The following is a 57,671-nucleotide window of genomic DNA, read 5'->3' on the forward strand; positions in this document are numbered from 1 at the left end:
CGACAGGGCACACACGACAGGGCACACACGACAGGGCACACACGACAGGGCACACACGACAGGGCACACCACGAGGCGCACACGACAGAGCGCCGGAGACCTGGTCGGTCTCCGGCGCTCTCGTCGCCCGCCCTGCGCCGATCAGCGGCGGTGCCCCCGGGGTCGCACCGCGCCGATCAGCGCCGGCGGATCAGTAGCCGTACGGCCGCGGGTTGGTCACCGCGGCACCGCCCGTGCAGCCAGCGCCGGCGAGGCCGAGGGCGGTCAGCGCCTGCACGGAGTTGCCGCAGGCGCTGACCGGCACGTTGGCCGTGACGGGGATCTGGTTGCCGGAGAGCACCCCGCCGACGCCGCTGGTGACGATGTCGGCGTGGGCGGGCGCCGCAGCCAGCAGCGCGGCACCGGAGACGGCGAAACCGAGGACGCCGGTGGCGGCGAGCTTCTTGAGCACGAGAATCCTCCCGATTTGTCGGGGCCCGGACGGACCCCGCCAGTCGCATGTGCGCGTCACCTCGGTGAGGTAACCACCGGTAGTTATTCAGCTACTCACTGGTAACGGAAAGCGAACGGCAACTCCGGTCGCAAAAAGTCACCTCAGCGCAAGGTTTTCATTACTCACCGTGACTGTTCTGCCCGCTTTTGACCAGCCCCGTCTCGTACGCGAACACCACCGCCTGGACCCGGTCCCGCAGCCCCAGCTTGGTCAGGATCCGCCCCATATGCGTCTTGACGGTCGCCTCCGACACGTACAGCCGCCCGGCGATCTCGGCGTTGGACAGCCCGCGCGCCACCAGCAGCAGCACCTCGCGCTCGCGCTCGGTCAGCGCGTCCAGCGCCCCCACCGCCTTGCGCTCGGCGTCCGGCAGGTGCACGGCGAACCGGTCCAGCAGCCGCCGGGTCGTGCTGGGCGCCACCACCGCGTCGCCCGAGTGCACCGCCCGGATCGCCTCGATCAGCTGCGCCGGCCCGGCGTCCTTGAGCAGGAACCCCCCGGCCCCCGCCTTGATCGCGGCGAAGGCGTACTCGTCCAGGTCGAACGTGGTCAGGATGATCACCTTGGGCGGACCCGGGTACGCGCCGGACACGATCCGCCGGGTCGCCTCGATGCCGTCCATGCGCGGCATCCGCACGTCCATGAGCACCACGTCGGCGCGCGTGGCCCGCAGCCGCTCCAGGGCCTGCGCGCCGTCCCCGGCCTCCCCGACGACCTCGATGTCGGGCTGGGCGTCCAGCACCATCGAAAAGCCCGCCCGCACCAGCTCCTGGTCGTCCACCAGCAGCACCCGCACCGGCCGCTCGCCGTCGGGCCCGTCCCCGGCCCACCGCGGCTCGCTCACGTCCTGACCTCCTCGCGCAACGGAATCCTCGCGACCACCTCGAAACCGCCGCCCGGCCGCGGCCCGGCGCGCACGTGCCCCCCGTACACGGCGACGCGCTCGCGCATCCCGGCCAGGCCGTGCCCGCGGCCGTCGTCGGCCGCCGCTGCGCCGCGCCCGTCGTCGGCCACCTCGATGTCCAGCGCGTCGGCGCCGTAGCGGAGCCGGACCCGGGCGGTGGCGTGCGGGCCGCCGTGCTTGAGGGTATTGGTCAGCGCCTCCTGGACGATCCGGAAGACGGTCAGCTCCCGGCCCTGCGACATCTCCGGCGGCGTCCCCTCGCTGTCGAACTCCACCGGCAGCCCGGCCGCGCGCACCTTCTCCACCAGGTCGGCGAGCTGGTCCACCCCGGGCTGCGGCGCGAACGCGCCCTCGGCCGGTTCCGACGCGGCCGCCCGGGACGGCGCCTCCTCGGCGCCCTCGCGCAGCACGCCCAGCAGCCGCCGCATCTCGGTCAGCGCCTGCCGCCCCGTCGTCGAGATCGCCTCCAGCGCGCGCCGCGCCCGGGCCGGGTCGCCCTCCAGGGCGTACCAGGCGCCGTCCGCCTGCACGACGATCACGCTGACGTTGTGCGCCACCACGTCGTGCAGCTCGCGCGCGATGCGGGCCCGTTCGGCGGCCATGGCGATCCGCACCTCGGTCTCGCGTTCGCGTTCCAGCCGTTCGGCCCGCTCCTCCAGGGACCGCAGGTACTGGCGGCGCGTGCGCATGTGCAGCCCCAGCAGCCACACGCCCAGCGCCATGCCCGCCAGCATCAGGAAGGCGTACTTGAACTGGTCGACGTCGGAGATGTACCGCGCCGTCGCCATCGCCGCGCCCACCACCGTCACGGCCAGCGCGGCCAGCCCCCACCGGAACGACGGCCCCGCCGCGACGGTGTACAGCCCCATCAGCACCGCACCGTTCGCCGGGACGACGTCCAGGCCCGCCGCCCACTGCACGAACGACACCAGCGCCACCGCGGCGAACGTCGTGCGCGGCAGCGTGCGGCGCAGCGCCATCGGACCGAGCAGCCCGGCGATCAGCGCCGCGCCCTCCCAGGGGCCGATGTGGCCCTTCCCGCCGTAGATCCCGGGGGCCGTCACCAGCAGCCACGGCGAGGCGAAGAAGCAGTCCACGAGGGGGCGTTTGCGCCGTACCCAGTCCCAGGCTCTGCCGACCATGCCGTCCACCCTAGGTACGCGCACGTCACCCGGGATCAGCCTGCGGTCGGACCCGCCTACCCCCCAGGAAGGAACCTCGTAGGGACCTTGTCGGCGGGCGCGCCCGGTGGCCGTCGTCCTCCGCTCGCGGTGCGCCGCCAGCCGGTAACGTCGAGGTGTGGCGGCGGCGTGGGTGACGTGGCGCACGGCGATGGAGCAGGCGCTGTACGGACGGGACGGGTTCTACCGGCGCGGGGAGAACCCCGGAGACCATTTCCGCACCTCCGTGCACGCCTCGCCCCGGTTCGCCGAGGCCATGGCCCGGCTGCTGGGCGAGGTGGACGCCGCGCTGGGCCATCCGCCCCGCGTCGACCTGGTCGACGTGGGCGCCGGATCCGGACGGCTGCTGGCGGGCATCCTCGACGCCGTCGACCCCCGTCTCGGCGCGCGGCTGGCGCCCATCGCGGTGGAGATCGCGCCGCGCCCGCCCGGGCTGCCCGAGCGGATCCGCTGGCGCGGCGGCCTGCCGGACGCCGTCACCGGGATGGTCATCGCCAACGAGTGGCTGGACAACGTGCCGCTCGACGTGGTCGAGCAGACCGCCGCCGGGCCGCGCACGGTGCTGGTGGACCCCGCCACCGGCGAGGAGCGCCCCGGCCCGGAGCCGTCCGCCGAGGACCGCCGCTGGCTGGCGCGCTGGTGGCCGCTGCGCGAACCCGGCGACCGCGCGGAGGTGGGCCATCCGCGCTGCACCGCGTGGGCGTCGGTCATCAGGCGGCTGCGCCGGGGCCTGGCCGTGGCGGTGGACTACTCCCACACCCGGGCGTCCCGTCCCGTCTACGGGACGCTGACCGGCTACCGCGACGGCGCGGCCGTCCCCGCCGTGCCCGACGGTTCGTGCGACGTCACGGCCCATGTGGCGTTGGACGCGTGCACGTCGGCCGGCGAGGAGGCCGGGGCGACCGTCTCGCTGCTGACCACCCAGCGCGAGGCCCTGCGCGCCCTCGGCCTGACGGGCGAGCGTCCCCCCGTGGAGATGGCGCGCAGCGACCCGCGGGGGTATGTCGCGGCCCTGTGCGCGGCCGGTGAGGACGCCGAGCTCATCGACCCCGACGGGCTGGGGAGCTTCGGGTGGCTCGCCCAGACCGTGGGCATCGACATGCCGGCGTCCCTGGCCGCGCGGGTGTCCGTCTATTAGGTTCCGGACGCTTCAGATCTCGACGTTCAGCGCCCGCAGGCCGCGCAGGACGAACCCGGGCTTCCACTCGGGCTCGTCCACCAGCCGCATGCGCGGGGCGAGCCGCAGCAGCGCGCCGAACGACTCGGCCAGCTCGATGCGGCCCAGCGGGGCGCCCAGGCAGTAGTGGATGCCCAGCCCGAACGTGATGTGCGGATTGGGGGCGCGCCCCAGGTCGAGGCGGTCCGGCTCGGGGAACACGGCCTCGTCCCGGTTGGCGGAGGCGAACTGCAGCGCCACCTCGGCGCCGCGCGGGATGTCGACGCCCGCCACCTGGATGTCCTCCAGCACCCACCGCTCGAACATCGGCGCCGGGGTGTCGTAGCGCAGCAGCTCCTCGACGGCCGACGGCACCAGCGAGTGGTCGGCCCGCAGCCGCTCCAGCTCACCGGGGTTGCGGAACAGCGCCCACCAGGCGTTGCCGGTGGCGTTCACCGTCGCCTCGTGCCCGGCGTTGAGCAGCAGCACGCAGGTGCCGACCAGCTCGTCCTCGGTGAGCCGGTCGCCCCCGTCCACCACCTGGGCCAGCGCGCTGATCAGGTCGTCGCGGGGCGCGGCCCGCCGCTCGCGGGCCAGGCCGCGCAGGTAGTCGGAGAACTCCACGGCCGCGCGCACCGCCGTGCGCTGCGCCTGCGGCGACGGGTTCAGCTCGTACATCCCGCAGATGTCGGCCGACCAGGGCCGCAGCAGGCCGCGGTCGGACGCGGGCACGCCCAGCATCTCGGCGATCACGGTGACCGGCAGCGGCTCGGCGACCTCGGCCAGCAGGTCGCCGCCGCCCTTGGCGACCAGCGCCCCGGCCAGCTCCTCGGCCAGCCCGCGGATCATGGGCCGCAGCCCCTCCACCATCCGCGCGGTGAACGCCTTGGACACCAGCCGCCGCAGCCTGGTGTGCACGGGCGGCTCCACGTCCAGCATCCCGGCGCGGATCAGGTCCCAGAACGGCTTGAGGAACTCCGGCTCGGGTTCGCGGCCGAACTCCTCGTGCGTGGCGACGTGCAGGTAGGACCGGCCCAGGCGCCGGTCGCGCAGCAGCGCGTCCACGTCCGCGTGCCGGGTGACCACCCACTGATTCGTGGGCTCGTGGTAGAAGACGGGCCGCTCGGCGCGCAGCCGCGCGTACACCGGATACGGATCGGCCACGAACTCGGGCGACCACGGATCGTACTCCCGCTCCGCCGCGGAGGCTTCGCTCATACCCCGGAGGCTCATACTCCGGACTCTAAGCCCTCAACATGCACAAACCCCACTAGAGCGGGAGACGCCACCGCGTCGGCCGGTTGCGCCGGGCGCCGGGCAGGATGGAACCGGCCACGCGCATCGAGGCCGGGCCGCACGCCGAGCACAGGCCGCTCCTTCAGCTCCCGGAGCCGGGTCAGCGGGCGGCCCAGCGGCCGGGGTCGCCGTCGACGGCCCGCGCCGCCTGGGCGCGCCGCGCCGTCGACTCGACGATGGCGCGGGCCTCGCCGAGGTCGCGGTCGGCCGCGGCGACCCGCACCGGGCCCGGCGGCGCGTCGATGTGGACGGTGGCCAGCCCGAGCAGGCGCTGCAGCGGATTCACCGTCAGCCGCACGCTCTGCGCCCGCGCGTGCGCGATCACGTCCGTGCGGCGGCAGAGCAGGCCGTGCCGGGTCACGAACACGTGGTCGTCGGTACCGGCGCCGGCCGTCCCGCTCGCAAGGCCCTTGGACGAGGCGGGCAGCAGCTGGATGGCGTCCACGTTCGCCCCCGGGAACACCTGCCCCACCAGGTGCACCGCCACCTGCCGGGGCGCCACGGGCACCAGCACGGACGACAGCGCCTGGCGCTCCCCCGCGTACCCGGCCACGGTCACGTCGAGCCGCGCCCACCCGAAGGGCCGCCACAGGGACGGCTCCACGATGCTGATGGCCTGCACCCGCCCCGGGGGGACGGTCTGCATGCGGGTCTCCAGGAGCCCGTAGCGCAGCCGTATCCCGTCCGGGGACGTCGCCACGGTGAAGGCGCTGTACATCACCAAGGGTGCGATCACGGCGCGCACCAGGCCGAGCAACGCCGGAATGGCCACGGCCAGCATGCCCAGCTCCGCGTACAGCAGGAGCAGCACCAGCGACACGAGCAGCAGCAGGGCCGTGCCCAGGACCGGCAGCCGCAACACCAGCGACCCGAACAGCGCCCCGCCCGAGACCCGCCACAGCGGTCGTTCCGGTGCTTCCGGGGTGTGGCCGGGAAGACCCGCCGCGCGCGCCAGCAACTCCGCGCGCAACTGCTGCGCGGTGTTGCGCCCCAGGTAACGCAGGGCGATCTCGCTCTGCTCGCCTCCGGCCAACTCCACCCGTACCTCGGCCAAGGCGAACAGGCGCGTCACCAGGGGGCGCACCACGTCGATGGCCTGGACGCGCGACAGCGGGATACGCCGGGTGCGCTTGCGCAGCAGCCCCGTCTCCACCACCAGGTCGTCGCCGTCCACGCGGAACCTCAGGGCCAGCCACGTCCACAGCCCCACGCCCACGGCGATGCCCGTCATGGGAATGGTGACGACGAGGAACCGCGCCACCGTCTCGGGGGTGATGGCGAGGACGACGCCGTCGTCGTCCCGGGCCAGCAGCAACGGCAGGCCCAGCAGCACGAAGTAGACGGCGAGAATGACGAACGTCCGCAACGGCCCGGTCGCCCAGTGCAGCCGGTGCACGCCCTCCGAGAACCGCACCGGCGGAGGGGCCTGCCCGTAGAACGGCCCGTGCGGGCCCGGCACCGGCGGATACGGACGTCCGGCCGGGTACCCGGGCGGCACCCGGTACGGCCCCGGGGGCGCGGGAGGCCCATAAGCCCCGGGGGCGCGATACGGCCCTCCGTACGGCGCCGGAGGCTGGGGAAGGCCGTTCAAAGGCCCATGCTCCGTTCCTCGCCCTTACGCGCCAGACGGTCGCGCAGGGAGGCCGCCTCGGCGGCCGGCAGACCGGGGATCACCGCGTCCGTCGCGGCGGCCGCGGTGTGCATGCGGACGGTGGCGATGCCCATCCACTGCTCCAGCAGCCCGGCCGTCACGTCCACGAACTGCATCCGCCCGTACGGCACCACCACCAGGCGCTTGACGAACACGCCGTGCATGACGAGAAGGTCGTCGCCGCGTTCGGCGTACCCCCAGGACCGGTAGGCCAGCTCGGCCACGATCCACGCCAGCACCAGCGAGACCAGCGCGGCGGCCCCCCACAGGGCCGCCCCCAGCGCTCCGCCGCCGCGGGACACCAGGAACGCCCCGAGCGCCGCGATCGGCACCGCCCACAGCGTCGCCGCGATCCGCCGATGCCAGGTGTACCGCTTGGAGATCCCCGCCCACGCCAGCCCGCCGCCGGGCTCGAACGCCTGCCCCGCCGGATACTGCGGCGCCCCCACGGGCGCACCGGGAGTCGGTGCACCCGGAGTGGGGCCGCCCGCGGTCGGCACCCCTGGGCTCGGTGCGCCCGCGTTGGGGGCCGCACCGTACGCCGCGCCCTGCCCCGGGGCCGCGTTCACGGCGGGCGCGACGCCCGGCTGGGGGGAGCCCGGAGGCCGCCCCGGCGCCGCCTGCGGGGGCGGGTATTGCTCATGGCTGGGATTCATTGCGTCCTAGTCAACCGGAAACCGCCGGAATACCGCGAGCCCGAAGCGTGGCACGATGTGCAGATGAGCATCGCACCCGCAGGTGAACGGTGGCGAAGCGGATGACCACGGAACGCATCGTCGGGATCGGCGCGGGGGCCAAGGAGCTGGCCACCGAGGACATGATCCTCAACATCGGCCCGCAGCACCCGTCCACGCACGGCGTGCTGCGGCTGCGGCTGACGCTGGACGGCGAACGCATCACCGCCGCCGAGCCGATCATCGGCTACATGCACCGGGGCGCGGAGAAGCTGTTCGAGGTCCGCGACTTCCGGCAGATCATCGTGCTGGCCAACCGGCACGACTGGCTGTCGGCGTTCGCCAACGAGCTGGGCGTGGTACTGGCCGTCGAGCGGATGCTCGGCATGGAGGCGCCGCCGCGCGCGGTGTGGGCGCGCACCCTGCTGGCCGAGCTGAACCGGGTGCTCAACCACCTGATGTTCCTGGGCTCCTACCCGCTGGAGGTCGGCGCGATGACGCCGATCTTCTACGCCTTCCGCGAGCGCGAGCAGCTCCAGCGGGTCATGGAGGAGGTCTCCGGCGGCCGCATGCACTACATGTTCAACCGGGTGGGCGGGCTGAAGGAGGAGCTGCCCGCCGGATGGACGGCCCGCACCCGGCGCGCCATCGCCGACGTGCGGGCGGGCATGTCCGACATCGCCGACCTGATCCTGGACAACGAGATCTTCCGGGCCCGCACCCGCGGCGTCGGCGTCCTGACCCGCGAGCAGATCCTGCAGTACGGGGTGTCCGGCCCCATCGCCCGCGCCAGCGGCGTCGACTTCGACCTGCGCCGCGACGAGCCGTACCTGGCCTACGGCGACCTGGACGTGCGCGTCGTCACCCGCACCGAGGGCGACTGCCTGGCCCGGTTCGAGTGCCTGCTCGACCAGGTGTACGCCTCGCTGGACCTGGCCGACGCCTGCCTGGACCGCCTGGCCGAGCTGCCGCCCGGCCCGATCAACCAGCGCCTGCCGAAGGTGCTGAAGATCCCCGAGGGCCACACCTACGCCTGGACGGAGAACCCCCTCGGCATCAACGGCTACTACCTCGTCTCGCGCGGCGAGAAGACCCCGTGGCGGCTGAAGCTGCGGTCGGCCTCGTACAACAACGTCCAGGTGCTGTCGGAGCTGCTGCCCGGCAACCTGGTCGCCGACATGATCGCCATCCTGGGCTCGATGTTCTTCGTCGTCGGCGACATCGACAAGTAGGCGGCGCGGTCCCCGGCGCCCGACGCGGCCGGGGCCGCCCGGGCCTCAGCCGGCTCAGGCCCGGGTGGCGCCCCGGTCCTGCTGCTCCTCGTCCGGGCCCTTGGGGACGCGGCAGGCGTACTCCAGGAAGTACGCCGCGCCCACCAGGATCGCGGCGGCCACGAAGGTGGCGGTGCTGACGATGAAGTCCTCGCGCGGAGTCTGCTTGTCCAGCGACCCCGACAGCGCGGCCGCGAACCCGGCGAACACCCCCGCCAGCACGGCCGCGGCGTGCGCGCTGGCCTTGCCAAGGACCGCCATCCGGGCGACGACCAGCGGCTCCACCGGCTTGGTCCCCGGCCGCCGGCGGATGCGGCGCAGGACGTTCACGCCCGTGAACGCCTCGCCCAGCGCGAGCAGCAGCAGGGTCGGCACCGCCGTCCACGGCAGCGGCGGCAGCGACACGTACGCGGTCTCCAGCACCGCCCAGGTGATCAGTCCGATGACGACCACCAGGGCGAGCAGGAACGTCGGACGGGAAGGTCTCATGCAGGCGGCTGCAGGCTCAGATCGTCACGGCGCCGCACCGCGGCCTCGTTCTCGGCCCGTTTGGCCTCGGCCAGATCGCCCACGCGCCCGTGCCCGGGCAGCAGCACGTCCGGTTCGATGTCGGCCCACGGCACGAGCACGAACGCCCGCTCGTGCGCGCGCGGGTGCGGCAGTGTCAGGTCGGGGTCGTCGGAGGTGATGTTGCCGAACATGACGATGTCGATGTCCAGCGTGCGCGGGCCCCAGCGGACCTCGCGGGTGCGCCGCATCGAGTTCTCGATGTTGAGGACCCGCTCCAGCAGGTTCTCCGGTGGCAGCCGGGTGTCGGCCACCAGCACGATGTTCAGGTAGTCGCCCTGCTCGGGGAGGGTCTCGCCGGGCGGGGCGTAGGGGGCGGTCTCGTAAACCGGGGAGAGCGCCACGAAGTCCAGGCCGGGCGCGTCGAACAGCGCGTCGACGGCCTCCTGAATGTTGTCCAGCCGGTCGCCGAGATTGCTGCCCAGCGAGAACACGACGCGATGGGCGACCAGCATGTGGCCGCCGGTCGCGGTGCGGTCGGGCATACGCTCGGACGCTGTCATGGACGACTCCTCCTGATCCTCACGGCCACGTCCGTGAAGGGGTGCGGCACCGGGGCGTGCGGCTTGTGGACGGTGACCTCCACCTCGGACACCGCCCGTTCCTGCAGGCAGACCCCCGCCAGCCGGTCGGCCAGCGTCTCGATGAGGGCCACGGGCTCGCCCTCCACGACGGCGACCAGCCGGTCGGCGAGAGATCCGTAGTCGACGGTACGGGACAGGTCATCCTCGGCCGCCGCCGGGCGGGTGTCCAGACCCAGCGCGACGTCCACCACGAACTCCTGGCCCAGTTCGCGCTCGGCGGGCAGCGCGCCGTGCCGCCCCCGGGCGCGCAGCCCGCGCAGCTCTATCCGATCCAGCTCATTGCTCCTCTGCGTCGTTCAGAATCGGGGACCCGTGGTGGACCAGCAGCCGCCAGTTCCCGCCGACGCGGACGAACACGTTCGTCGCGACGATGCTGCCCGCGGCCAGGATTCCGCTCTCGCCGCCCTGCTCGGCGGTCAGGACGTTCTCCTTGCACGTCACCACGGCCTGTTCGCCGTAAACGTCGGCCTCGACATCGGTCAGGACGAACTGGATGTACTCGGTGTTCGCCATGATCAGCGCCCATGACCGCAGCACCTCGTCCCGCCCGCGCAGCCGGGTCCAGCCCGGATGCACGCACGTCACACCGGACGCGTACGGCCCGTCCGCCCACACCGCCGACATCCGGTCCAGGTCGCCCGCCTCGAACGCCGCGTAGAACTCGGCGTTGGCTTCGACCAGCTGGTCACGGTCCACAGCACGGCTCATCGCCTGCCACCCTGCACGCCATCGCCGCCGCCCGACAACCCCCCGTCGCCCCCGGGCCGCGCGATCTCGCCCGCGGCGGTGCGCAGCGCGGCCGCCACCCGGACGGCATCGGCGTTGGGGCGCACGCGGTGGACCCGTACGCACCAGGCGCCCGCCGCAGCGACCAGGGAGGACACCGCCACGGTGGCGTCGTCGCAATCGGCGAACGGACGCGGCGTCCCGTCCGGGCCCGCCAGGAGCCGCCCCAGGAAGCGCTTGCGGGAGGCGCCCACCAGCACCGGGTAGCCGGTGTCGCGCAGGACGTCCAGATGAGCCAGCAGCGACCAGTTGTGCTCGGCGTGCTTGGCGAACCCCAGCCCCGGATCCAGCACGATCATGGCCGGGTCGACGCCCTCCTCCAGCACCGCGTCCACCCGGCTCAGCAGCTCGTCGCGGACCTCCCGGACCACGTCGCCGTACACGGCCCGCGTCTGCATGTCGTGGCTGTGCCCGCGCCAGTGCATCACCACGTACGGCACGCCCGCCGCCGCCACCGCGCGCGGCATGTCCGGGTCGGCGAGGCCGCCGCTGACGTCGTTGACCAGCCGGGCACCGGCCGCCACCGCGGCCTCGGCCACCTCGGCGCGCATGGTGTCGACGCTGACCGGCACCCCCTCGGCCGCCAGCGCCTCGATCACGGGGACGACCCGGCGCAGCTCCTCCTCGCGCGACACCCGCTGCGCCCCGGGACGGGTCGACTCGCCGCCCACGTCGATCAGGTCGGCCCCCTCGGCGACGAGGTCCAGCCCGTGCCGGATCGCCTTGTCGGCGTCGAACCAGGCGCCGCCGTCGGAGAAGGAGTCGGGCGTCACGTTGACCACGCCCATGACGAGGCAGCGCCCTGGCGTGGGCAGCCCGGGAACGGCGGCGGCGCTCATGTTCCAACCCTATGCCTTGATCGTGCCACCCCGGTCCACCGCCCCTGGCCAACGCCGCCCCCGGTCCTCCCACCGACGAACCAGCGGCAAAGCCCCGCCAACAACATCGTTTCAGCCGCCGACCCTCGCCCAGTAATCCCGGAACACCCACAAGCCCTTCCGCCGACTCCTCGTACATCACCCGCGAAAACGTGAGGTGGCCGCCGAGCTGATCGTGATCAGGATGCGGCGCGGATCGAACTCGGCACCGCTGTCGTGGGCGCCACCGCCTCGGCGGACGCGGTCAAGGACGGCCAGGAGCAGGCACCGGACACCCCGCCATCGCGATAAGGCCCCCCACGGCATCGAATCAACCGCCGAGAAGCGGCCCCACGCGTCTCGGAATGCCCATCAGCCGATACGGCCCCGCCAGCACGGCGAAGGCCCGCCAACAGCGTCGGGTCAGCCGCCGAGGATCAGCCCCATGGCCTCGGCGCGGGTTTCGGGACGGTCGCGGAATGCGCCGCGCACGGCCGAGGTCACCGTCTTGGCGCCCGGCTTGCGCACGCCCCGCATGGTCATGCACAGGTGCTCGGCCTCGATCACCACGATCACCCCGCGCGGCTCCAGGATCCGCATGAGCGCGTCGGCGATCTGGCTGGTCAGCCGTTCCTGCACCTGCGGCCGCCGGGCGTACACGTCCACCAGCCGCGCCAGCTTCGACAGGCCGGTGATGTGCCCCTTCTCGTTGGGCGTGTAGCCGACGTGCGCCAGCCCGTGGAACGGCGTGAGATGGTGCTCGCACATCGAGTAGACCTCGATGTCCTTGACCAGGACCATCTCGTCGTGGTCGGCCTCGAAGACCTTGTTCAGGGCGTCCTCGGGGTTCTGGCGGAGACCGGCGAACTGCTCGGCGTAGGCGCGGGCGACGCGGGCGGGGGTCTCCCGCAGGCCGTCGCGGTCGGGGTCCTCGCCGATGGCGATGAGGATCTCGCGGACGGCGCGTTCGATGCGCGCGTGGTCGAAGACGCGCTCGCCGCCGCCCGGCACCACCAGGCCGGACTCGGCGGGCTCGCCGGAGGACGGGGCACCGCTCACCGCGCCGGGCTCGCCTTCGACAGCGGGCTCGGCGCCGGACTCGCCGGCGGGGTCACCGGAAACGCCGGTGGACCCGGCGGCCAGGCCGGCCGCCGGGTCCCGAAAAGCGTCGTCGTCGTACCGTTCGGACAAGTCGATCAGCTCTCGCCGGAGGACGGGTGGTCGGACGTGGGCTCCGTCTGGCCCGATCCCTGGCCGTTGTTCTTGGTGAGGTCGGCGACGTCCTGCGGGCCGAGCAGGGCCAGCTCCTTGGGCGTCAGGACCGGGGGCCGGTCGGAGGGCAGCCGCTTGCCGTAGCCGGTGTAGGAGTTCTGGTGCGGCCGCTTGCGGATCGGCGCGAAGATCTCCAGCACCTGCTCCTTGGAGAGGGTCTCCTTCTCCATCAGCTGCAGCACCAGCTCGTCGAGGACGTCGCGGTACTCGACCAGGATCTCCCAGGCGGTGTCGTGCGCGGCCTCGATGTAGCGGCGGACCTCGTCGTCGATCGCCGAGGCGATGTCCTCGGAGTAGTCGCGCTCGTGGCCGACGTCGCGGCCGAGGAACACCTCGCCCGCGCCGGTGCCGAACTTGCGGGCGCCCAGACGCTCGCTCATGCCGTACTCGGTCACCATGTTGCGGGCGATCGCGGTGGCCTTCTCGATGTCGTTGGCCGCGCCGGTGGTCGGCTCGTGGAACACCAGCTCCTCGGCGGTGCGGCCGCCCAGCAGCATGGCCAGCTGGTCGGTCATCTCCGACCGGGTGGTCAGGAACTTGTCCTCCATCGGGAGGGTCATGGTGTAGCCGAGGGCGCGGCCGCGCGGCAGGATCGTCACCTTGTGCACGGGGTCGGCGTTCGGCAGCGCGTGCGCCACCAGCGCGTGTCCGCCCTCGTGGTAGGCGATGATCTTCTTTTCCTTCTCGGACATGACCCTGGTCTTGCGCTCCGGGCCGGCCATGACCCGGTCGATGGCCTCCTCCAGGGTCTCCATGTCGATCAGCTTGCGGTCGAACCGCGCGGTCAGCAGCGCCGCCTCGTTGATCACATTGGCCAGGTCGGCGCCGGTGAAGCCGGGGGTGCGCCGGGCGATGACGTCCAGGTCGACGTCGGGCGCGAACGGCTTGCCGCGGCCGTGCACCCGCAGGATGCCCTTGCGGCCCTCCAGGTCGGGACGGTCCACGGTGACCTGCCGGTCGAAACGGCCGGGACGCAGCAGCGCCGGGTCGAGGATGTCGGGCCGGTTGGTGGCGGCGATCAGGATGACGCCGCCCTTGACGTCGAACCCGTCCATCTCGACCAGCAGCTGGTTGAGGGTCTGCTCGCGCTCGTCGTGGCCGCCGCCCAGGCCCGCGCCGCGGTGCCGGCCGACGGCGTCGATCTCGTCGATGAAGATGATCGACGGAGCGTTGGCCTTGGCCTGCTCGAACAGGTCGCGCACCCGGGAGGCGCCGACGCCGACGAACATCTCGACGAAGTCGGAACCGGAGATCGAGTAGAAGGGCACGCCGGCCTCGCCGGCCACGGCGCGCGCCAGCAGGGTCTTGCCGGTGCCGGGCGGGCCGTACAGCAGCACGCCCTTGGGGATCTTGGCGCCGATCGACTGGAACTTGGCCGGGTTCTGCAGGAAGTCCTTGATCTCCTCGAGCTCCTCCAGGGCCTCGTCGGCCCCGGCCACGTCCGCGAACGTGGTCTTCGGCGTGTCCTTGGTGATCAGCTTGGCCTTGGACTTGCCGAAGTTCATCACCCGCGAGCCGCCGCCCTGCATCTGGTTCATGATGAACAGGAAGATCAGCACGATGACCACGATGGGCAGCAGGCTGAACAGCAGGTTGAGGAAGAAGCTCTGCTTGGGGACCTCGACGTTGTAACCCCCGGGCAGCTTGCCGGCCTGGGCCTGCTGCTGGAGCTGCTCCTGCAGCTTCAGCCCCTGGCCGTCCACCCAGCTGGCCTGCTGGTGCTTGCCGTTGTTGAGGGTGACCTCGATCCGCTGGTCCTTGTCAATGATCTTGGCGGAGCGGACCTGGCCGGCGGCGATCTCCTGGACCACCTTGGAGGTGTCGGTCTTCTCGTACGAGCGGCCGGGGTTCATCCCCCACATGACCATGGCGACCAAGAGGCCCAACAGCAGGATCCACAGCAGCGGCCCGCGAAAGTAGCGTTTCACGTCCATTTATCCGGTAACCCCTCCGGGGCCCGTCCCTCCTATTGCGATCCTCGCCCGTCCCGCCGGACGGACGCCACTGTGATCCGGCTCCATGCGTGCGGCGGACCCTCGCCGGAGCCCCATGCCCGCCGAGGCGACCGGCCCCGCCGGGTGGCTTCCCCGGTGCAGGCCCGGGACACCGACGGTACACCGGGCGGGGCGGGGGCGCAGCCTGCGCGGATCCCTGATCCTTCCGGTATACCCGTCGGCTTCCAATGCAACGATCCGCGCCGGTGTGATGTTCCCCCGGCGGCCGTCCGCGGGGGCTCCGCGGCGCCGCGCGGGCGCCTCACCGACGCCGGCGCCGGCCTCCTTCAGGCGCTCTCACCTCCGTAAACGTGGGGCGCCAGCGTCCCCACGAAGGGAAGGTTCCGATACTTCTCTGCATAGTCCAGGCCATACCCGACGACGAACTCGTTGGGAATGTCGAAGCCGATGTAGCGGACGTCCACCTCGGTCTTGACCGCTTCCGGCTTGCGCAGCAGCGCGCAGATCTCCAGCGAGGCCGGGCCGCGCGAACGCAGATTGCTGACCAGCCAGGACAGCGTCAGGCCCGAGTCGATGATGTCCTCGACGATCAGGACGTGCCGGTTCATGATGTCCGCGTCCAGGTCCTTCAGGATACGCACGACGCCGGACGATTTGGTGCCCGAGCCGTACGAGGACACCGCCATCCAGTCCATGGAGACAGGTGTGTGCAGCGCCCGGGCAAGGTCCGCCATGATCATCACGGCGCCCTTGAGCACACCGACCAGCAGCAGGTCCTTGCCGGCGTAGTCGGCGTCCACCTGCGCCGCCAGCTCGCGCACCTTGGCCTGGAGCTGGTCCTCGGGAATGAGCACCTTCGCCAGGTCGGCGCCCAGGTCCTTCTCGTCCACTACCCACCCTCCGGGAAACGCATAGTCACTCGGGCCGGCCCGGGCCGAACAGCAGCCTTCCCTCTCGCCGGTACGCACGCACGCCCCCGGGCAGATCGACGTGCCGCTGTCCATGCCAGGCGGTGACCAGCCGGTCCACGTGTTCCACGTGGACGGCCGCGAGCGTACCGGGTGGACTGCCCGCGGCTATCGCCGCCTTCCTCAGCACCCGTGTGCGCACGGCCTTGGCGAGCCCCGCCAGAACGTCCAGGGTCAACGCCACGGAATACGGCTCCGGCGCGGCGGTTTCGCACTCGGCGTAAGCGCGGTCGGCGATGCCGTCCAGGGCGTCGGCGTCGTCGCGCAGCATGCGCGCGGTACGGGCCAGCGCCTCGGTGATTCCGGGGCCGAGCGCCTTCTCCAGGACGGGCAACGCCTCGTGGCGCACGCGCACACGCGTGTAGGCGGGATCGTCGTTGTGAGGGTCGTCCCAAGGCTCCAGGCCCATGGCCAGGCACGCCCGTCGCGTGGTGGCCCTGTCGATGTCCAGAAGCGGCCGCACATAGCGGATCTCCTGCGCCTCACGGGTGCGGACGAACGAGGCGGGCATGCCCGCGAGCGAACGGGCTCCCGAGCCTCGGGCGAGCCCCATGAGGACGGTCTCTGCCTGATCGTCCCTGGTGTGCCCCAACAGCACGGCGGCCGCCGCCAGATCGGCGGCGGTCTCGTCGAGGGCGGAGTAGCGGGCGTCCCGGGCGGCGTTCTCCGGCCCCCCTCGGTTCCCCACCGTGACGGCGACCGCCCCCGCCGGGTCGAGCCCGAGGTCCGCCATCGCCCTGACGACCTTCTCCGCGCGCGCGGCCGAGCCCTCCTGCAGGCCGTGGTCGATCGTGACGCCCCCCGCCGGACGTCCCGCCCGGGGGGCCTCGAACGCCAGCGCCGCCGCCAGCGCGAGCGAGTCGGCGCCGCCGCTGCATGCGACGAGCACCATGCGGTGGGGCGGCAGCGCGTCGAGGGCGCGCCGCACCGCCACACGGACCGCCGCAACGGCCGGGTCAGGCCCCATCGCCCCTACCGCCCGCGGGTGGCGCGCCCGGGGCCGCACGAGACGGCCGCGCTCACGCCCCGTCGGCCTCGGGGGTCTGCGCATCGGGAGTCGTCGCCTCGATGGCTCGGGGGCCCAGCACCCGGTCCATCCACAGTGCCGGCTCCTTGATCTCCTCGTGGGTGGGCAGCGTCTCGGCCGATTCCCACACCCGGTTGAAGCCGTCCATGCCGACCTCGGCCACCACCCGGTGGACGAACCTCGACCCTTCGGCGTACTGCCGCATCTTCAGGTCGATGCCGAGCAGCCGCCGGATGGTCTTGTCCATGCGGGTGCCGCCCTCGCGGCGCCGCTGGAACTTGGCGCGGATCTGCTGCACGGACGGCACCACCTCGGGGCCGACCGCGTCCATGACGTAGTCTCCGTGCCCCTCGACCAGCGTCATCACGGCGGTGAGCCGGTCGAGGATCTCCCGCTGCTCGGGGCTCTGGATCGCGTCGATCAGGCTGGAGTCACCGCCGCGCACGGCGTCGGCGATCGCGTCGACCGCGTCCCTCAGCCGGTCCAGCAGCGCCCCGGGGTCGAGGTCGGAGGCGAGCAGGAACTTGGTCATCTGGTCCTGGACGTACTCGCGCAGCCACGAGACCCCGGTGAACTGGGCGCGGTGCGTCTCCTCGTGCAGGCACACCCACAGGCGGAAGTCCCGCGCGTCCACGCCGAGCTCCTGCTCCACCTGGACGATGTTGGGGGCGACGAGGGTGAGCCTCCCGGTGGGCGCGCGGCCGGACGGGTCCGGAGGCAGGAACAGCTCGTACTGGCCCAACACCCGGCTCGCCATGTACGCGAGGATCGCGCCCACCTGCATGCCGGTCACGCGGGAGCCCACGGCCTGCACCACGACGCCCGCGCTCCCGCTGCCGAGCAGCCCCGTCCCGCGGCGCTCGGCCATCTGCTCCATGAGGGGTTCGAGCACGACCCGGAAGCCGTCCACGTTCGCCCGGATCCAGCCGGGCCTGTCCACGATCGTCGCCGGGGCGGGCGCGGCCTCCGCCCGCATGCCGGTGAACTCGCCGACGTGCCCGTGCGCGACGCGGGACAGCTCGCGCAGCTCCGCCACCACCTCGCGCGCCTCGGCCTGCCCGACCTGCGGCCCCGGCCGGACGAGCCGCGTGCCGGTCTGCACCGCGACGTTCCAATCGATCATTGAGGCGCTCATGTACTCCACCGTACGTTTCGACCCCGGCGCCTGAGCGCCCCTGCAGATCGTTCAACGAACAACCGATTCCGTTATCTCCCGTACGACCACATCCATACCCTCGAAGAACCACGTACTCCACCCCCGATCGCCTCCAAGGGCGGGCATACGCGGGCGGCCGTGCGCCGGTGACGGCCCCAAGCGCGCGGGCGCGACCCCGGACACGGCTCAGGTGCAGGCGCATGAGGCGACGACGGCGGCGAGGGCGTCCAGACGGGAGGGATCGACCGAGCCCGTCCCGTCCCCCGCCATGAACGCGAACGCCAGCAGGCGACCGTCGGCGTCGTAGGCGTATCCGGCCAGGGTGCTGACGCCCGCGAGAGTCCCCGTCTTGGCCCTGACCAGGCCCGCGCCCGCCGCGCTGGAGGGCGTCATGTAGCGGGGCGGGGCCAGGGTGCCGGAGAAGCCCGCCACCGGCATGCCGGTGATCGCCGCACGCAGCTGAGGATGGTCGTCCGATGCGGCGAGGGCGACCAGCCGCGCCAGCGCGATCGGCGTGATCCGGTTGTCGATGGACAGTCCGCTGCCGTCGTTGACCTTCACCCCGGCGGAGACGCCGAGTTCGCCGAGAACCTCCACGACGGCCTGGGCGCCCCCGGCGAAGGAGGGGGGATAGCCCCTGTTCATCGCCACCTGACGGGCCACCGCCTCGGCGACGTCGTTGTCGCTCTCGGTCATCAGATGCTCCACCAGCGCCGACAACGGCGGGGACTGCACGGCGCCGAGCTGGTCGGCGCCCTCGGGCGCCCTGGCGGGGCGCCCCCGGGTGGCGGCGACGCCGTAACGGGTGAGCATCCGGGCGAACGCGGCGGCGGCTGCGGCGGGCGGGTCGCCCACACGGGTCTTGCTGTGCGTGCCGGGGGCGGCCCTGCCCGCGTCCACGGTGAGTGCGCTCACGGGGGCGATCTCGCCGTCCGGCAGGTAGTTGGGCTTCCATCCCGCGGCGGTGCGCGGGCCCTGGTAGGCGGTCGCGTCGTAGTCCACGCGCACACGGCGCGTGCCGGACGCCTTGAGGGCCGTGGCCGTCTGCCGTGCGAGATCGGCCAGCGACGCGAATGCCGGGCGCCCCCGCCCGGCGGGCGCGGGAAGCGCGGTCAATGTAGGATCCCCGCCGCCGACCAGCACGACCCCGCCGCCGCCTCGTACGACCTTGGTGGCGATGCGGTGCTCAGGCCCGAGCGCGGCCAGCGCCGCGACGGACGTGGCCAGTTTGGTGGTGGACGCGGGCGTGGCGGGTCGGTCGCCGTTCCGGGCGAACAGCTGCCGGCCGGTACGGGCGTCGATCACGGCCGCGTTGGTGGGCGTCGGCGAGCCGTCGAGCAGCCCGGCGAGCCGCCGTCCCAGCACGGAGGCGTCCGCCACGCCGACGGCGGCCCCGGCCGGACGGGCGGTGGCGGACGTGCGCACCGGTTCGCGTTCGGCAACACCAGGTGGCTGGGCGGACAAGCGCCGGTCGGGTGTGAGTTTGGCCACTGCCATGCCCGCGCCCGCCGTCGAGACGTGTAGGAGGGAAAGTGTGACCATGACCAGGGCGCGCGTGCGTTTGGGCACGTGACCGCCCCCTCTCCCCCTCAGCACCCACCAACGTGCGACATCCTTGTATAAGGGAACACCATCCCGTGCGGGCCGCCCTCGCCCGCCCGGGCTCCCGAAAGACTATTGACTGCGACGGCGCAGGGAGCGGAGGACATCGTGGATTTCGACGTCACCATTGAGATCCCGAAGGGTCAGCGGAACAAGTACGAGGTGGACCACGAGACCGGTCGCATCCGCCTGGACCGGATGCTGTTCACCTCGACGCAGTATCCGGCCGACTACGGGTTCATCGAGGACACCCTGGGCGAGGACGGCGACCCGCTGGACGCCCTGGTGCTGCTGCAGGAGCCGACGTTCCCCGGCTGCCTGATCCGCTGCCGCGCCGTCGGAATGTTCCGCATGACGGACGAGGCGGGGGGCGACGACAAGGTCCTGTGCGTCCCGGCCACCGACCCGCGCATGGAGCACCTGCGCGACATCCACCACGTGCCGGAGTTCGACCGCCTGGAGATCCAGCACTTCTTCGAGGTCTACAAGGACCTGGAGCCCGGCAAGTCCGTCGAGGGCGCCAGCTGGGTGGGCCGCGTCGAGGCCGAGGCCGAGATCGAACGCTCCCTCAAGCGCGCCGCCGCCCTGGGCGACCACAAGGGCGGCCACAAGGGCGGCCACTGACCGCCGCGCCCGGTCGCTGACCCGAGTCGTTGCCGGCTGGGCGGGGCAGGCCGGGTGGCGCCGATCCGCTCCCGCCGCCTTCCGGCCGCGACCACGCCGTCGCCCCGCCCCCGCCGCCGTCGCCGGGGGTCGCGGGCGCCTGCCTCATCCGCCTGGACGGGTGGCGCCGATGAGCCCTGGACGCCAGATGCTGGAGATGCGCACCCTGCCCCCCGTATAGGGGGCCTCCACCATGCGGCCCTTGCCGATGTACACCCCGACGTGGTGGATGGTGTCGGGGTCGGCGGTGTCGTACGCGTAGAACACCAGGTCGCCGGGGCGCAACCGGTTCAGGGGGATGTGCGGCCCCGAGGTCCACTGCGTGCCGGTCCAGTGGTCGAGCTGCACGCCCGCTTTGGCCCAGGCGTACATCGCCAGCCCCGAGCAGTCGAATCCGTGGATACGGGAGCCGTGCGCGATGCCGTAGCTGGGCCCGTGGACGGTGCCGCCGCCCCACGAGTACGGCGTGCCCAGCCAGCGGAGCGCGGCCCGGACCACGACCGACGCCCGTGCGCGGCTCCCGTGTAGACGGGCTCCCGTGGCGTCGGTATCAGCCAGCGCCTGGCGACGGCGGCGAGCCAGTTCGTCTGCGCGTTCCCGGGCGATGCCGAGTTCGCGTTCCAGACGCCGTTTCTCCGCGCCGAGCTCCCGGACGGCCTCCTGCTGCCGCTGCACGGCCTGTTCGGCGGTGTGGCGGGCCTGCATCGCCCGCTGGGTCGCCGCATTCTGCTCGGCCAGCGCCGACCGGGCCTGGGCGCGGAACACTCCGGCGACGTTGCGGGCGGCCTCCAACGCCTGGAGGAGCCCTGTACGGCGGCGCGCGAGCACTTCCAGGAGGCCGGCGCGGTCCATGAAGCCCTGCGGCCCGCCGCCCCCGGCGACGACCGACGGCCAGGCGTTGTACCCGGTGTTGGCCTGGTACGCCTTGGCGGCGAACGCGGCCAGCTCCGAACGGGCCTGCGCGTGCCTGCGTTCGGCCTCGTCCAGGCGCGCCAGGGCGTCCCGGTATGCCGCGACCGCCCTGGCCAGTTTGACCTGCTCTCCGTTGTAGCGCTCCACGGCGAGCGCGGCTGCGGCGGCGAGCCGGTCGAGTTCTCCCGTGGCCTGCGCATACCGCACCTTGGCCCGGGCCACCTCGTCGGCGCGTTCTTCCGCACGACGCCTGGCCCGGTCCACGTCGCGGGCGTCCGGCACCGGATCGGCCATCGCCGACCCTGGCGTGGCCACGGCCGCCCCCGCAGCGACCTCGCCCCCGGGAACGGGCGGTAGGCCCGTCACCGCGAGGACGGTGATGCCGCCCAAGGACATCAGGCGCATGGCCGCACTCCACCGGCGCGCTGACAGCCGCCGCCCTGTGCGCGTTCGCAGAAACACGGTCCCCCCCCACCGTGATCATCGACGCGAGGACGTTCCCCACGACCCCGAAGGTGCGGGTCGGTCACTCAGACCACAGAGATCACTACCCTAAGCGATCACTGCGCACACGCTGTGACCTTTCGCCCCGCGTCGCACCGCCGGGCACGAATTCCGGCCGAACGCGCGCAGCACTGGCCGGTCTCTCAGGTGCCGGAGCCCTGCGGTAGCGGTGTTCCTTCGGGTGGCGGCGGCGAGTCGGGCTCACGGGACGAGGGGGAGGGCGGTGTGCTCGTCTCCGAGGGCGGCGGGTCCGGCGGAGTCCGATCCGCAGGGGGCGGCGCGGAAGGAGGCGGCTGCGGCGTCGACATCGTGGGCTCGGCGCCGCCGGGCCTCGGGCGAGCCGTCGGATCGGGCGGGGCGGGCCGGCGCCACGTGACGCGCACCCCCACTCCGCCGGGTGCGAAGACGACGCCGCCCTCCCCTGCGGAGCCGCCGGGCCTGGTGACGACCACGTCGAGCGTGACGGTGCGGCCTGCCGCGATGCGTCCGGAGGTCCGGCCGAGCCGTATGGGGCCCCACGGCTTCGCACGCCAGTTCACCGAACCGCCCTCGGCGGTTAGATGCAGTGTGCCGCGTGTAGCCCCTGCCAGGTCGAGGTAGAGAGGCGCCACCGTCAGGCCGGCGGGTCGGCTACGGGGGTCCTCGTAGTCCACGAGGCGCACCCCCGGCATGTCCAACAATGCGGTGGGCGGGGCGGAGGAGACACGTGCACCAAGCGGGAAGGTCGCCGACACGGGTGCGCTCCCGACGTCCGCCCTCGGCGACCGCCCGCTGCGCGTAGGCGACGGCGATGCGGACGGCACCGACGGACGCGGAGAGCCCTCGGACGCCGCCGTCCCCGTACCGTCCTCTGCTGCGGTCAGCCGGTGGAAAGCGAGCCCACCGCCTCCCAGCAGCACCGCGACCACCGCCACGGCCGCCACCGCGCGCCCCGCCGCCGGACGTCGCCCCACGTGCGGAAGCGCCCTTCGGGGCGAAGAGGCGAAATGGCGCGACTGCTTGGGAAAGCCCGCCGGGCCGAACGCACCCACGCGCGTCGCGACGAACAACCGGTAGCCCACCAGCTCGGGGTCGTGGAAGCAGGCCGTCACCCGTGCCCGTAGGGACGCGGGCGGGTGGATTCTTGGCAGCAGCCCGAACACCTTCACCGCCGACACCGTGCGGGGCCCGAGGGCCTGACACGCGTCGCACTCGCGGGCGTGCCGCAGGAGCCGCTCGTTGAGATCCCCCGTGAAGGGTCCACGTCGCTGCCGCAGCAACGCCCCGCGCTCTGCGCAGCCATACGGGCCCTTGTGGGCGAGGATTTCGGCGGTCACAGCCGCCTCCAACTCGGCGTGTGCGCGTTGGAGACGGCTCTCCGCCTCCTTTGCGGGGAGCCCGACCACCGCCGCCAGGTCGGGCACCGGCAATTGGTGCCGTACCCGCAGGTCGAGCAACTCCCGGCTGAGCGGCTCCAGCGCCTGGACGGCCTGCCACGCCATCACACGCTGGTCGACGTCGTCCTGGTCGTGGCTGGCGACGGGCAGGTCGGGCGGCTGGTCGCGGCCGGGCAAACGGCGCGCGCACTCCAACCGGGCGATGGCGTAGAGCCAGCCGCGGAACCGATCGGCGTCGCGCAGCCGCCCGATGTGCGCCTCGGCCACGATGAACGAGTCCCGCAACGCCGCCTGCGCGGCGTCCCGGTCGCGCAGGCGGGACCAGCAGTATTCGTAGAGGCGTCCGGCGTAGGCGTCGTACACCGCCGCCGGTGCGGCCGGGTCCCGTTCACGCAGGGCCTCGACCAATAGACGGTCGTCCATACCCTGCAAGGTAAGTGTTACGCACCCCCTCCACCCCCGATTCCACAAGATCGGAATACCTGGATCTCAAACCGCAGCCGATTTCCACCATCAAGCCATTACTAGGGCGCAATGTCAGCTTCGATCACGTTCGCCCCAACCACTACCACCTGCCAGGTGCAACAGGACGCAACACCTTAAACACGCAAAGCAATGACAACACGGAGACTCACTCCCCCACATCAACAATCAACTGCAAATTACATGAACCGCCCCGCAGAGTCCTGACGAACAACACAGCAGACACGGAATCAAAACCGGCGTATTCCGTCACATGACAACAATTCCGAGCAGCAGCGAGCCACGCACGCTTCGCAAGCGCCCGCGCCCCAACCCGCCCATGATCCACACCGATCCGACATTGACAGTGTCATGATGACAGTGTCACCATCGGTTCATGGCAGGCACCTGGACGATCAGCGAACTGGCCGAGCGGGCCGTCGCCGCACTGTCGGCGGGCGATCCGCTGCAGGTCAGCGGCCGGGTGCGCGACCTGCCCAACGAACGGCTGATCCGCTGGTACACCACGATCGGGCTCGTCGATCCACCACTCGGACGCCGCGGCCGCACCGCCCTGTACGGCCCGCGGCACCTGCTGCAGATCGTGGCCGTCAAGCGGCGTCAGGCCGCCGGCCGCACCATCGCCGAGATCCAGCTCGAACTGGCGGGCGCCACCGACGACACCCTGCGCGAGATCGCCCAACTCCCCGACGCCCCGACCGGCAGCGAGACGGCGGAGGCGGCGCACCCGCGAAGCCGCTTCTGGGCCACCCGCCCGGCCGCCCCCGGAACCCCCGCGGACGTGTCCTGGAGAGCCGACATCCGCCACACCCCGGAGGCGGGCACCCAGCCCTCCCCACCGAGCCCGCCGCCCGCCGCCGCGACCGGCCGCCGCACCCACGTCGCCACATCCGCGGCAACCGGCGACGACCGCGACGACGCGCCTCCAGGCACAGGCGCGCCACCCCACCCCAACATCACCCGGCCGCGGAGGCGCGCCGCGCCTGCCGGAGCATCGGGCGCATCACAGCCCGCCGCCTCATCCCTCGATGTGCCCACCCTCGTCCCGGCAGGGCACGGCTCCCCCCAAGACCGCCCCGCCGCGGCCGCATCGGAGCCGAGCGGGAACGCATCACCCTTGAGCGACACTTCCCCAAGCCCAGGCGGGCACGAACACGCCTCACTCGTCCAGGGCGTGCGCCTGGCCCCCGGCCTCACCGTGTTGCTCGACGCGCCGACGCTCAGCCGGGACGATCTCGCCGCGATCGCGGACGCCGCCCGTCCACTGCTCGACGAGCTGCGGCGCCGCGGGCTGCTCGCCCCCTTGGACACGCATACCGACCCCTCCGGGAGGCCACAGTGACCGTGCATATCAGTCCCCTGCCCGACTCCGCGACGCCACCGGATCCCGAGGGCGGGCTCGGCGCGCTGGCCACCGACCGGGGGAACCTGCCGCTCGACTCCGTCGACATCAAGGCGTCGATCACCGGACTGGCCGCGGGGATCGAGCTGACGCAGGGGTTCCGCAACCCGTTCGACGTGCCGCTGGAGGCCACCTACATCTTCCCGCTGCCGGACCGCGCCGCGGTCACCGCGCTGCGTATGGAGGCCGCCGACCGGGTCGTCGAAGGAGTGCTCAAGGAGCGGGAGCAGGCGCGCCGCGACTACGACGCCGCCATCGCCGCGGGCCGGCGGGCCGCCATCGCCGAGGAGGACCGCCCCGACGTGTTCACCATGCGGGTGGGCAACATCCTGCCCGGCGAGCACGTCACCATCCGGCTGACCTTGAACCAGCCGCTCCCCTACGAGGACGACCAGGCGACCTTCCGCTTCCCGCTCGTCGTCGCCCCCCGCTACATCCCCGGCACGCCGCTGGACGAGCCCCCGGCCGGGGACGGTGTGGCATCCGACACCGACGCGGTCCCCGACGCGTCCCGGATCAGCCCTCCGGTGCTGCTTCCCGGCTTCCCCAACCCGGTACGCCTGTCGATCAGCGTGGACGTGGATCCGGCCGGCCTGCCGCTCACCGAGATCCGGTCCGCCCTGCACGTGGTCGCCGAGGAGAGCGAAGGCGGGCGCACCGCCATCCGGCTCCGTCCCGGCGAACGGCTCGACCGCGACTTCCTCCTGCGCCTGTCCTACACGCCGCAGGAGACCGCCTCGCTGACGCTGGTCCCGGACGACGACTCCGACGAGGGGACGTTCACGCTGACCGTCCTGTCGACCGGACGGCACCGCCCCCGGCCGCGCGACGTCGTGCTCGTCCTGGACCGATCCGGCAGCATGCACGGCTGGAAGATGGTCGCGGCCAGGCGCGCGGCCGCCCGGATCGTCGACACCCTCCGCAGCGCCGACAACTTCGCCGTGCTGGCGTTCGACAACGTGGTGGAACATCCCCCGAATCTGGGCCCAGGTCTGCTGCCGGGCACCGACCGCAACCGGTTCCGGGCGGTCGAGTTCCTCGCCGGGCTCGAGGCACGCGGCGGCACCGAGGTGATCGGCCCGCTCACGAACGCGTGCGACCTGCTGCGCGACTCCGAATCCGACCGGGTGCTGATTCTGATCACCGACGGCCAGATCGCCAACGAGGACCAGATCCTCGCCCACCTGGGGCCCCGGCTGCGCGGCATCCGGGTGCACACCGTCGGCATCGACCAGGCCGTCAACGCGGGCTTCCTGCAACGGCTCGCGCACGCCGGCCAGGGGCATTGCGAGCTGGTCGAGTCGGAGCGCCGGCTGGACGAGGCGATGGAGCACATCCACCACCGCGTCGGCGCCCCGCTGGTGACGGATCTGCGTCTGGTCCCCGACGGCCTGAGCGTCATCCCCGACACCGTGACCCCGAGCCGTCTCGGCGCCCTGTACCCGGGCGTACCGCTGGTGATCTCGGGCCGGTTCCAGGGCCCGCCCCGAGGCAGCCTGACCGTGCACGGCGTGACGCCCGAGGGCGCGGCGTGGCAGCAGCGTTCCACCGGCGCCGTCTCAACGGACAGCGCCGTCGCCTCCCTCTGGGCCCGCGCCCACCTGCGGGACCTCGAAGACCGCTACCTCGTCTCCGGCACCGCCGACATCGAACGCCAGATCGTGGACACCTCCCTCCGCTTCGGCGTCCTGTGCCGCTTCACCGCGTTCGTCGCGGTGGACGGCCGAGTCGTGGCCGAAGGAGGAGCCCCCCACCAGGTGGTCCAGCCGGTCGAACTCCCGGCAGGCTGGTCCGCCCCCGCCGCCCCGATGGCCGCGTACGGCGCCGCGATGCCGGCCGGGGCCCCCCTCCCACCCGCCGGCGCCCCGCCGGCCGCACCCGCTGGCGCTCCACCCGCCGCATACGGCGGCCCTCCTCCCGTAGCGCCGGGCAGCGCCTACCTGCCCGCCAAGACACGATCGAGGCGCGCCAAGCCCGCTCCCAACCCCGTCCCGCGCCGACGCGCCGCCCGCACCAACACGCCCGAGCTCGACGAGACACGCGAGCGGCTGGCGGACTACCTGCGGCGGCTGACCTCGGCCCCCAACGCCGACCAGGCCCTCCTGGCCGACCTGCTGACCTTCTTGGAGACAGCCGTCCCGCGCCTCGCAGCCGCCGGCACCGACGTCGGCGCCCTGTCGGCATTGCTCACCGACCTGCAGGCCGTCCGCACCCCGCTCGACGCCTCCGGCCTCCAACGACTCTGGAGCCGAACCATCACCGCCCTGACCGACTTCACCGCCCAGAAGCCCCGCTCCAAGCGCCCCTTCTGGAAACGCACCCCCTAGGCAGTGTCGTCAAAGTGGCTGCGGGCTGGTCGGTCGATGCGGACCATGTGGCCGCTCTTCGACAGGCGCATCCATCGGCGGCGCGGCGTCGCCGAGCGCTGGTTTCGACCGCATCGGGCGGTGACACGGGGCCGCCATCCGTGCCACTGCAGGACCGCCAGGTCCTTCCGAGGCGCCGTCACGTCGACCGCCCTGCCGATATGGCCATGACACTTTGACGACACGCCCTAGGCAGGGTCGTCAAAGTGGCTGCGGGCTGGTCGATCGATGTGAACCATGGGGCCGCTCTTCGACAGGCGCATCCACCATGATCCACCGGACACGCCCTAACACCGCCGCCCCCTGCTACAAGGCAAGCGTGCGATCTGCTGCCCCGTGGCCGGGGAAAGGCGGCGGAGGGGGCATGCTTCAGGTCTCCGGGCGGACGAGGGCGCCCTCCAGGAAGATCTTCGTGATGGCCGCACTGGCCTCTTCGACGCCGAGGCGGCCTCGGAGGACGCGGACGACCGAGCCTTCCAGCAGGCCCGTGTAGACCTCGATCAGCGTCCTGGTCGGCAGCTCCGGGCGGAACGTTCCCTCCGCGGCGCCGCGTTCGAACAGCTCGCCGACGGGTGCGGTCAAGGCGTGATCGGCCTCCCGCGCCATGTCCGGTGGCTTGTTGAAGATCACCAGACCGCGGTATTTGGCGGCGGCGCCGACCATGGCGCGGGTCAGCCTGGCGACGGCCTCGGGTACGGGGACGGCGTCCAGCCGGGCATCAGCGATGCGCTCGGCGAGCTCGGCCAGCGCCGCATCCGTCAGCGCCCGCAGCAGTGCGTCGCGGTTGGGGAAGTAGCGGTAGAGCGTCGCCCGCGCCACACCGGCGGCCGCGGCGATGTCGATCATGCTGGCCTGGTCGCCGCGCTCGGCGAGCACCCTCGCGGCGACCTCGAGCAGGCCGGCCGCGACGTGGTCGCGCATTGCAGGGTTCCTCGCCATCGGCGCATAGCGTATCGGCGGGTGGACGGGGTCACCGACCGACGTCGGCGTCGCGGACGAACTCCTCGACGAACTCGGCGGAGACGTCCCAGAGCCGTTCGGCCAGGACGGGATCGCCGGCTTGAGGGTTGGTCCTGCCGGGTTTGAAGCCATGGAAGTAGGTACCGTTCGGGGCCGGTACCTCGGGGACGGACGCGAGCCAGACCAGTGGTTTCGCGCCGTCCTCTGAGGTGAGCCGGAACCGGCCCAGCAGCGGCATTTCGAACAGGTGGCTCAACCGGGAGTCCTGGCCGAACCGGGGATAGGTCGTCTCCGGCCCGCGCGGGCCGCGGATGTCCGCGGCGGGGTGGAACGAGTAGGCCGTGACATCCGGGTAGCGGCGGACCAGTTCGCGGGTGAACATGACGTTCATCAGCTTGGTGGTGGAGTAGCAGATCCATCCGCCGCCGTAGCGGCGCCGCCGCCACTCCAGGTCGTCGAGCCTGAGGCGCCCGAACCGGTTGCCCAGGCTGGAGGTCATCACGACGCGGGCCGGGGCCGTCCGGCCGCCTTCCCGAAGGCGCGGCAGGAGCAGCATCGTGAGCAGGAACGGCGCCAGATGATTGGCCTGGAAGGTGAGTTCGTGGCCGTCCCGGGTGTCCCGGCGCTGGGAGACCAGCCCGCCGGCGTTGTTGGCCAGGACGTCGATCCGCTCGCACCGGTCCAGCAGTTCCCCGGCGAGCCGCCGGACCTGCGCCAGGTCGGCGAAGTCGGCGACGAGCGGCTCGGCTCCGATTTCGGCGGCGACCGCCGCGGTGCGCTCGGGTGAGCGTCCGACGGGAACCACGTTCGCGCCCTGCGCGGCCAGCCGCCGGGCCGCGGCGGCGCCGATGCCGGAGCTGGCGCCGGTGATCACCACGGTCTTGCCGGTCATGTCATGCTGCGTGTCAGACAAGATCTCTTTCATGCCACTCCGTCCAGGCGTTAGCGGAACGTGCGGAGGTCGCGCACGGCGGACGCGCCTCGAACAGGGGTGTCGTACGGTTGCCGCCGGTCGACCGTGCGAGCGGCCGTGAGCCGGGCGCCTTCGACGTCGATGTCGGGCAGCAGCCGGTCGAGCCACGCAGGCAGCCACCAGGCGGCGCGGCCGAGCAGGTGCAGGACGGCCGGCATGACCGTCATCCGGACGACGAAGGCGTCGAACACGGTCGCGGAGGCCAGGGCGAAACCGATCGACTTGACCAGCGGATCCGGGGAGAGCATGAAGCCGGAGAAGACGGCCACCATGATGACCGCGGCGGCCGTGATGACCCGCGCCCCGTGCCCGACGCCGGTGCGGACGGCCGTGGACGGGTCCTCGCCGTGCGCGTGCCCTTCGCGGACTCTGCTGACGAGGAACACCTGGTAGTCCATGGCCAGTCCGAACACGACACCGACCAGGAAGATCGGTATCGCGCTGAGGATCGGGCCGTGGGCGCCGAACGCGTCCCCCAGCCATCCCCACTGGAACACCGCGACCACCGCGCCGAACGTCGCCGCGATGCTGAGCAGGAACCCCAGCGCGCCCGTCAGCGGCACCAGAATCGACCGGAAGACCAGCGTGAGCAGCAGGAACGCCAGGCCGACGACGATGCCGAGATAGGGCGCGAACGCGTCTGCGAGCTTGGCGGACATGTCGATGTCGAGTGCCGTCCGACCGGTCACGGCGATATCGGCACCGGTCGCGGCCCGGAGTCGGACCGCCTTCGCGCGGATCTGCGAGACGAGCTCCTCGGTCGCCCGGCTGCTCGGGCCGGCGTCCGGGATGACCGTGAGCAGGGCGGTGTCTCCGGCCCGATTGAAGGTGGGCGGGGTGACGGCGGCGGTGTGACCGAGCCGGACCACGGCCGCGGACACCCGGCGCACCGCCTCCGCCCGGTCTCCGCTGTCGGCGACGTCCACCACCAGGATCAGCGGGCCGTTGAAGCCCTCCCCGAACCCCTCGGCGAGCAGGTCATAGGCCTTGCGCTGAGTGGTGTCGGCGGGCGCGGTCCCGTCGTCGGGCAGGCCGAGCCGCAGATCGAGCGCCGGCACCGCGACGACGAGGAGAGCGGCCGCACCGGCGACCAGCGCGAGCACCGGATGCCGGATGACACCGCCCGCCCAGCGCGTCCCCATGCCGCCGGTGTCCGGACGGCGCTTCGGCCGCACCCGCCGTCCGGCGAAGCCCAGCAGGGCCGGGATCAGTGTCAGTGCGATGAGCACGGCCACCACCACGGCGGCCGCGGCGGCCAGTCCCATCTGGGTGAGGACCGGGATGCCCACCACCGCCAGCGCGGCCAGCGCGATGACGACGGTGAGCCCGGCGAACACGACGGCCGATCCGGCGGTGGCCAGCGCCCGTCCGGCGGCCTCCGGGCCGTCGTGGCCGGACGCGCGTTCGTGGCGGTAGCGGGACACGATGAACAGCGAGTAGTCAATGGCCACCGCCAGCCCGAGCATGACCGCGAGGGTCGGGGTGGAGGCGTTGAGGTCGACGAACCCGGTGGCCGCCGTCACCCCGGTCACGCTGATGGCGATACCGAGGACCGCTGTCAGCAGCGGCAGCCCGGCGGCGACCAGCGACCCGAACGTGACGATCAGGACGATCCCCGCCACGACCAGGCCGATCGCCTCGGTCAAGCGCTGCTCCGCGGGTTCTTCGGCCGCCTCACCGCCCATCTCCACCGTCAGCCCGGCGGCTCGGGCGGGCTCCGCCGCCCGCTTCAGCGCCCGGCGATCGGCGCCGGTGAGGTCGGGGGCCGCGACCTTGTAGGTGACCTGGGTGAAGGCGATGGTGCCGCTGGGGTTCACCGTGTGCGCGGCGACGCTCGCCACCCGCGGGACACCCCGCAGATCGCGCACCACCCGCTCGATGACGGCCCGCTCGGCAGGACCGTTCAGCGTCCGCCCACCGGGCGCGGCGAACACGATGCGGGCGGTGGCACCGTCCGCGGCCGCCTCGGGGAAGCGTTCGGCAAGCCGATCCATCGCCCGCTGCGCTTCCGTGCCGGGGATCGAGAAGGTGTCGGTGGTCGTCCCCGACAGCGTCGCGGCTCCGGCACCGGTCACCCCCAGGAGGACCAGCCACAGCACGACGACCAGCCGCCGACGGCGAAACGCGAACCGACCGAGCCGGTGGAGAAGGACGGCCACGAGACGACTCCCGCTCAGTAGACACAATGACTCGTATGCGAGACAGTATGTCTCACGACGAGGCGACCGTGTCAATCGCAAGACTGAGAGAGGCCCCCCAAACGCAGCGGACATCAGCGCATCCGCGCCTCGCTCACCGGCGCATGCCCGCAGCCGGTCCCTATCCGCGCCTCCGCGTCCGGACCCGGTCCACAACTGCGGCGAGTCACCGTGCTGCCCGGCGATGACCAATGGACAGCACCCGCCGGGCTTGCCCGCACGCCGGGTGGATCTCGGTGGTCAGCCCACCGCGGGAACGTCCCAGCGCGTGATCCGCAGCGGAACGTCATCAACGGTCATCAGCTTGCGCCGCGCGATGATCCTGCATCCGCAGACATGCCGCGACGTGCTCGGACGCGGGTTCGAGGCCGACGTCCGGCATGCGGCGCCTGGGCCGTATCCCCCATGGCCGGCCCGCTCGGCGACACGCGTACCACCGAACCCGCACTCATCAAGCCGCCCCCACAAGCCGCGATCCACGCACTCCCGCACGCCATCGGACACGCGCAGAAAACACTCATCACCTCACGACGCAGCTCGAAACGCACGGCACGCAACACCCGGACCCGATCGCCCACCACCACGCCCACTCCCGGACCGACCCGCTCGGCGACACGCGCACCACCGAACCCGCATCGTCAAGCCGCCATCCAGGCGCTCCGGTACACCTTCGGACATGCGGAGAAGACGCCGACCGCACGTCCCGCGACGCGGTTCGCGACCGACGCGCCAACTGGTGTCAGAAGGACATCGCGGTGCCCCGGACGAGGCCGGGACGGCCTCGCACCCGACGGGCGCGGGTATGCGCTCGCGCCAACCGGGCCTGCCTGCGTCGCCGCAGTATCAGCGCGACGATCCCGCGACCAGATCGGCCGCCGCGAACGGCCCGGCGGCAACGGTGGCCGGCCGCCGGCGTTCTGAGTCCCGCCCTACCGGCAACGGCACCCGGTCAAGTGCGGCATCAACCGGCTCGAACGCCGTTCTGACCACCCGATGCGACAGATCATCAGCCGCGGCCGGATTCTGCGGGCACGAAGCGTTGCCGCCCGGACACATCCCGGCGGCCCCATCGAGTACGGCGGTGATGCCACTGCGCGATGCCGCATGCACCTGGCGCCGGGGTCGACGGCAGCCCGCGGCGGAGGTACACGGCGCAGAACCCGCTGTGAGAGACGAGACGGACCGGTGTTCCGATCAACGGCGTGTCATTTCGCACGGGTGCGGCACCTCAACGGGAATCATGGACCGCGGCTCCGTCCGTACGGAATGCTGGGGGCGGCAATGTCGCGGTCGGTCTTCCAGGGACGGGTCTCAGTGGAGAACAAGGACGATCTCCCGGTGTGCGGCCACTGTGCCGGATCGGGCGAAGTCACCTACGAGCGGCCGCAGAAAGAGAACGACGGTTCGATCACATGGCGCACGAGCGTGGAGAACTGCCACGTCTGCCGGGGCACTGGAAAGTGCCGATGAAAACCAAGCGCGCACGTTGTGGGAACGTGCCATGCGAGTGGTGCGACAGCGACGACCGAGCATGCCGGTTCTGCCGCGGGTCGGGGTGGTGGCGTCCGGAGCGCCCGCATCAGACGGCCGAAGGCGAGCTTTCGTGGGCGCGTGTGGACGAGCCCTGCCGCATGTGCGGCAACACCGGCAAGGAGCACAACGCCCTGAGCGCCCCTCCGACGTACTGAAGGACCCGGGGTTCTCCGGGAGGCACGGCGCATGCGAAACGCCCGCCCCGTCCGACACGCACACGGCAGCCTGTCCGCCGCCTCGCACCGGCCTGCGGCCACCATCCGCTTTGGTGCGCTAGCGCACTGTCCCTGCCTGAGGCACGCCGCACCAACTGAGCCCGAATAGCAGCAGCCCCACTACCTACGCCGAAGCGGCATCCGCCACCGCACTGGTTGGGCCGCACCCGGGAGGCGGCGCCCTCACACGCGCATTCGGTCCACCCGCCACAGGTCACCGAACACGCTTGTCCCCCAACGCGAGCCGGTTTCCCTCTGGGGGATGCGGCAACTCATGCCCGTCGGCACACCGATGATGGTGGGGCGGTTCAGGCGGGCACCGTGGGCCGTGCCCCAAGCCAACGAGAACTGCCGCTGTTGCTGTGCTTGCGTTCCGTCTCTCAGTCAGGGGCTCCGAACAGAGTTCTCAGGTGGGCAGCGTATTGCTGCAGAGCCCGCGTCGTGGGGTGCTCCATCCCGAGAGCAGCCGATGCGATCCGTTCGGCCCGCTTGACCGCGTCGAGCGATTCGGCGGCTCGGCCGAGAGCACGGCAGGTGTCGGCCAGGTTCCCCAAGATGATTGCGACGTCCGGGTGGTCGTGGCCCAATGCCGCCTCATTGATGGTCAACGCCCGCTCGAACAGCGGTAGCGCCTCCGCGGGCCGCCCCAGAGCACGGTACGTGCTGGCCAGGTTGTTCAGGCCGACGGCGACGCCGGGGTGGTCAGGCCCCAGCGCCGCCTCGGCGACGGCCAGTGCGCGCTCCTCCAACGGCAGCGCCTCTGCGGCCCGTCCCAGAGCGCGGTAAGCGCGGGCCAGGTTCCCCAAGCTGGTTGCGACGGCAAGATGGTCGGAGCCCAATGCCGCCTCATTGATGGCCAACGCCCGCTCGAACAGCGGTAGCGCCTCAGCGCTTCGCCCGAGAGTGCGGTAGGTGTCGGCCAGGTTCCCCAGGCAGATTGCGACGGTGGGGTGGTCAGGCCCCAACGCCTTTTCGGTGAGGGCCAACACCCGCTTCTCCAACGGCAGCGCCTCTGCGGCCCGTCCCAGATCGCTGTAGGTGCTGGCCAGGTTGGCCAGCGGGATGGCGACGTCCGGGTGGTCGGGGCCCAACGCCGCCTCGACGAGGGCGACCGCGGTGGTGAGCATGGTGTGGGCGCGCTGGTACTCGCCCTGCGAGATCAGGAAGATGGCGGTCTTGTTGAGGACGTCGCCGAGTCGTCGGGGCTGTCGGCCGGTCGAGTAGTGGCGGCTGACCGCCTCGACATGCGGGGTCAGGGAACGCCAGAGGGGCCAGGCGTTCACCTCGGTGATGGGGTCGCCGGGGGGCATGGCGGCATGGAGCCAGGCGAGCGCGGTTCGGCGGGCCGTGTCGGTTTGGCGGAGTTTGGACAGGACGGCGGCTTGGGTGAGGCGGTGCATCCTCACCGTCCGGTAGGTTCGGTCCACCATGCTGTGCGAGGCCAGCACCCCCAACGCCTCGTCGGCCGCTTCCACGTCCTCTTCGACGCCGCCGCCCAGCAGGGTGCGGGGGATGTCGTCGGGGGCGTAGTGGGCGAGGACCGCAGCCAGCTCCACCGCGTGCGGGGCGTCGCGGGTCAGGGTTTCCAGTGTGATGTCCCACAGGCGGGCGATCGTCGCCTGCGCCTTGTCCCCATCGGCCGCCTTGGCGTAGTAGCGGGCCGGGCGGCGCCGCAGCCGCTCCAGATAGACGGCCGGGGTGATGCCGGATTGGCGGATGTAGGCGGCGGCCTGGTCCAACGCCAGCGGCAAGAACCCCAGCTCCTCGGCGATGCCCAGCGCCGCCCGCCGGTCGGCCGACGTGGTGCGGCCGGTGACGGCGGTGATCAGCTCGACCGACGCGTCCGGGTCCAGCAGGTCCAGGCGCACGGTCGCGGTGCGGCCGGGCCAGCGCACGTCCCGACGACTGGTGATCAGCACATGCCCGCCCTCCAACCGCCCCAACAACCCAGCGACATCCGACGGGCGAGTGACGTTGTCCAGCACCAGCAGCCACCCCGGATGCGCCCGCAACCACCCGCACACCCACGCCGCGGCCTCCTCGGCCCGGGCCGCCCGCGCCGCGTCCGGGACCAGGTGCCGCGCCAACTCCGCCAGCCCCGCATCGACCTGCGCGGACGCCTCGGCGGTGATCCACCACACCAGGCGGTAGCGGTCGCGGGCGCGCTCGGCGTACTGCAACGCCAGCTCCGACTTGCCCACCCCGCCCATCCCGACGAACGCCTGCGACACCACCACCCCATCGGCGACCGCCAACGCCCGCTCCACCTGCTCCAAAGCGTCCTGGCGGCCCACGAACACCGGCGTCGCCGGACGCGGCAGCCCCACCACCCGCGCCGCCGGACGCATCTGCGCAGGATCGGGGAACGCCGCCGCCTGCACCTGGACCAGGTGGGTGTTGTCGCCGGTGACGACCGTCCCGTAATTGACGCCGATGGCCGGGGACCGCTCACCGTGAGTCTGGACGTGGGCCGCACGAGACGAGCTGACGCGCTTTCCTCCGCGGTCGGACGGGTCTGCCATCAGCGGTTCAGCGGGTGAAGGTGTTGCTGTCGCCCGTGGCGATGATGCCGTAGTTGGCGCCCGTCGCCGGCGACCGGTCCCCGTACGACGTCACCTGCGCCCCCGACCGCTGCGCCTGCGCCAGCAGCTCCGCCACCTCCCCGGCCAGTTGCGCATCGGCGGCCAGCGCCTTGCGGATCGCCTTGCGCAACGCCGCCTGATTGTCCGCATCATCCGGGTCGTCGATCACATCCGCCAGCGCCTCCGGCACCACCTCACCGTCCACCACCTCATCATCCTCGCCGCCGGCGGCCTCGTCCTCTCGGGCGCGGACACCGAAGATCCGCTGGGCCAGCCGCCGCCCCCACCCGACCGCGGCATCGGCCGTCGCCTCACTCGCCCGGTCTCCCACACGCGTCAGCACCCCAGCCCCATAAGCACCCGCAGCCGCCGTCACATACGGCGTCACCTCGGCCGCCAACCGCACCACGTCCACAGACGTCCGCCGCCCCTCCTGCATGATCGCGCCGTGTCGGATGCAGGACACTCAATGTCCCGGCGCACCTTAGACGCAGCGCCGCCATGAACGGACACACCCGCCTGAGACGTCCGCGCGGTCACAGCAGCCGCATTGATCGAGCAGGGCACGCACGCCCGCACCGTGCCGAGAATCTTGGGGTACTCCGACATCCAGGAGACGCAACGGCACACGCATGTCGCTCCGCCGATGGCGGAGGACGGGATGGCTCGGATCGGGCGGGCGCTCCGGGGTCCCGGTGGGCCGAACCGCGACCAGAACGACCAGGGCGCCCGCCCCGTGGGGACGGACGCCCTGGTCGCACGCGGAGCCGCCTGTCGGAATCGAACCGACGACCTGCTCATTACGAGTGAGCCGCTCTGCCGACTGAGCTAAGGCGGCGTGCCGTACCGGAGTCTACCGGTTTCTGGGGGCGATGCGTGCATCGGTTTTCAGCGGCAGACGGTGCCGTCCTTGGGAGGCTGCGCCGTGAGGAGGTAGCGGTCGGTCGCGGCGGTTATGCAGGCGTTGCCCTGGAGGTAGGCGGTGTGCCCGTCGCCGTCGAGGGTCAGCAGGACGCCGGAGGACAGCTCGCCCGCGAGGTTCTTCGCCCACGAGTAGGGGGTGGCGGGGTCGCGGAGGGTGCCGATCACCAGGATGGGGGCGGCGCCCTTGGCGGTCAGCGGCCGGGGCTGCTGCTTGGTCTGGGCGGGCCAGTAGACGCAGGGCAGGCCGCCCCAGACGACGAACTCGCCGAAGCGGGGGGCGGCCTTCTCGGCCTCGTCCACCGCCTTGCGGTAGGTGGCGAGGTCGGGCGGGTTGGGCTTGTCGACGCAGTTGACGGCCATGTTGGCGTCGGTCTGGTTGCTGTAGGTGCCGTTCCGCTCGCGTTCGACCATCTGGTCGGCCAGCGCGATCAGCAGGGTGCCGTCGTTCTTCCGGATCGCCTGGGTGAGGGCCTGGCGCAGGATGGGCCAGTACTCCTTGGCGTACAGCGCGGTCGCCACGCCCATGGCCGCCCAGGACTCGGTGACCGGGCGGGAGTCGCGGGTGTTGGCCAGGGGTTCGGCGTCGGCTCGTCTCTGCAGGTCGGTGAGCCGGTCCAGGGCGGCGTCGGGGTCGGTGCCGAGGGGGCAGTCGGGGCGCTCGGCGCAGTCGGCGGCGAACGCGCGCAGGGCGGTCTCGAAGCCCTTGGCCTGCTCGATGAGGGTCTCGGTGGACGAGAGCTTGGGGTCGACGGCGCCGTCCAGGACGAGGGCGCGGACCTTGCCGGGGAACTGGTCGGCGTAGGACGCGCCGAGGTAGGTGCCGTAGGAGGCGCCGTAGTAGGTGAGCTTGTCGTCGCCGACCGCGGCGCGCAGGACGTCCATGTCGCGGGCGGCGTTGGCGGTGCCGACGTACGGCAGGAGCTTGGCGGCCTTGGTGCGGCAGGTGTCGGCGAACTTGCGGCCCTCGGCCGCCAGGGCGTCGACCTCCTTCGGGTCGTCGGGGGTGGTGTCGGCGGCGTAGAAGGCGTCCAGCTGCGGGCCGGTCAGGCAGCGGAGGGGGGAGCTGGAGCCGACGCCGCGGGGGTCGAAGCCGATGATGTCGAAGCGTTTGCGCACGTCGGCGCCGAAGGTTCGGGCGGCCTGGCGGACGAACTGGACGCCCGAGCCGCCGGGGCCGCCGGGGTTGGTGAACAGCGATCCGACGCGGCGGGAGCCGTCCTCGGCGGGCAGCCGGGTGAGGGAGAGCCGCAGCCGGTCGCCGCCGGGTCTGGCGTAGTCGAGGGGGACCTCGGCGGTGGCGCACTGGAAGCCGTCGCCGCAGTCGGACCAGTTGAGCCGCTGCTTGTAGTAGGTGTCCATGCCCGCCGCGGCGCCGGCGGGCGGGCGCTGCCGGGAGGTCTGCTCGGGTTGGGAGTCGCATCCGGCGACCATGGCCAGACTGAGCACGATGGCGGTGGCGATGAGCCTCACTGGGTCCCCCGTCTCGTCGTCGCGGCCCGGCGTGCGCCACCCACGCTACGTGGTCGGGCGGCGGGCTTGGCCCAGGCGGCGCCGATCGGGGCGGCATCCGGTCCGGCGCGGTCGAGGCGGAAGCCGTCGAACCCGGGCAAGGCGCACCGCGGTCAGCCGCGGCCGAGGGAGCGTTCGATGCCGTCCAGCAGCCAGCGCAGCCCCTCCTCGAAGGACTCCTGCTGGGGAACGCCCTCGCGCATGGCGCGGCGCAGGTGCGGGAAGTCGCCCTCGTTGATCATCTGCTGGATGTAGGGCTCGGCGAGGTGGTCGGGCCGCTGGTCGCGCAGCAGCCGTTCGCGGATGACGTAGCCGGTCATGTAGTGGTCGACGGCCGTGACGATGCGGGCGGCGGTGGCGAGGTCGACGTCCAGGCCGGACAGGGCGCACAGGTTCTGCTCGCCGTGCCGCAGCCCGTTGGGCCCGACGCGGGGGTGGCGGGCCACCAGGTCGATCACCCAGGGGTGGCGCAGGATGACCTCGTGCTCGCGCCGGGCGATCAGCGTGATCGCCTCGCGCCAGTGGGACGGCAGCTCGCCCTCGATGATCATTTCCCGGTTGACCTCGTCGGACATGAGGTCGAACAGGTCCTCCTTGCGCTCGATGTGCGTGTAGAGGCTCATCGGGCGCACGCCGAGCGCGGCGGCGACGCGGCGGATGGACACCGCCTCCAGGCCCTCGGCGTCGGCGATCTCGATCGCGGCGGCCACGATCGCCTCCCGGGTCAGCCGGGGCCGGCGCCCGCCGCGCTGCCGCGCCCAGACGGGTGCGGAGGGCGAGCTGCGGTCTCTGGCGGTTCCGGGCACGCCCCGATCCTAGCGGTACGCCGTACCGGCAGACCGATACGGTGTACGGACATAACCGTACGATGTATCGTCTCTGCCGATACACCGTACGGAAAGGAGGGCTGTGCACATGTCCACCATCGACGCCCGGTTGCGGCGGCTGGCGGTCGTCGTGCTGCTCGGGGCGATCATGACGGTGCTGGACACCACGATCGTCAACGTCGCCGTCACCGCCCTGGGCACCGACTTCGACGCCTCGCTGTCGGCCGTCCAGTGGGTGCTCACCGGGTACACGCTGGCGCTGTCCATGGCGATCCCGCTGACCGGATGGTCGGTGCGCCGGTTCGGCCAGCGCACCATGTGGCTGGTGTCGCTGGCGCTGTTCATCGGCGGGTCGCTGCTGTGCGGGCTGGCCTGGTCGGTGCCCGCGCTGGTCGCCTTCCGGGTGGTGCAGGGCGTCGGCGGCGGAATGCTGATGCCGGTCGGCCAGATGATGCTCGCCCGGGCGGCGGGGCCGGACCGCATGGGACGGGTGATGGCGATCGTGTCGGTGCCCGCGATGCTCGCGCCCGTGCTGGGGCCGGTGCTGGGCGGGCTGATCGTCGACCACCTGTCGTGGCGCTGGATGTTCTACGTCAACATCCCGTTCTGCGCGGTGGCGCTGGTGGCGGCGCTGCGGATGCTGCCCCGCGACACCGAACGCGACCCGAGCGCCCGGCTGGACGTGCCGGGCCTGGCGCTGCTGTCGCCCGGCCTGGCGCTGCTGGTGTACGGGCTGTCGGAGGCCGGTGACGGGGCGGGGCCGACCAGGTCGCTCGTCTTCGCCGGAGGCGGCGCCGTGCTGGTCGCCGCGTTCGCCGCACATGCCCTGCGCAAGGGCGACGGCGCGCTGGTCGACCTGCGGCCGCTGCGCTCCCGCGCGTTCACCGCGGCCACCGGCGGGCTGTTCCTCTACAGCGGCGCGGTGTTCGGGCTGATGGTGCTGATCCCGCTGCTCGCACAGGTGGCACGGCAGGAGACGCCGGTGCGGGCCGGTCTGCTGCTGGCCCCGCTCGGGCTGGGCGCGATGGTCACGATGCCGGTGGCGGGACGGCTGGCCGACCGGTACGGCGCCCGGTGGCCTGCGGCGGGCGGGATGCTGGTGGCGCTGTGCGGGATGCTGGGCCTGACCATGGCCGAGCCGGGCACGGGCGAGCTGCCGATCATGGCGGCGGTTCTGGTGGTCGGCATCGGGCACGGCGCCATCACCCCGCCGCTGATGGCGGCCGCCTACCAGGGGCTGCCGCGGGCGTCCGTCCCGGCGGCGACGACGGCCGCGAACATCCTGGTGCGCGTCGGCAGCGCGTTCGGCATGGCCGCGCTGACGGTGATCCTGCAGATGTCCCTGCAGGACGAGATCCCCGGGGCGCGCGGAACGCTGGAGGAGGTCGCCGCCCGGGCGTCCCGCCTGCCGGACGCGCCCGTGCTGCTCACCGACGCGTTCACGCACGCCCTGTGGTGGGCGCCGGCCATCGTGGCCGTGGCGCTGGTGCCGGTCGCGGCCCTTCCCCGTAGGAAGGGCGCCCCTCAGGCAAAGGTTGTCCCTGAAAGGCCCCCCGTCCGGAAATAGCGGTGGGACGGCGCCTGTTGCCGCGATACATGAGCAGCAGCAGGAGCCGTATCCGCGTCGAGCGGTCGGCCAAGCGCGTCAGGGCCTATCTCGGGGGGCAGGTCGTCGCCGACACAGTGCGGCCGGTGCTCGTCTGGGAGAGCCCCTACTACCCGACCTACTACATCCCGTTGGAGGACGTGCGGGCGGAGCTGGTGCCCGACGGGCCCGGCAGGCACTCGCCGAGCCGGGGGGACGCGACGGCGTTTACCGTGAAGGCCGACGGGGCGCAGGCTCCGGGGGCGGCGCTGCGCTACGAGCAGTCGCCCATCGAGGAGCTGCGCGACCTGGTCCGGCTCGACTGGGACGCGATGGACGCCTGGTTCGAGGAGGACGAGCAGGTCTTCGTCCACCCGCGCGACCCGTACCACCGCATCGACGTGCTGGCGAGCTCGCGGCACGTGCGCATCGAGGTGGACGGGGTGACCGTGGCCGAGTCGGGCAGCCCGCACCTGTTGTTCGAGACCGGGCTGCCCGTCCGCTACTACCTGCCGAAGACGCACGTGCGCATGGACCTGCTCGAACCGTCCGACACCGTCACCGGCTGCCCGTACAAGGGGGAGGCCGAGTACTGGTCGGTGCGCGTCGGCGACCGGGTGCACAAGGATCTGGCCTGGTCGTACCGCCGCCCGCTGCCGGAGAGCCAGAAGATCGCCGGGCTCGTCTGCTTCTACGACGAGAAGGTGGACGTGTTCGTCGACGGCGTCCGGCAGGAGAGGCCGAAGACCAAGTTCTGACGCCGTGTTCTGACGCCGTCAGTCCGCGGCCGCGTCGCCGGGCGGAGTGCCGTAGGCGGCGTCGTACTGGCGCCGCGGGGAGCAGACGGAGGCGGACGGGCACGAGCAGCGGCCGCCGCCGTTGAGGCGGACGGTCACGGTGTCGGACGGCACATTGCGTCCCACCACCTGGCCGGGGCCCTCGGGCGTGTCGACGCGTTCGCCGAGCCGGGGCATCCGCTGGTGCGCCTGCACGTACAGCGGGTGCTCGTACTTCAGGCAGCACATCAGGCGCCCGCACGCCCCCGCGATGCGCAGCGGGTTGACGGGCAGGTCCTGGTCCTTGGCCATGCGGACCGACACCGGCTCGAAGTCCTTGAGGAACGTGGCGCAGCACAGGTCGCGGCCGCACGGCCCGATGCCGCCCTGCAGCCGGGCCTCGTCGCGGGGGCCCACCTGCCGCAGCTCCACCCGGGCGCGGATGTTGCGGGCCAGGTCGCGCACCAGGGCGCGGAAGTCCACCCGGTGCGGCGCCGAGAAGTAGATCTTGAAGATGTTGTCGGCGTCCAGGTAGTCGACGCCGATCACCTTCATGGGCAGCCCGTGCTTGCGGATCAGCCGCTTGGCGATCGCACGGCCTTCGGCGCGGCGGCGGCGGTTGGCCTCGTCGCGGGCCAGGTGCTCGTCGGTGGCGAGACCGGCGCACACCGGCAGCCCCTCGATGTCCTCGGACACCCACTGCGGCGCCCACACGCACTCGGCGACCTCGGGGCCCGCGTCGGTCGGGACGAGCACCTTGTCGCCGACCTTGGGAGAGTGCGGGCCGGGGTCGAGGTAATAGAGCCGTCCGTAACGGGTGAAGCTGACGGCCATCACCATGCCCACGGTCTGCTCCGTTCGCCCGGTTCCGTGGGACCAACACTACGTGGTCCGGGCTTTCCCCGGTATGGACGGATTGGCGGGGCGACCGTGCGGTCGCCCCGCCGTCCGCGTCAGCGCGCCGCCGGTGTTCCGGACGACCGCATCACCGCGTCATCACCGATCACCAGGCGACGTCGATGAGGTCGGCGCCCCGCAGGGGCGGCGCGCCGTCGGCGTAGAGCCGTCCGTCGGCGCCGAAGGCCAGCAGGTGCTTGCCGGTGTGGTCGCGGACGATCCGCACGAGGCGGGACGTCGCCCCGCTCTGCTTCCACAGCACCTTGCCGGGCTGCCTGTTCTGGACCGTGTACGTCTGCAGCGACAGCTGCCCGCGGGCGGTGAGGCCCGCCACGACCGTGCGGCCGTCGCGGCTGCTCAGCGCGGCCCCCGTACCGGAGGGCAGCTTCAGCACCGGTGTGCTGGCGCGCAGATCCCCGGACCGGCCCGCGGTGTTCAGGGCGCGCATCTGCGCGGCGGCCTTCGTGGCGCCCGGGCGCGCCGGGGTGTACAGGAAGTTCAGGGTGTCGCCCGCCCACGACAGGCTCGCCACGCGCGCGGGCGAGGACGTCCGCCACATCTTGCGCTGCCCCGTCTTGGCGGACACGACCTGCACCTGGGGCGTCATGCCCTGGTAGGTGACGTAGGCGATGCGGTCGCCGTCCGGGTGCACCGCCATCTCCGACCACGCGGCCGACACCCCGGGCACGACCGCGCGCGGGATGTCCGCGAGCCCCTCGGGACGGCCTTCCTTGTCCAGGGCGAGCCGCTGGAAGGTGATCCTGCGCGAGGCGTACGAGGCGACGACGTACTCCCCCTCGCCGCTCGACGCGATCCGCTGGAACCGCCGTCCGGGCGGCGCCGCCACGGGCACCCCGACCGTGCCTCCGGTGCGCAGGTCCCGCACCACCAGCGCGGTGCCGTCGCGCTGCACCCCCACGAAGCGGCGCGGCTCGGTGCTCTGGCGCTCGGCGGCCGGCTTGGCGGCGCGCTCCCCGTCGTCGGCGTTCTGGTGCGCGTGCACCAGGTCGACGAAGCCGGCGATCCCGAAGGCGATCATCGTGGCGACACCGACCGGCACCATGCTCCGCCAGACGCCGCGCACCCGGGGTCCGGCACCCGCCTGCTTGTGCTTGCCGTCCATCGGGGAAGCCCAGCCACCTCTCCGCGTTCCCGGGGATTAACGGACCCGTCGTTTCTATCTCATCTGCCGCATACGGAATGCCATGATTGCGGAGTTACTCGGAAGACGCTAACGAGTCCGGCATGTCGGCCGTATCGCCGGGCGCGTTCCGGCCGGGTACGCCGCCCCGCGTCCCCCCGCGCGGCCCCGCACCGTCCAGCAGCGTAAGTCTTCCGATCTCCGCGGGGAACGCCGCATCCGGTCAGGACGCCGCGGCCAACGCGGCGCGGGCGGCTTCGACCGTCCGCGCCCGGTAGGAGGCGCCGAACAAGGCGACGTGGACGAGCAGCGGATGCAGCTGGTGCAGCGCGACCCGCCGCCGCCACCCGTCGGCGAGCGGCGCCGCCTCGTCGTAGGCCGCCAGGACGCGCTCCAGATGCGGGGCGCCGAACAGCGCGAGCATGGCCAGGTCGGTCTCGCGGTGGCCGCCGTGCGCGGCCGGGTCGATCACCAGGGCGCGGCCGCCCGTCCACAGCACGTTGCCGGACCACAGGTCGCCGTGGAGGCGGCTCGGCGGCTCCGGCGGCCCGGCCAGTTCCTCGATCCGGTCGATGACCCGTTCCACGAGCCGCACGTCGGAGGCCGACAGGTGCGGACGGGCCCGGCGCAGGAACGGCGCCAGGCGCCGCTCGGCGTACCAGCGCGGCCAGCCGCCGCCGTCGAGGGTGTTGTCCAGCGGCAGGTCGGCGATGTAGCCGTCCCAGGGCGCCCCGTAGGCCGTCGGCGCGGACGCGGTGTGCAGGGCGGCCAGGTCGCGTCCGAAACGCTCGGCGGCCCGCGGCGCGGGCGGCTCGGCGGGCAGCCACGGCAGGACGAGCGTGCGCTCGTCGGCGGCCAGCACCTCCGGGACGGGCGCGTGCGGGCCCGCCTCGGCCAGCCAGCGCAGCCCCGCCGCCTCGGCCGCGAAGAACCCGCCGTCCGCGGCCGCGGCCTTGACGAACACCTCGCGGCCGTCGGCCAGCGACATGCGGTGCAGCGTCCACGAGTGGCTCGTGCCGAGGTCGCCGACGTGCTCCACGCGCACGCCGAGCAGGCCGGCGACGTGCTCGCGCGGCGCCGCCACGGTCACGCCTCCCGGGCGAGGGACAGCTCGGCGCGCACGTGGTCCAGCAGTCCGGGCATCGCGGCCTCGACGAGCTTCAGCACGCGCTCGAAGTCGTCCTGTCCGCCGTAGTAGGGGTCGGGCACGTCCAGGTCGTCCCCGGCGTCGGGGTCGAACTCGCGCAGCAGCCTGACCCGCCCGCGCGCCGCGTCGTCGGGGGCCATGGCCCGCAGGTCCCGCAGATGCCCCTCGTCCAGCGCGAGGATCAGGTCGTACCTGTCGAACCACTCCGGCTCGAACTGCCGCGCGACGTGCGCCGACCGGTACCCGGCCCGCCGCAGCGCGCGCACCGTGCGGGGGTCGGCGTCCTCTCCCACATGCCACGGGCCGGTGCCCGAGCTGTCGACCTCGACGTCGAGGCCCTCCTCCTCGACGTGGTGCCGGAACACCCACTCGGCCATGGGCGAACGGCAGATGTTCCCCGTGCAGACGAACGTGACGCGGTAGGACATGCCCCCCATCCTGCCCGACCGCCCCGCCTCCCCCTCCACGCGCTCGCCCACCTCCGCCCCCGCGAATATTACTCTGCGCATCTGGACAGTGACCTATGGTGACGTGCAGGGTCTCTCACGGGAGGTAACCATGCAGAAGACCAAGATGGCGCTCGGCCTGACGATCGTCACGGCGCTGGGCCTGGGGCTCGCCCAGCCGTCCACGGCCTCCACGGCGTCCACCGCGGCGGCCGGGACGACCGCCGCGACCGCCGGGCAGGCACCCGCCGCGGCCGCACCGCCCGCCGCCCAGGCCGCCGCGAACTGTACCGGCCGCCTCATCCACCGGTGGCCGCTGCGCCTCGCCAACACCAAGATCGGCGAGCTGGTGCTCTACTGGGACGGCAGCAGGAAGACCAACTGCGCGCGCATGGACCACGCCGGCCCGACCCGCGGCGTGCGGCTGCGCACGGCCGTCTGGCTCGCGGCGTGCCGTGAACGGCGCGGCACCACGTGCACCCCCGTCGCCGGCTCCCCGAAGGCCGACGACGGCGTCTACGCCTCCTACGCCGGCCCCGTCACGGTGCGGGGGGCGGGCCGATGCGTCCACGCGGCCGGGGACATCTACTACCGGGGCGCCAAGCGCCACATCGACAGCAGCCCCTGGCTGACCCACTGCAACTAGCAGCCGGCAGCGTGGCCCCCGGCGGGACGCCCCGCCGGGGGCCACGTTCACTCGGCCCGGGTCAGCGCGTGACGGCGCGCTTGGCGTCGACGATGCCGTACCCGTAGAAGCCGTTGCGGCTCTTGCCGCCCTCGCACGTGTGCGTGGCGACGACCTTCTGGTACGAGCCGTCGGCCTGCTTCACGTACCGGGTGTAGGTGTACGACCCGCCCGCCGGGCAGGCGGTCTCGGTCGCGGTGCCGGTCAGGACGGACCGCACGGCGTCCGGGGCCATGGTCAGGCCGCCGTGGACGCGGTCCCGCTTGCCGTACTTGCTGACGATCAGCGCGGCGACCCCGGCCACGTGCGGCGAGGCCATCGAGGTGCCCTGGATCGACTGGTAGTAGGCGCAGGTGCCGCCCTTGCAGTCGCGGATCACCCGCGGGGTGTTGGGCGTGCCGTCGGCGTTGAGCTCGCCGCGCTCGCGCGCGATGGACTCGGGGTAGGCGGCCCAGATGCCCGCCTTGTCGTCGAGCTTGCCGTCGGCCGTGTCGTACTTGTCGCCGCCCGGCGCGGCCACCTGGACGTAGCCGTTGCCGAAGCTGGAGTAGTACGCCTTGCGCTTGCTGATCCCGGTCGAGGAGACGGGGATGACGTGGTCGCCCTCGCCCGGCAGCGACAGGCAGCTCGGCGGGATCGTCCGCTCGTAGGGCTGCTCGCCGGGCTCGGACGCGAAGTTCGGGCTGCTGGTGTCGACGTTGGTCTTGGTGTAGTCGATCGCCTCGTTGCCCGCGGCGGCGACCAGCGTGACGCCGTGCCGGTGCGCGAAGTTCAGCGCCCGGTTGACCGCCTTGATGACGGTGCGCTGCTCGGCCTGGTCCTCAGGCGAGTCGGCCGGGTTCGACGGGCAGTAGAACAGCCACGGGTCGACGTAGAAGCTCATGTTGACCACGTCGATGCCGTTCTTGCCGGCGTAGGTCAGCGCGTCGACCGTCGGCTGCAGGAAGAAGTAGCCCGAGTCCTGCCCCGCGCGCAGGTTGACCAGCTGCACGTTCGGCGCGACGCCCGCCATGCCCAGGCCGTTGCGCGGCGAGGCGATGGTGGACGCCACGTGCGTGCCGTGCTCGTTCTCGTCCACGTCGGCCGGATCGTTGCAGGACTTGTCCGGCTCGTCCTCGCACGGCCCGTCGACCTCCTCGCCGTTGGCGTCGGTGGGGATGTCGACGGTGAAGTTGCGGCTGAGCGCCCGGTTGAAGTTGGGCTTGATGTCGGGGTGGTTCCCGTCGATGCCGGTGTCGATGACGCCGACGAGCACGCCCCGGTCGCCCGGCTCGGTCTTGTACGAGCCGTCGGCCGTGGCGCGGATCTGCTTCATGTCCCACTGCAGGTCCGCCAGCGGCTCGCCCTTCTTGGCGCGCTTGACGGCGGTCGTGCCGCTGGTCTGGCCGCGCCCCTCCTGCTCCACGGCGAACCGCTTGGCGGCCTTGGCGACCTTGGGGGCGTGCCCGATCACGCGGTTGGAGGCGGCGCCCTCCAGAGCGCCCTGCCGGGCGGCCGCGGCGGCGAAGCCGGCGTTGGTGGTGCGGACGGTGGCCAGTCCGACGTCGGCGTTCTCACTGACGATCGTGCCTCCGGCCGCCTCCACGGCGGCGCGGGCCTTGCTGAGGGAGACCCCCTCCTTGTAAAGGACGACGTATTCCGACGCCTTCCCCTGGGTCTCGGGTTGGGCCGGTACCGCCGACGCTGGCAGCGCGAGCGCCGTCGATGTGACGACGGCGCAGGCGGCGGTGATCACGACGCGCCGCAAGGCAACCTCCTGGCGAATGGGGTTCTTGGCCCCGGTAGGCAGTTGATGGCCAGGAGAAGCTACGCGTGCGCCTGTTGAGAGTCCGGTACGGCTTAGTAACGAAACGGGACATGTACTGTTATCCCGGCCGCACCCGGAGCCCGCATCGCGCGGGCGCGTCCGGGAGGCGCGGTCAGCCGGTGCGCAGGGCCAGGGTCAGCGCCTCGACGGCCAGCTGCGGATTGACGTTGGCGTCCAGCCGCCGCCGGCACTCCATGATCGCGTCCAGGCGGCGGATGGTGTCCTCGGGCCTGCCCTCCGCCGCGGCCGTGCGCAGCTCCGCGGCGATGTCGGCGTTGACCAGCTCGCCGCCCGCGCCCAGCTGCAGGACCAGCACGTCCCGGTAGTAGTACGCCAGGTCCAGCAGCGCCCGGTCGAGGGCGTCCCGCTTGACCCGGGTGGCGCGGGACTTCTGCCGGTCCTCCAGCTCCTTGAGCGCCCCCGCGGTGCCGCGCGGCATGCGCCCCTTGGCGCTCTCGCCCAGCGCCTGCCGCAGCGCCGCCGTCTCGCTCTCGTTCAGCCGCTCGGTGGTGGCCTTCGCCTCCTCCTCGGCCGCCTTGACCAGCGCCTCGGCCGCCGCCACCGCGGGCGCCACCGACGTCAGCCGGCGCGGCACGGCCAGCACCTGCTCCCGGCGCCGCCGGGCCTGCTCGTCGGTGGCCAGCCGCCGGGCCCGCTCGATGTGCCCCTGGGCCGCCCGCGCCGCCGCCTCCGCCGTCTCCGGGTCGATGCCGTCCCGCCGCACCAGCATGTCGGCGACGGCCGCGACCGGCGGGGTGCGCAGGGTGACCAGACGGCACCGCGACCGGATCGTCATCACCAGGTCCTCGGGGGACGGCGCGCACAGCAGCCACACCGTCCGCGGCGGCGGCTCCTCGATCGCCTTCAGCAGGGCGTTGGCGGCCGCCTCGGTGGCCCGGTCGGCGTCCTCGAACAGCACGATCTGCCAGCGTCCGCCGCTGGGCGAGGACGAGGCGCGCAGCACCAGCTCACGGGTCTCGCGTACGCCGTACGACAGCCCGGACGGACGCACCACCTCCACGTCGGCGTGCGTGCCCTGCAGCACCTGGTGGCAGGACGCGCAGTGCCCGCAGCCGCGCGGCGTCTCCGAGCACTGCAGGGCCGCGGCGAACGCCCGCGCCGCGGCGGAACGGCCCGCCCCCGGCGGCCCAGTGAACAGCCAGGCGTGCGCCATCTTGCCCGGGCCGCCGCCCGCGTCGCCCGCCGCCCGCCCCGCCGCCGACGCCTCGACGGCCGACCGCAGCTGCGCGACGACCGGGTCCTGCCCCACCAGGTCATCCCACACGCTCACGCCCTGCTCCCCCGCTCACTTCCAGGGCGCCGAGGAGGCATCGCCTTCCCTCCTCGCCCGTCCCTCGCTCGTCAGTCCAGGCAACGCCGCACCCCTCCGGCTCGCTCAACCCTGCTTGCCCGCTCACCTCCAGGGCGCCGAGGAGGCGCCGCCTTCCCTCCTCGCCCGTCAAGGCTACGGCCCAGCAGAAGATCAGATGTCGGTGATCGCGGGGAAGGTGCTGGTGATCTCCTCGGTGCCCGCCGGAACGGGGTCGGGGAGGATCTCCCGGATGCGGTCCTGCACCAGGCGGCTGATCTCGTTCTGCGGCAGGCTCGCGTCCACCACCAGGTAGCGGCCGGGGTCGGCGTCGGCGAGCGCGCGGAACCCCTCGCGCACCCGCTCGTGGAACTCGCGCGGCTCGGACTCCATCCGGTCGGCCGGGGACGCCAGCCGCCCCAGGCCCGTGTCCGGCGGCACCTCCAGCAGGACGGTCAGGTCCGGCACCAGCCCCTCGGTCGCCCACGCGTTCACCCGGGCGATCTCGTCGACCGGCTGGCGGCGCCCGTACCCCTGGTAGGCCAGGGACGAGTCGACGTACCGGTCGCTGACCACGATCGCGCCGCGCTCCAGCGCCGGCCGGATCACGTTGGCGACGTGGTCGGCGCGATCGGCCGCGTACAGCAGCGTCTCGGCCCGCGCCGACAGCCCGGTGTTCTGCTTGTCCAGCAGCATCGCCCGCAGCCGCATGCCGATCTTGGTGGCGCCCGGCTCGTGCGTGGTGACCACGTCGTAGCCGTGGTCGCGCAGCCAGATCGCCGCCAGCCGGGCCTGGGTGGTCTTGCCCGCGCCCTCGCCGCCCTCGAAGGCGATGAACACGCCCCGGTTGCGCGGCGCGGCCGCCCGCTCGGCGCCCCGGCTCGGCGGCGTGTAGACCTCGCCGCGCAGGGCGGCCAGCAGGTCCGGCAGCAGCGGGATGCCGCGCCGGTCGTCCAGCCGCCGGTAGGCCAGCACCCCGGCCAGCAGGGCGGGGACGGCGGCGATCAGCAGCGCCGCGCCCGTCCCGGCCAGCTCGTAGGACCCGATCGCGTTGTCGCCCAGCGCCGCGGCCAGCGGCGGGAGCACCGCGACCGCCACCAGCCCGGTGACCAGCGCCACGGCCCGCAGCCGGGCCGGCGCGGCGGCCTGCTCGTCGGTCGGCTCCCCGGCCAGGCCGGCGGCGGTGGACCACGCCATTCCGGCGGCGACGCTCATGAACGAGGTCACGAACACCACGACCACCAGGTCCCGCACCAGCGCGACCACGATCAGCAGCAGCGCGGCGGCCACCACCGCCAGGCCGAGCAGCCGGGCGCGGCTGAACGGGCCCAGCACGCGCGGCCCCAGGAAGATCCCGGCCGCCAGCCCGACCGTCAGGCCGATGAGGACCGAGCCGAACCCGGCGGCGCCGCCGCCCATCTCGCGGGCGTGCCCGACGGCGACCGCGGCGATCGCGGCGGTCGTCAGCGCGGCCGCCGCGGCCGCCAGGAACAGCCCGCGCGGCGCGGCGCCGCCGCCCACCACCAGCAGCAGCGGCCACGGCGCGGTGCCCGGCGCCCCGCTCCCGCGCAGGTCGCGCAGCAGGGCGACGGACGCCGCCGCGCCCAGGAACACCACGGCGGTCGCGTACAGCGGAAGGTCGGCCAGGTCGGCGGCGCGTGCGATCAGCGCCAGCACGGTGAACAGCACGGCGGCGACCGGCGCGGCGCCGAAGGCGGCGCGCAGCACGGCCCGGCGCGCCCGCCCCCGCAGCTCGTCATCCTGCCGGTCGGCGCCGATCAGCGCCGGGACGGCCGCGTCCGGCACCGCCGTCCACGGCAGCGCCAGCAGCGCCACCAGGAACGCCGCGACCACCGTCCACGGCGCGGCCCCCACCAGCGGCACCGACAGCACCAGCGCGAACCGCAGCGCGTCCGCCGCCGTGAGCAGCACCCGCGCGTCCAGCCGCGCCGCGGCCGTCCCCGCCAGCGGCGCCAGAAGCACCGCGGGCAGCGCCATCACGGCCAGGACCAGCCCGGCCGACCGGGCCTGGGCGGCGGGCCCGCCGTCGGCCGCGGCGGCGGCCGACGCGGCCAGCGCCGGAACGCTCAGCCACAGGCCGAGGCCGGACAACGACACGGCGAGCCACAACCGGCGGAACGGCTTGCTCGACCACACACCGGTGGGCTCGGCGGCATGCGGCGGGAGGGCGCCCGTTCTGGTCATGTTGGTCAGCGTATCGGCGCCGCAATCACGGTGGGGGAACCTCCCGGCAGCGACTCGGCAGCGATTCGAAGGCGCTTTCCGCACCGGCCCCCCGGCCACCGGCGGACACCACGGCGCGCGCCCGCACCGCCACGCTCAGGAGCCGGACTTGGCGGACGCGCGGCGCCGGGTGGTCGTCTTCGCCGCCTTCTTGGCGCCCGTCTTCTTCTTCGCCCCGCCGGACGCGGCGACCTTCTCGCGGCGCTCGGCCAGCAGCTCCGCCGCCCGCTGGATCGTGATCGACTGCGGGTCGTCGCCCTGCCGCAGGCTCGCGTTGGTCTCGCCGTCGGTGACGTACGGCCCGTACCGGCCCTTCTTCACCACGACCTTCTTGCCGCTGCCCGGGTCCTCGCCCAGCTCGCGCAGCGGCTCGGCGGACGCCGCGGCGCGGCCCCTGCCGCGCTGCTTGGGCTGGGCGAACAGCTCCTTGGCCTGCTCCAGCGTGACGGTGAACAGCTCCTCCTCCGAGCCGAGCGACCGGCTCTCGGAGCCCTTGCGCAGGTACGGGCCGTACCGGCCGTTCTGCGCGGTGACCGTCTCACCGTCCAGCTCGCCCACCACCCGCGGCAGCGACAGCAGCCGCAGCGCGTCCTCCAGCGTGATCGTGTCCAGGCTCATCGACCGGAACAGCGACGCGGTGCGCGGCTTGGGCGCGTCGGACTTCTTGGTGCGCTTCTTCTTCTCGCCCTCGGCCGGGGCCGGCTCCTCCGGCAGCACCTCGGTGACGTACGGCCCGTACCGCCCGCTCTTGGCGACGATCGTGTGCCCCGTCTCCGGGTCCACCCCCAGCTCGCGGTCGCTGCTGGGCTGGGCGAACAGCTCCTCGGCCTTCTCGGCGGTCAGCTCGTCGGGCGCCATGTCCTCGGGGATGTTGACGCGCTCGCCGTCGCGGTCCAGGTACGGCCCGTACCGGCCGACCCGCACCACGATGTCGCTGCCCTTGATCGGGAACGAGCTGATGCCCTTGGCGTCGATGTCGTCGATGTGCTCGACCAGCGACTTGAGGCCCTGGTCGCCGTTCTCGCCCTTGTAGAAGCGGCTCAGCCAGCGCACCCGCTCGGCCTCGCCCCGGGCGATCTCGTCGAGGCCGTCCTCCATGTGCGCGGTGAAGTCGTAGTCGACCAGGTTGCCGAAGTGCCGCTCCAGCAGGTTGACCACGGCGAACGCCAGGAACGACGGCACCAGCGCCGTGCCCTTCTTGAACACGTAGCCGCGGTCCAGGATCGTCCCGATGATCGAGGCGTAGGTGGACGGCCGCCCGATCTCCCGGTCCTCCAGCTCCTTGACCAGGCTGGCCTCGGTGTAGCGGGCGGGCGGGCGCGTCGAGTGCCCCTCGGCGGCGACCGAACGCGCCGACAGCGCGTCGCCCCGCTCCAGCGTCGGCAGCCGCCGCTCCTGGTCGTCGCGGTCGGTGGACGGGTCGTCGGCGCTCTCCACATACGCCTTCAGGAACCCGTGGAACGTGATCGTCTTGCCGGTCGCGCCGAACTCGGCCGTCTCGCCCGCCGAGGACACGCCCGTGACCCGCACCGACACGGACTGGCCCTGCGCGTCCTTCATCTGGGACGCGATCGTGCGCTTCCAGATCAGCTCGTACAGCCGGAACTGGTCGCCGGTCAGGCCCGTCTCGGCCGGGGTGCGGAACACGTCCCCCGCCGGCCGGATCGCCTCGTGCGCCTCCTGGGCGTTCTTGACCTTGCTGCTGTAGACGCGCGGCTTGTCGGGCACGTACTGGCTGCCGAACAGCGTGGCCGCCTGCCGCCGCGCCGCCGTGATCGCGGTCTCCGACAGCGTGATCGAGTCGGTCCGCATGTAGGTGATGTAGCCGTTCTCGTACAGCTTCTGCGCCACCGACATCGTGTACTTGGCGGAGAATCCCAGCTTGCGGCTGGCCTCCTGCTGCAGCGTGGTGGTGCGGAACGGCGGGTACGGCTTGCGCGTGTACGGCTTCTGCTCGACCGACGTGACCTGGTAGGGACGGCCCGCCAGCCGCTCGGCCAGGCCGCGCGCCGCCTCCTCGTCCAGGTGCAGCACGCCCTTGGTCTTCAGGGTGCCGTCGGCGGCGAAGTCGCGGCCCTGCGCCACGCGCTTGCCGTCCACGGAGATGATCCCGGCCTTGAACCGGCGCGGCTCCTCGTCCCGGCCGGTGTCGAACTCGCCGGTGATGTCCCAGTAGTGGGCCGGGACGAACGCGATGCGCTCCCGCTCCCGCTCGACCACCAGCCGGGTCGCCACGGACTGCACCCGCCCGGCCGACAGGCCCTGCTTGACCTTCACCCACAGCACCGGGCTGACCTCGTAGCCGTACAGCCGGTCCAGGATGCGCCGGGTCTCCTGCGCGTCCACCAGCCGCAGGTCGAGGCTGCGCGGGTTGGCGGCGGCGCGGCGGATCGCCTCGGCGGTGATCTCGTTGAAGACCATCCGGTGCACCGGCACCTTGGGCTTGAGGACCTCCTGCAGGTGCCAGGCGATGGCCTCCCCCTCGCGGTCCTCGTCGGTGGCCAGGAAGAGCTCGTCGGCCTCCTTCAGCAGCTTCTTGAGCTTGGCGACCTGCTGCTTCTTGTCGGAGTTGACCACATACAGCGGGCGGAAGTCGCTCTCGACGTCCACGCCGAGCTTGGCCCACGGCTTGTCCTTGTACTCCGGCGGCACCTCGGAGGCGCTTCCGGGAAGATCCCGGATGTGGCCGATACTGGACTCCACGACGTAGCCACGGCCGAGGTACCCGGCGATCGTCTTCGCCTTCGCCGGCGACTCGACGATCACCAGACGGGTACCGCTCCCCCCGCCCTGACCACGCTTCGCAGTGCCGTTCTTGGCTGGCACAGTCGCTCCAACCTCGCTGTCTGGTCTCGTTAACCCGGGTACCTACAACGTTGCACGACCCGAGGTTCATGCCCGTGGGTCCCCGCCGTGGCAAACCTCCGACAGGATGACACGTCGGGGCGCAAGCCGGGACACACGCCCTTCGCGACGGTCCGCGGCGGCGTCTGTTCTCCCGCCGTTCACCGGGTCATAATGGTGGCAATGGTGGAGTACACCTACCTCGTTCTGCAGCTGCCGCGCGGCACCACACGTGACGTCGCCCGGCAGATCATGACCGAGCACGCGGAGTACGGCGGCTGGGAACTCGACCGTTTGCGCCTCTACCCAGACGGAAGCCGCCGAATCCAACTACGTCGGAAGATCATCCGTCAGACCCGTACGTTCTGACGTCACCCCGCCCCCTGTCCCGCCGGAGGGTAGCACGACGTGCGGGATCCCTAACGTCCGGTAACCACATTCGGCCAGGGGCCGTCCCCGCACCTCCGATACGGACACAAGCCTGCATATTTCCCTGCGGCAGCCTGCTGTCGCATACGCCTTTTTGCCCCCTTCTTGACCTTTCCAATCTTCCAAAACCACCCGACCTAGCCTTTCAGCCACACTTCCCCCACCCCCGCCACCACACAGCGCCGTCAGGCCCCACCCACACAGTTACAGCGATCAGCGCCTCCACGCGTCCCGACCACGCAGAACAGCCACGGCCCCGCGTCCCTCGACCCCTTCCTTCAACGGAACGCACGGTGACCTCTGCCACGGAAGCGCCCTGTACCGCCCCGACCGGTGGCCCCGTCCGTCGTGCCCCATGCAGCAGCCGCTCGGGGACGTGTCCCGGGGGGATCATGGTGAAGCCGCAGCACTGCGGTGATCACGGCCCGGTAGTGCGCGCTCGGCCGTGGCGGGTGCGTCACTCGAACCGGTCGGCGACGTTGCGGCATCGGCGGGACGGTCGCATCGCAGACGGGCGGGCGGCCGCCGCCCCGGCCCGCTCCCACCGGCGGTGCCACGGAGCCGCGCAGGCAGCGGACGACCCGGCTGCCACGACCGCCGAACGGGGCCCGGAAGAAGCCGAACACCACATTGACGCGGCGCCATCCGTTCGGCAGGTCCCAGAAGAGCTGGCCGTCGGAGGCGAAGACGCGGTGCGGCCGGTACTGGAGCATGCCGACCTGCCTGCGGCCAGGCAGGCGACGGCGCGCCAGAGCAGCGCCCACGGGGGGCTGCCGCACTCACCGCATCCGCTCGCACGCCCGATGCGCGGCCGGGTACCCGCTCCGACGGCGGCGAGCATCCCCGCCGACCGGGACGTCAGGTGGCCGAGGCGGGGACGGGACCAGGACCGGTGAATCTCGGTATTCGGCCTGATCGACAGGACCGAGAAGGGCGAGGCCGAAGGGCTGCACCAACGCTTCGGCACGACGCAGGCGCTGCGCGGCCTGGCCCTGACCGCCCCGGCGGACACGGTGTGCGGGGTGCTCAGCCCTTGGGTCGGCCGTAGCGCCGCCGCGTCCCAGCCGTAGACGACGAGGACGTCACCGCACTGCTGCGGATCCGCCGGACACTCCCTGAGCCCTGTCCGGGGGATCATGGTGGATCCGGAGCGGCGCGGAGGCCAGGGGCCTGCGGCCCGGTGGTGACGGGGCGGGCCTGGTGTGGCGGGTGGCGGTGCCGCGCCTCACTTCGGGCCGGTTGAGACGGCGTTCGTCCGCGTTGCGCTGCCGACGATGGCCGGAGGCGGGCGGCCGCCGCCCGCCTCCGCGGCGGGCCCGGCCTGTTGATCGGCCGCCGATAGCGGCGGCGATGGCGCGGGGCCGCAGCGGGGAGGCGACCGCCCCCGATTGCCGACCCGCTCACACTCGAGATCAACCGCAGCCGACTGCGCGGCTCCGTGGCACCGCCGCTGTGTGCGAGCGGGCTGGGCGGCGGCCATCCGTCTCCGATGCGACCACCCCGCCGACGCCGTCATCGACCGGCTCGCGTGACGACGCGGTAGCGCCACCCGCCATGCCGAGCGCGCATACCAAACCATGATGACCGCACTGCTGCGGCTTCACCGGACATGCCCTGGGGGCGGGCGCGCAGGCGACCGGGCCGGGTGATCCGCCAGTCCATGGGGTGGACGGCGGTCGCCCCGGCCCGGCCGGCTCGGCGGCTCGGTCAGCCGCGGTGCGTGCGGAAGCGGCGGGTCAGCGACAGCACGCCGGACATCGCCGCGAGCACGGCCACCGCACCGACCGTCCACCAGCCCTTGGCGGAGCCGTCGGACAGGGCCGTCTCGGCGGACACCGGCTTGATCGCCGCGGTCTTGAGCACCGCGTCCCCGGCGCCCGCCGCGTCACGGCCGACCTTGCCGGCCACGTCGGTCACCTTGGGCGCGCCGATGACACCGGTCGCCGACGGCTTGGGCAGCTTGACGGCGCCCGCCCCGGGGACCTGCGGTCCGGTGTGCTTGTCAGCGTGCGACTGCAGCCGGGACTGCGCCGGCGTCACCGACGTGGTGGGCAGGGACACCGGGGCCGCCTGCGACAGCTTGAGACCCGGCACCGGGGAGCCCGTCAGGGGCAGCTCCGGCTGGTACGACTGGCGCGCCGCCTTGGACGGCTTCTTCGTGTCGGACGGGCCGTGCCGGTGGATGAGCGGCACCCGCTTCGGGTCGACGGGCGGCTTGCCGGTCCCCTTGCTGATCACGGGCAGGGTGTCCGGCCCGAGCGACACCGGCGCCGGGACGCCTCCGCCCGGCGCGACCCGCGCGTCCGGCCGCTGCACGGCCGGCAGCTTTCCGGCGGGCAGCTTGACGGCGGACAGCTTGGGCACGTCCACCGGCAGCACCGCCGTGGGCCCGTACCCGGCCGTCCCGTAGCCCGGGGTGAGGAGGGAGAGCGGGGGCAGGGTGGACGGTGTCACCGGAACCGTCGAACCGCTGTCGGTGTGCAGGCCGGTGCCGACCGGGGCCGGCAGGGTGCGGACAGGGGCGGTGGTCAGCGCCTTCTTCCCAGCGGCGACCGGCGAGATGTCGAGGAGGTTGCCGGGCACCTGGACGGGCAGGCGGTCGCCGCCGCGGGGGCCGTACCCGTACGGGTCGTCCTGGCAGACGGGTTCGGAGTGACCGAGGACGGCGGCCGCGTTGCCGCACACCTCGGCGGGGACCTTCGCGGGCGTGTTGACCTGGTTGCCGCCTCCGGCGGAGCCGTTCCCGGAGGTGTTGCCGCCCGCGCCGTGCGGGCTGGTGACGGCGGCGGTGCCGTCGCAGGCGGCGGCCGCGACCCCCACGAGCGCGGCGGCGTTGCCGCACGCGTTGGCCGGGACGCTGACCGGCGCGTTGGCCTGGTTCCCGGTGCCGACGCCGCCCGCACCCGAGGTGTTCTGCCCGGTGCCGCCGCCGTTGCGCGCGTGCGCCCCGCCGTTGCAGAACGCGCCGGTGTGCCCGACGAGCGCCACGGCGTCGCCGCAGATGCTCACCGGGGCGGCCACGGGCGCGTTGGCCTGGTTGCCCGACAGCACCGCCACCGCGCCGGACGTGGCCTGCCCGCCGTATCCGGAACCGCCGTCGCGGACCGACGCGCCGCCCTTGCAGCTGGCCAGCGCGTTGCCGACCGCGTTGCCGCAGGCGTTGACCGGGACGCTGATCGGGGCGTTCACCTGGTTGCCGGCCCCGACGCCGCCCGCACCGGAGGTGCTCTGCCCGGTGCCGCCGCTTCCGTTGGCCGTCGTGGCGCCGCCCTCGCAGCTACCCTGGGCCGCGCCCAGCACGGCCACCGAGTTGCCGCAGGCGCTGATCGGCGCCGAGACGGGCGCGTTGACCTGGTTGCCGCCGAGGACGCTGGACTTGCCGGAGGTCTTCTGGCGGGAGCCGGAGGTGCCGCCCGCGGCGGTGGCGCCGCCCGCGCAGGACGCCTGCGCGGTCCCGACAATCGCCACGGCGTTGCCGCAGACGTTGACCGGCGCGGAGATCGGGGCGTTGACCTGGTTGCCGCCGCCGACGCT

44 protein-coding genes and 1 tRNA gene (1 of these 45 cut by a window edge) are annotated in these 57,671 nt (G+C 72.7%); 9 read left to right on the plus strand and 36 right to left on the minus strand.

The annotated features are described in order from the left end of the window. Positions 1–190: 190 nt before the first annotated feature. The 3 genes from ABD879_RS05560 to ABD879_RS05570 form a co-directional block, all read right to left on the minus strand. Positions 191–451, minus strand: a complete 261-nt coding sequence (locus ABD879_RS05560; protein WP_345018070.1) for a chaplin family protein — start codon at positions 449–451, stop codon at positions 191–193. Positions 452–611: 160 nt separating this feature from the next. Further along, positions 612–1,337 carry a response regulator transcription factor gene (locus ABD879_RS05565; RefSeq protein WP_345018072.1) on the minus strand — a complete coding sequence of 242 codons (726 nt, stop codon included), beginning with the start codon at positions 1,335–1,337 and terminating at the stop codon, positions 612–614. Continuing rightward, a complete protein-coding gene (locus ABD879_RS05570) occupies positions 1,334–2,539 on the minus strand; it encodes a sensor histidine kinase (protein WP_345018074.1) in 1,206 nt (401 codons plus the stop codon). The genes ABD879_RS05565 and ABD879_RS05570 overlap by 4 nt, the downstream gene beginning before the upstream one ends. A 157-nt stretch (positions 2,540–2,696) precedes the next feature. Between ABD879_RS05570 and ABD879_RS05575 the strand changes: the two genes are divergently transcribed. Then, positions 2,697–3,716 carry an SAM-dependent methyltransferase gene (locus tag ABD879_RS05575; RefSeq protein ID WP_345018076.1) on the plus strand — a complete coding sequence of 340 codons (1,020 nt, stop codon included), beginning with the start codon at positions 2,697–2,699 and terminating at the stop codon, positions 3,714–3,716. Positions 3,717–3,728: 12 nt separating this feature from the next. Here ABD879_RS05575 and ABD879_RS05580 read toward each other — a convergent pair whose 3' ends face one another. The 3 genes from ABD879_RS05580 to ABD879_RS05590 all read right to left on the minus strand — a co-directional run bounded on the left by ABD879_RS05580 (position 3,729) and on the right by ABD879_RS05590 (position 7,130). Continuing rightward, entirely contained in the window at positions 3,729–4,952 is a 1,224-nt protein-coding gene (locus tag ABD879_RS05580; protein ID WP_345018077.1) for a cytochrome P450, read from the minus strand. A gap of 178 nt (positions 4,953–5,130) precedes the next feature. Then, entirely contained in the window at positions 5,131–6,489 is a 1,359-nt protein-coding gene (locus ABD879_RS05585) for a PH domain-containing protein (RefSeq protein WP_345018079.1), read from the minus strand. 128 nt (positions 6,490–6,617) lie between these two features. Then, the gene (locus tag ABD879_RS05590; RefSeq protein ID WP_345018081.1) at positions 6,618–7,130 is read right to left on the minus strand and encodes a PH domain-containing protein; all 513 of its coding nucleotides are present in this window, start codon (positions 7,128–7,130) and stop codon (positions 6,618–6,620) included. A 308-nt stretch (positions 7,131–7,438) separates the two neighbouring features. Between ABD879_RS05590 and ABD879_RS05595 the strand changes: the two genes are divergently transcribed. Beyond that, entirely contained in the window at positions 7,439–8,587 is a 1,149-nt protein-coding gene (locus ABD879_RS05595) for an NADH-quinone oxidoreductase subunit D (protein WP_345018083.1), read from the plus strand. 54 nt (positions 8,588–8,641) lie between these two features. On the opposite strand, the gene ABD879_RS05600 is transcribed toward ABD879_RS05595, so the two are convergent. The 11 genes from ABD879_RS05600 to dacB all read right to left on the minus strand — a co-directional run bounded on the left by ABD879_RS05600 (position 8,642) and on the right by dacB (position 19,223). Next, positions 8,642–9,115, minus strand: coding sequence for a DUF3180 domain-containing protein (locus ABD879_RS05600; RefSeq protein ID WP_345018086.1), 474 nt, complete (start codon positions 9,113–9,115; stop codon positions 8,642–8,644). Beyond that, positions 9,112–9,696 (minus strand): 2-amino-4-hydroxy-6-hydroxymethyldihydropteridine diphosphokinase, encoded by a 585-nt coding sequence (gene folK / locus ABD879_RS05605; protein ID WP_345018088.1) that lies wholly within the window; start codon positions 9,694–9,696, stop codon positions 9,112–9,114. Before folK ends, ABD879_RS05600 begins: the two co-directional genes overlap by 4 nt. Further along, positions 9,693–10,052 carry a dihydroneopterin aldolase gene (gene folB, locus ABD879_RS05610; RefSeq protein WP_345018186.1) on the minus strand — a complete coding sequence of 120 codons (360 nt, stop codon included), beginning with the start codon at positions 10,050–10,052 and terminating at the stop codon, positions 9,693–9,695. Before folB ends, folK begins: the two co-directional genes overlap by 4 nt. Position 10,053: 1 nt before the next feature. Beyond that, positions 10,054–10,485, minus strand: a complete 432-nt coding sequence (locus ABD879_RS05615) for a nuclear transport factor 2 family protein (protein ID WP_345018090.1) — start codon at positions 10,483–10,485, stop codon at positions 10,054–10,056. Further along, the gene (folP, locus tag ABD879_RS05620; protein ID WP_451916739.1) at positions 10,482–11,402 is read right to left on the minus strand and encodes a dihydropteroate synthase; all 921 of its coding nucleotides are present in this window, start codon (positions 11,400–11,402) and stop codon (positions 10,482–10,484) included. Before folP ends, ABD879_RS05615 begins: the two co-directional genes overlap by 4 nt. A 441-nt stretch (positions 11,403–11,843) precedes the next feature. Beyond that, complete coding sequence (gene folE, locus ABD879_RS05625; protein ID WP_345018190.1) at positions 11,844–12,437, minus strand: GTP cyclohydrolase I FolE; 594 nt, start codon at positions 12,435–12,437, stop codon at positions 11,844–11,846. Between the two features lie 179 nt (positions 12,438–12,616). Next, positions 12,617–14,626, minus strand: a complete 2,010-nt coding sequence (gene ftsH / locus ABD879_RS05630) for an ATP-dependent zinc metalloprotease FtsH (protein WP_345018092.1) — start codon at positions 14,624–14,626, stop codon at positions 12,617–12,619. A gap of 347 nt (positions 14,627–14,973) precedes the next feature. Further along, positions 14,974–15,537: a hypoxanthine phosphoribosyltransferase gene (gene hpt / locus ABD879_RS05635; RefSeq protein ID WP_345018094.1), complete on the minus strand. Its 564-nt coding sequence runs from the start codon at positions 15,535–15,537 to the stop codon at positions 14,974–14,976. 25 nt (positions 15,538–15,562) lie between these two features. Beyond that, the gene (gene tilS / locus ABD879_RS05640; RefSeq protein WP_345018096.1) at positions 15,563–16,582 is read right to left on the minus strand and encodes a tRNA lysidine(34) synthetase TilS; all 1,020 of its coding nucleotides are present in this window, start codon (positions 16,580–16,582) and stop codon (positions 15,563–15,565) included. A 52-nt stretch (positions 16,583–16,634) separates the two neighbouring features. Beyond that, complete coding sequence (locus tag ABD879_RS05645; protein WP_345018097.1) at positions 16,635–17,777, minus strand: zinc-dependent metalloprotease; 1,143 nt, start codon at positions 17,775–17,777, stop codon at positions 16,635–16,637. 207 nt (positions 17,778–17,984) lie between these two features. Next, the gene (gene dacB / locus ABD879_RS05650) at positions 17,985–19,223 is read right to left on the minus strand and encodes a D-alanyl-D-alanine carboxypeptidase/D-alanyl-D-alanine endopeptidase (protein ID WP_345018098.1); all 1,239 of its coding nucleotides are present in this window, start codon (positions 19,221–19,223) and stop codon (positions 17,985–17,987) included. 285 nt (positions 19,224–19,508) lie between these two features. Here dacB and ABD879_RS05655 point away from each other — a divergent pair, with 285 nt between their 5' ends. After that, positions 19,509–20,024 (plus strand): inorganic diphosphatase, encoded by a 516-nt coding sequence (locus tag ABD879_RS05655; protein WP_345018100.1) that lies wholly within the window; start codon positions 19,509–19,511, stop codon positions 20,022–20,024. A gap of 144 nt (positions 20,025–20,168) precedes the next feature. Here ABD879_RS05655 and ABD879_RS05660 read toward each other — a convergent pair whose 3' ends face one another. Together ABD879_RS05660 and ABD879_RS05665 are read right to left on the minus strand one after the other, a co-directional pair. Next, entirely contained in the window at positions 20,169–21,269 is a 1,101-nt protein-coding gene (locus ABD879_RS05660; protein WP_345018102.1) for a C40 family peptidase, read from the minus strand. A gap of 353 nt (positions 21,270–21,622) precedes the next feature. Continuing rightward, complete coding sequence (locus ABD879_RS05665; RefSeq protein ID WP_345018104.1) at positions 21,623–23,278, minus strand: RNA polymerase sigma factor; 1,656 nt, start codon at positions 23,276–23,278, stop codon at positions 21,623–21,625. A 436-nt stretch (positions 23,279–23,714) separates the two neighbouring features. On the opposite strand from ABD879_RS05665, the gene ABD879_RS05670 reads away from it, so the two are divergent. Both ABD879_RS05670 and ABD879_RS05675 read left to right on the plus strand, forming a co-directional pair. Continuing rightward, entirely contained in the window at positions 23,715–24,680 is a 966-nt protein-coding gene (locus ABD879_RS05670; protein WP_345018105.1) for a MerR family transcriptional regulator, read from the plus strand. Next, the gene (locus ABD879_RS05675) at positions 24,677–27,067 is read left to right on the plus strand and encodes a VIT domain-containing protein (protein ID WP_345018106.1); all 2,391 of its coding nucleotides are present in this window, start codon (positions 24,677–24,679) and stop codon (positions 27,065–27,067) included. Before ABD879_RS05670 ends, ABD879_RS05675 begins: the two co-directional genes overlap by 4 nt. Before the next feature lie 408 nt (positions 27,068–27,475). Here ABD879_RS05675 and ABD879_RS05680 read toward each other — a convergent pair whose 3' ends face one another. The 8 genes from ABD879_RS05680 to ABD879_RS05715 form a co-directional block, all read right to left on the minus strand. Beyond that, complete coding sequence (locus ABD879_RS05680; RefSeq protein ID WP_345018107.1) at positions 27,476–28,027, minus strand: TetR/AcrR family transcriptional regulator; 552 nt, start codon at positions 28,025–28,027, stop codon at positions 27,476–27,478. A gap of 49 nt (positions 28,028–28,076) precedes the next feature. Further along, positions 28,077–28,958, minus strand: coding sequence for an SDR family NAD(P)-dependent oxidoreductase (locus ABD879_RS05685; protein WP_345018108.1), 882 nt, complete (start codon positions 28,956–28,958; stop codon positions 28,077–28,079). 50 nt (positions 28,959–29,008) lie between these two features. Next, on the minus strand, positions 29,009–31,198 hold the full coding sequence (locus tag ABD879_RS05690) for an MMPL family transporter (protein WP_345018110.1): 2,190 nt from the start codon (positions 31,196–31,198) through the stop codon (positions 29,009–29,011). Between the two features lie 2,167 nt (positions 31,199–33,365). After that, positions 33,366–35,507: a tetratricopeptide repeat protein gene (locus ABD879_RS05695; RefSeq protein ID WP_345018112.1), complete on the minus strand. Its 2,142-nt coding sequence runs from the start codon at positions 35,505–35,507 to the stop codon at positions 33,366–33,368. 7 nt (positions 35,508–35,514) lie between these two features. Further along, positions 35,515–35,982, minus strand: a complete 468-nt coding sequence (locus tag ABD879_RS05700) for a hypothetical protein (RefSeq protein ID WP_345018114.1) — start codon at positions 35,980–35,982, stop codon at positions 35,515–35,517. Positions 35,983–36,332: 350 nt separating this feature from the next. Further along, positions 36,333–36,405, minus strand: a tRNA-Thr gene (locus ABD879_RS05705). A 50-nt stretch (positions 36,406–36,455) separates the two neighbouring features. Next, complete coding sequence (locus tag ABD879_RS05710) at positions 36,456–37,961, minus strand: alpha/beta hydrolase (RefSeq protein ID WP_345018116.1); 1,506 nt, start codon at positions 37,959–37,961, stop codon at positions 36,456–36,458. A gap of 152 nt (positions 37,962–38,113) precedes the next feature. Beyond that, a complete protein-coding gene (locus tag ABD879_RS05715; protein WP_345018118.1) occupies positions 38,114–38,806 on the minus strand; it encodes a TetR/AcrR family transcriptional regulator C-terminal domain-containing protein in 693 nt (230 codons plus the stop codon). 109 nt (positions 38,807–38,915) lie between these two features. On the opposite strand from ABD879_RS05715, the gene ABD879_RS05720 reads away from it, so the two are divergent. After that, a complete protein-coding gene (locus ABD879_RS05720) occupies positions 38,916–40,394 on the plus strand; it encodes a DHA2 family efflux MFS transporter permease subunit (RefSeq protein WP_345018119.1) in 1,479 nt (492 codons plus the stop codon). 29 nt (positions 40,395–40,423) lie between these two features. Then, positions 40,424–41,170, plus strand: a complete 747-nt coding sequence (locus ABD879_RS05725; protein ID WP_345018121.1) for a DUF427 domain-containing protein — start codon at positions 40,424–40,426, stop codon at positions 41,168–41,170. 18 nt (positions 41,171–41,188) lie between these two features. On the opposite strand, the gene ABD879_RS05730 is transcribed toward ABD879_RS05725, so the two are convergent. The 4 genes from ABD879_RS05730 to ABD879_RS05745 all read right to left on the minus strand — a co-directional run bounded on the left by ABD879_RS05730 (position 41,189) and on the right by ABD879_RS05745 (position 44,801). After that, complete coding sequence (locus ABD879_RS05730; RefSeq protein ID WP_345018192.1) at positions 41,189–42,028, minus strand: PSP1 domain-containing protein; 840 nt, start codon at positions 42,026–42,028, stop codon at positions 41,189–41,191. 163 nt (positions 42,029–42,191) lie between these two features. Next, entirely contained in the window at positions 42,192–43,208 is a 1,017-nt protein-coding gene (locus tag ABD879_RS05735; RefSeq protein WP_345018122.1) for a hypothetical protein, read from the minus strand. A gap of 241 nt (positions 43,209–43,449) precedes the next feature. After that, on the minus strand, positions 43,450–44,310 hold the full coding sequence (locus ABD879_RS05740) for a fructosamine kinase family protein (RefSeq protein ID WP_378272647.1): 861 nt from the start codon (positions 44,308–44,310) through the stop codon (positions 43,450–43,452). A 2-nt stretch (positions 44,311–44,312) separates the two neighbouring features. Then, on the minus strand, positions 44,313–44,801 hold the full coding sequence (locus ABD879_RS05745) for a low molecular weight protein-tyrosine-phosphatase (protein ID WP_345018123.1): 489 nt from the start codon (positions 44,799–44,801) through the stop codon (positions 44,313–44,315). A gap of 130 nt (positions 44,802–44,931) precedes the next feature. Here ABD879_RS05745 and ABD879_RS05750 point away from each other — a divergent pair, with 130 nt between their 5' ends. Continuing rightward, a complete protein-coding gene (locus ABD879_RS05750; RefSeq protein WP_345018125.1) occupies positions 44,932–45,465 on the plus strand; it encodes a hypothetical protein in 534 nt (177 codons plus the stop codon). 61 nt (positions 45,466–45,526) lie between these two features. Here the strand turns inward: ABD879_RS05750 and ABD879_RS05755 are convergent, their stop codons facing one another. The 4 genes from ABD879_RS05755 to topA all read right to left on the minus strand — a co-directional run bounded on the left by ABD879_RS05755 (position 45,527) and on the right by topA (position 53,690). Further along, positions 45,527–47,251, minus strand: a complete 1,725-nt coding sequence (locus ABD879_RS05755) for a S8 family serine peptidase (RefSeq protein WP_345018126.1) — start codon at positions 47,249–47,251, stop codon at positions 45,527–45,529. A 172-nt stretch (positions 47,252–47,423) separates the two neighbouring features. Then, the gene (locus tag ABD879_RS05760; RefSeq protein WP_345018127.1) at positions 47,424–48,602 is read right to left on the minus strand and encodes a DNA polymerase III subunit delta'; all 1,179 of its coding nucleotides are present in this window, start codon (positions 48,600–48,602) and stop codon (positions 47,424–47,426) included. A gap of 192 nt (positions 48,603–48,794) precedes the next feature. Next, on the minus strand, positions 48,795–50,825 hold the full coding sequence (gene tmk, locus ABD879_RS05765) for a dTMP kinase (RefSeq protein WP_345018129.1): 2,031 nt from the start codon (positions 50,823–50,825) through the stop codon (positions 48,795–48,797). A gap of 135 nt (positions 50,826–50,960) precedes the next feature. Beyond that, positions 50,961–53,690: a type I DNA topoisomerase gene (gene topA, locus ABD879_RS05770; protein ID WP_425549620.1), complete on the minus strand. Its 2,730-nt coding sequence runs from the start codon at positions 53,688–53,690 to the stop codon at positions 50,961–50,963. A 201-nt stretch (positions 53,691–53,891) separates the two neighbouring features. On the opposite strand from topA, the gene ABD879_RS05775 reads away from it, so the two are divergent. After that, positions 53,892–54,077: a DUF5703 family protein gene (locus ABD879_RS05775; RefSeq protein WP_285497280.1), complete on the plus strand. Its 186-nt coding sequence runs from the start codon at positions 53,892–53,894 to the stop codon at positions 54,075–54,077. Positions 54,078–55,844: 1,767 nt separating this feature from the next. On the opposite strand, the gene ABD879_RS05780 is transcribed toward ABD879_RS05775, so the two are convergent. Next, positions 55,845–57,671 carry the 3' portion of a chaplin family protein gene (locus tag ABD879_RS05780; protein ID WP_345018132.1) on the minus strand. The gene runs 291 nt beyond the window's last position, so only the last 1,827 of its 2,118 coding nucleotides appear in the window; the start codon falls outside the window, past its right edge; the stop codon is at positions 55,845–55,847.

Origin of the sequence: Actinomadura keratinilytica, assembly GCF_039539665.1 — a bacterium.
GTDB classification, from domain to species: Bacteria; Actinomycetota; Actinomycetes; order Streptosporangiales; family Streptosporangiaceae; genus Spirillospora; species Spirillospora keratinilytica.

Bases quoted from the DNA above. Each gene is read 5' to 3' on its own strand.
- folP (WP_451916739.1), bottom strand. From the start codon at position 11,402: ATGAGCGCCGCCGCCGTTCCCGGGCTGCCCACGCCAGGGCGCTGCCTC.
- ABD879_RS05595 (WP_345018083.1), top strand. From the start codon at position 7,439: ATGACCACGGAACGCATCGTCGGGATCGGCGCGGGGGCCAAGGAGCTG.
- ABD879_RS05685 (WP_345018108.1), bottom strand. From the start codon at position 28,958: ATGACCGGCAAGACCGTGGTGATCACCGGCGCCAGCTCCGGCATCGGC.
- ABD879_RS05580 (WP_345018077.1), bottom strand. From the start codon at position 4,952: ATGAGCGAAGCCTCCGCGGCGGAGCGGGAGTACGATCCGTGGTCGCCC.
- ABD879_RS05725 (WP_345018121.1), top strand. From the start codon at position 40,424: ATGAGCAGCAGCAGGAGCCGTATCCGCGTCGAGCGGTCGGCCAAGCGC.
- ABD879_RS05660 (WP_345018102.1), bottom strand. From the start codon at position 21,269: ATGGCCGATCCGGTGCCGGACGCCCGCGACGTGGACCGGGCCAGGCGT.
- ABD879_RS05730 (WP_345018192.1), bottom strand. From the start codon at position 42,028: ATGGTGATGGCCGTCAGCTTCACCCGTTACGGACGGCTCTATTACCTC.
- ABD879_RS05670 (WP_345018105.1), top strand. From the start codon at position 23,715: ATGGCAGGCACCTGGACGATCAGCGAACTGGCCGAGCGGGCCGTCGCC.
- ABD879_RS05615 (WP_345018090.1), bottom strand. From the start codon at position 10,485: ATGAGCCGTGCTGTGGACCGTGACCAGCTGGTCGAAGCCAACGCCGAG.
- folK (WP_345018088.1), bottom strand. From the start codon at position 9,696: ATGACAGCGTCCGAGCGTATGCCCGACCGCACCGCGACCGGCGGCCAC.
- ABD879_RS05695 (WP_345018112.1), bottom strand. From the start codon at position 35,507: ATGGCAGACCCGTCCGACCGCGGAGGAAAGCGCGTCAGCTCGTCTCGT.
- tmk (WP_345018129.1), bottom strand. From the start codon at position 50,825: ATGACCAGAACGGGCGCCCTCCCGCCGCATGCCGCCGAGCCCACCGGT.
- ABD879_RS05680 (WP_345018107.1), bottom strand. From the start codon at position 28,027: ATGCGCGACCACGTCGCGGCCGGCCTGCTCGAGGTCGCCGCGAGGGTG.
- ABD879_RS05745 (WP_345018123.1), bottom strand. From the start codon at position 44,801: ATGTCCTACCGCGTCACGTTCGTCTGCACGGGGAACATCTGCCGTTCG.
- ABD879_RS05645 (WP_345018097.1), bottom strand. From the start codon at position 17,777: ATGAGCGCCTCAATGATCGATTGGAACGTCGCGGTGCAGACCGGCACG.
- ABD879_RS05750 (WP_345018125.1), top strand. From the start codon at position 44,932: ATGCAGAAGACCAAGATGGCGCTCGGCCTGACGATCGTCACGGCGCTG.
- ABD879_RS05735 (WP_345018122.1), bottom strand. From the start codon at position 43,208: ATGGACGGCAAGCACAAGCAGGCGGGTGCCGGACCCCGGGTGCGCGGC.
- ABD879_RS05720 (WP_345018119.1), top strand. From the start codon at position 38,916: ATGTCCACCATCGACGCCCGGTTGCGGCGGCTGGCGGTCGTCGTGCTG.
- ABD879_RS05600 (WP_345018086.1), bottom strand. From the start codon at position 9,115: ATGAGACCTTCCCGTCCGACGTTCCTGCTCGCCCTGGTGGTCGTCATC.
- ABD879_RS05775 (WP_285497280.1), top strand. From the start codon at position 53,892: ATGGTGGAGTACACCTACCTCGTTCTGCAGCTGCCGCGCGGCACCACA.
- ABD879_RS05665 (WP_345018104.1), bottom strand. From the start codon at position 23,278: ATGGACGACCGTCTATTGGTCGAGGCCCTGCGTGAACGGGACCCGGCC.
- ftsH (WP_345018092.1), bottom strand. From the start codon at position 14,626: ATGGACGTGAAACGCTACTTTCGCGGGCCGCTGCTGTGGATCCTGCTG.
- ABD879_RS05570 (WP_345018074.1), bottom strand. From the start codon at position 2,539: ATGGTCGGCAGAGCCTGGGACTGGGTACGGCGCAAACGCCCCCTCGTG.
- tilS (WP_345018096.1), bottom strand. From the start codon at position 16,582: ATGGGGCCTGACCCGGCCGTTGCGGCGGTCCGTGTGGCGGTGCGGCGC.